Below are 56,197 nucleotides of genomic sequence, written 5' to 3'. Positions count from 1 at the left end.
CGTCGGACAGTCCGCTGCCGGCCAGCAGGGCGGGCAGGCCCCTGACCCAGGTGAGGTCGGCGCCGTGCGCGTGGTACATGCGCTGGTAGGCGTCGAGGATGCGCCGCATCACGGGGAAGGGGGAGGTGGCACCGGGCAGGTGGTAGGGCTCCTCGATGACGAGCCAGCCACCGGGGGAGAGCCAGCGGCTGACCCGCGCGACCATCTCGTCGCGGGCGGCGAGATGGCAGAACAGGTAGCGCGCGTGGATGAGGTCGAAGCTGCCGGGTGCGTAGTCCTCGTCCGTGATGTCGGCTTCCTGGACCTCCAGGTTCGCGGCACGGCCGGCGTCGAGGTGGCGGGTGTCGAGGTCGACGCCGACCACGCGTCCTTCCGGGCACCGTTCCGCGAGCCAGTAGGCGATGGAGCCGGCGCCGGCGCCCAACTCCAGGCAGTTCCAGGAGGCTTCGACGGGGAGGCGGTTCAGGATTCCGGTGGTGAACGTGTCCACGCTGCCCTGGATGGAGGTCAGGCGCTCCCGCTCACGGCCGGCGTCATTGCTCAACATGCCGCTGGTGTAGGGGGTGCGGGCGGACTGCTGGGTCATGGATTCCTAACTCGTGCGAGAGGGGGGCGAGTGGGGGGCACGCTGGTCCGGCACCGCGGGACGGGCCCGTGCGGCCTCGGCCGGTGCGGGGGGAACGGCGAACGAGCGGACGGCGGGCAGCGCACGCGCCCGGAGGACGGCGAGCAGGAAGTCGGCCTCACTGCGGAGGCCGTCGTGGGCGGGCCCTCCGGGGGTGAGCTGGTTCGGCCGGGGGGTGGCCGCGGCCTGCCGGGCGTCGAGGGCGGTGCACAGCCAGCAGGCGGTGACCGCGGGCTCGACCTGTTCCCCGGGCAGCTGCTGGGTCCCGATGTGGTCCCGGGCGGCCTCCATCGCCTCGGAGGACACGTAGTCGTGCAGCACGAGCAGGGCGTCGCGGATCTCGATGACCTGGCGGTAGAGCCGGAGGCGGATCGTACGGGGGCCGCCGAGCACCGCGCGGACGCGGGGGAGCGGCTTGTCCAGGGTGACGTACGGAACGGCTTCGGTGACCTCGCGCCACAGGGGATACAGGCGCCACAGGGCGCTCATGTCGTGGGCGGCCCGGCGGACGGTGACGACCAGGGGCAGACCGACCCCGGCGGTCATCATCCAGGCCGTGACCCCGATGTTGAGCGGGAACAGCGCCCCCAGCCAGGGCGGCCGGGCGAGGAGGAAGGCCAGGACGACGCACCAGAACGTGGCCGACGAGGTGAACCCGGCGGCGAGCAGCAGGAGCCCGGTGCGTACCGGCCGGTCGTCGCCGGCCCGGCGCCCGTAGCGCACGCAGAGCACGGCGCACGGGATGGTGCCGATGAGGTGGGCCGCGATGAGCAGCCACCAGAACGGGCTGTACCAGGGGACGGCCTGGCTGGTGACGCAGCCGGCGTCCGGTGCGACCGTGTAGTTGAGCGCGATCAGCGCGCCGATGGTGAGGACCATCGGGCCGTAGACGAGCCAGGGCCGGCGCCGGGACATCGCGGCGAGCACGAAGTCGAGGATGAGCGCCGAACTGACGACGCCCCAGCCGTTCATGAACAGGCCGCAGCTCTCGGCGAAGCGGAAGGCATGGTTCAGTGCCGCGGTGACGGGGTCGAGATAGACGGTGATCGATCCGGCGAGGCCGACCGCCGACATCAGCAGCATCTTCTGCTGCCGGGAGCGGCGGGCGGTGGGCAGCCGGAGGAGGATCACCAGCCACAGGGCCAGTGCGCCGGTGAGCTCGACGCGGGTGCCCAGTTCGTAGAGGGAGTGCATGTGCACGCTCCTACCTGCGGATTCCCAGGGCGACTTCGAGGGTGCCGCGCACCCCTGGGGAGGACGAAGGGGGCAGCATACCCGCGGCCGAGTGGATGAGGCTGGCGACGAGTTCCGCCTCCTGCTCCTGCTCGGAGGTGTAGCTGGTGCGGCCCAGCAGTCGCCGGACCACGTCGGGGCGCAGGTCGGGCAGCAGCGCGGCCAGCGCGCGGTGGCTCTCGTCCTCGTCGGTGCCGTGATCCCACAGGATGTGGCCGATCTCGTGGAGGACGATGTGCTCCTGGTGGAACCGGGTGGTCTTCTCCTCGACGAAGATGTGGTCGCAGGAGTCGGTGGCGATCCACAGGCCGCAGGCGTTCATGGCGGAGCCGAGCGTCAGTGTGTGGATGCGGATGGGCCGGCCCCGCCGGACCGACAGCTCGCGCACGAGGGCCTCGACGGAGAAGGGACTGGGCAAGTCGAGTGCGCTGACGAGCGCCTGGCACCGCTTGCGGACCTGCCGTGTGGTCATGGTGTCACCTTGTTTCCGGCGCCTCGGGGCGGCTGGACATCGCTGCCCACCATTCTGGCGCAGCGCGATACGTCCACCGGGGCCGCATGCGGCAAGGGGCTGTGACGGCAGCCATCGTCGCCGTTACGTCAGGCGATCTCAAGGGGGTCCGGGGAGGCGTCCGTTGACCCGTCGTCCGTACTCTCCCCGGCCCGCTCCGGCACCACGGCATGCCGCCCCCGGCCGGACATCACGGCGGAACTCCCGGTTCCGGGGGCGGAGTGGGCCTCGCCTGGGCTGATTCGTTCGGATCTAGACTGTGCAGATCGCTGCTGTTGCCGGCTCTGACGGCGGAGGAGCCCTGGATCGCTGGAGGGGGAGGTGGGGGTGCGCACCGTGCCCTGGGTGCACGTCGTTCCGGAGCAAGGCTCCCTGCCTGTCGATCTGTTGCTTCCCATGACCGGCCGGACGTACGTAGCACGTCTCGACGGCCGGGAGATGCGTGACACGGACGCCGTCTTCCAGGAGTTTTGCGACGGACTGCGGCTGCCTGATTACTTCGGGTGGAACTGGGATGCCCTCTCCGACTGTCTGCGCGATCTGAAGTGGCTGTCGGCAGACCACTACGTACTGATCGTCGAGGCCGCGGATAAGGCGCTGTCGGGCGATGCCGCCGGACAGCGGCTGCTCTTCAGGACCCTTCTGCGGGCAGGACAGCGATGGTCCTACACGCAGCGGCCCGAGGGCATCGATCTCAGCAGGCTTGTGGTCGTCATGTCCTGCGACGCAGCGTCCGTTCCGGACTTGCAGGAACAGCTGCGATGGTGCTGAACGGTTGATGCACCGCTCGACCGTGTTGCGCTGCTTGTATTCCTCGCGGTCGAAGGCGGGGGCCGGCCGCCGCGGGAGCGGCCGCTGGCACGGTCGCCGGGCTCGCTGGCCGAGGCCCCTTTTTGCGGGCCTCGGCCCCGTGCTGGTGAGCGCGAATGATCGGCGAGTCCACCGAGGCGACTAATTCAGGTCCTCATCAGCGTCAGCGTGGGCCATCAGCGCGGTGAACACCCGCTCCCACGTCCCGTCAACGGCCGAAATGCCCTAGTCACGCACCGGCACCGACACATACGACGGGTCGTCCGCCGGAGAGGAGAACGTCAGGCGGGCGCCGGACGGGTTGTGCTCGTTGTACAGCGGGTCGACGGTGTCCACGACCACGGCGAGACGGTGACCGGCCGGGACGTCGTAGGCCGTGGAGAACAGGTCCAGGTCGACGCCGAAGGGCTGGTTCGGGGTCTTGTCGTGGAAGGTGTACGGCGCGTGGGTGACCAGCTTGCCGATGCCGAGCGGGCCCACGTCGTAGAGGTAGGCGATGGCGGTGCCGCTCTCCGCGGTGCTGGTCATGGTGGTGTGCAGCCGGGTGGTTCCCCTGACCCGCTGTTCGGTCCCGTAGCGCTCGGACTGCCAGACGGCGGCCAGCGGGCGCGGCAGCAGCGGGATCGAGGCCATCGGCGGCAGCCGGAAGAACTGGTCCATCATGCTGGAGAGGATGATCAGTCCGCCGTCGGCGCCGGAGTTCCCGTTGGTGTGGATCTTCTTGCTGTCGCCCAGCTCGATCCGGCGCTGCGCGGAGGGGACGTCCTTCCAGCTCTTGTAGCCCTCGTACGCGCCGGTGGAACGGGACTTGAGCAGCACCGGCGACTCCCGGTCGATGCCGTTGTCCGCGCCCTTGAGGTAGTGGTCGAACCACCGCTGGGTGTCGGTCCAGGTGTCGTTGGGCAGCCCGAACAGCCCCAGCCCTTCGGCCGTGGCGTGGTCACCGGGGCGGAGCTCCAGCCGCTTGGGGCCGGTCAGCTTCTCGTAGAAGTCGGCGGTCTGGTTGGGCGGGAAGATGGAGTCGCCCCAGGCGTTGCCCAGCATGATGGCCGCGCCGTTGGCGTTGATCCGGTCGAGATAGGTGGCGGGGGAGCGCTTGCGTCCCCACGCGATCAGGTCCTGCTCCTTGTCCAGGTTCGAGGCCAGGAAGTCCTTCATGATGGCGCGGAATTCGGCGCTGGGGCGTCCGGTCAGCTCGCCGGTGCCGCCCAGGAACGACGCGGCCTGCCGGTGCTCGGTGCGGCCGCTGTAGATCGAGCCGACGAGGTCGCCCCAGCCGCTGAGCGCCGCGACCGCCTTGATCCGCTTGTCGAACGCGGAGGCCAGCAGGCTGATCCCGGCACCGTAGGAGACCCCGCCCATGCCGACCTTCCGCGGGTCGGCCGGGGTGTGGGCCAGCGTCCAGTCGATGACCTTCGAGGCGTCGGCGACGTCCTTGGGGCCGGCCGTGTCGATCTCTCCGCCGGACTGCCAGAAGCCGCGTGAGTTGTATCCGACGACGACATAGCCCGCCTCGGCCAGCTTCCTGGCCTGCGCCATGTACTCGATCTGCGGCATCGACCAGCTGGTGGGCAGCACGATGACGGGGTAGCGCCGGGTGCCGTCGGAGCCGGCCGGAGTGAAGACGTTCGCCTTGAGGGTGGTGCCGCCGTCGCCCTCGATGTCGACGAACCGCACGGAGGGGGCGCCCGACGCCGCTGCCGTGGGGGCGGACCGCGGCGTCGCCGCCTCGGCGGTGGCCGGCGCGCCGGCGAGAACCGTGGTGGCCAGCACCGCCGCGGAGACGGTGCTGACCGCGGCGCGCAGTGTCGTACGGGAGGGCCTCATCTTCTGCTCCAGATCTCGCTGCGGGCCGCCGCACGCTGTCCGGGGACAGGTGGGGCGTGCGGCGCACCCGAATGTGACTGGAGAGTAAGGTCCACTCCTTACCTCTGGTAACCCGTCGGTAGGTTACGGCTGGGTAACGCCCTTGGGTCCAGGGGGAGTCGGGGAGTGCCCGGAGGGGCGCACCCGGGTCCGCTCCGAACGGGCGGCGTGCTTACGATCCGAGGGGCGGGAACGCCGTCACCGTCGGGCAGTCGGGAGTGGGGAGCGGTATGGCCGCGGGAGAAGGGGTACTGGTCGTCGGAGCCGGTGTGGTGGGCGCCGCGGTGGCGTATCACCTGACACGGCTCGGCCACGAGCGGGTGACCGTGGTGGACGCCCGGGACCGCGACACGCTCCCCGGTTCAACGGGACTGGCGCCGGGGTTCGTTGGTCAGCTCAGCGCCACGCCGGAGCTGGCCGTATTGGCGAAGGACAGTGTGGCCACCTACCGGGAGCTGTCCGCCGCCGCCGACGAACCGGCCTTCTGGCAGGTCGGCTGCCTCGAAGTGGCCACCACCGAGGCGCGCCTGGCGCAGGCCCGTGCGGATGTCCTGCACGGCCGCGGCCTCGGTATCGAGGCGCGGGTGCTCGACGCGGCGGAGGCCGTGGCGCTGGCTCCCGCGCTGGTCGATGCCGAACGGGCGCTGGGCGCCCTGTACATCCCGTCCGACGGCGCCGCCGATCCGGCCGGTCTGACCCGGCTGCTGGTCGCCGCCGCGGAGCGGGCCGGTGCCCGCTTCCGCTGGCGTACGCCCGTGGCCTCCCTGGAGACGGACCGCGGGCGGCTGGCCGGGGTGCGTACCGGCGCGGGCGAACTGCTGCGGGCCGGCCGGGTGGTGCTCGCCACCGGTATCTGGGGCCCGGTGCTGGCGGCCGGGGTGGGAGTGCGGCTGCCGATGGTGGACGTCCAGCACCCGTACGTCTTCACCGCGGAGCGGCCCGAGCTGGACGACACCCCCATCGACGCGCCGATCGTGCGCTACCCCGACCACGCCGTCTACACCCGGCGGCACGGCCGCCGCTACGGCCTGGGCAGCTATGCGCACCGCCCCCTGCCCTGGGAGCCGGCCGCCGGCCGCGACAGCGCCGAACTTCCCTTCCGGGAGGCGGATTTCGGCTCCGCGCTGGCCGAGGCGCACCGGCTCGTCCCGGCCTTCCGGGAGGCCGCGCCGGGCCGCAGGCTCAATGGAGTCTTCGCCCTGACGCCCGATGAGCTGCCGCTCGTCGGCCCGGTGGCCGCGGTGCCCGGCCTATGGGTCGCGGAGGCGAGCTGGGTCACCCATGCCGCCGGTGTGGGCCGGCAGTTGGCGGCCATGCTGCTGGAGACCGGCCGCACCGTGGTGGACCCCGCACGGCTGACACCGGGACGCTTCGACCACTGGGACGACGGCACGGTGCGCGAGACCGCGCTCGGCCACTATCAGGGCATCTACGACGCGCACTGACGGCCGTTCGGTGGCGCGGAGACGGGTGCCCGGCACCGGCTCCGCGCCCTCCTTCCCGTCCGTCGTCAGCCGTGCGCTGCGGCCGTCTCCGCCTGCTCCGGGAGGGAGTGGAGGAACTCCGCCAGTACGGCGTTGAATTCCTCCGGGCATTCCAGGTTGGGCAGATGGCCTGCCTGCTCGATGACCGCCAGCGTGGCGTCCGGGACCCGGGTGTGGATGTCCTGGGCGTCGCTCACCGGCGTGTGGGCGTCCTCGGTGCCGACCACCGCGAGGGCCGGTACCGAGATCCGGGAGAGCAGCGCCGTGTAGTCGGGGCGTTCGGCGCGGCCGCGGAGTGCGGCGGCCGCGCCCTCGGAGGGTGCGGCCGTCATCATGGCCAGGACGTGGGCGGCGACGTCCGGCCGGTGGGTGAGGGTGTGCGCGGACACCATCGTGGGCAGCGCCTCCTGGGCGTAGCCGGTCATGCCCTCGCGGAGCAGCCGTTCCGCCATGTCGCGGCGGCGGGTCCTGCCCTCTTCGGTCTCCGCCGCGGCGAAGGTGTCGGCGAAGACCAGGCCCCGTATCCGCTCCGGGAAGAGCCGGTAGCACTCCATGACGATCTGGCCGCCCATGGACAGCCCGCCGAGGACGAAGCGCCCGATCCCGAGGTGGTCGAGCAGGGCGAGCAGGTCGCGGGCGAAGGTCTCCAGCGGGGTGGTGCCGGGCACGGGCGTGCTCTCCCCGTAGCCGCGCAGGTCGGGGACGATCACCCGCCATCCGGCCCGGCTGAAGTGCTCGGTCTGCGGGCGCCACATCGAGCGGTCGAAGGGGTGCCCGTGCACCAGTGCCAGGGGCGGCCCGCTGCCCTCGTCCTCGTATCCGACCGTGATCCCCCGGCAAGCGACCGAACCCATGGTGTGTCCCCTCTGCGGTGATGTGACGCATCGATGCTATAGAGCGCAATTGCTCGGTGCAATGGAAATAATGCGCTCGGTGCAATATTGTGTTCAGTGTTCGTGCGCAGTGTTGGTGTGCACTGCCTGAGGTGCAGTGCCTGTTGCGGCGTCGGTGGCGGCGTCCGAGGGAGTGAAGGGTGGACAGGGTGGACGACTACCGTGCGCTCGCCGATGACCTCGCGGCGGACATCGCGGCCGGCCGGCTCCCCCCGGGGGAACGGCTGCCGCCGCTGCGGCGGTTCGCCCGCGACCGGGGGATCGCCGGCTCGACCGCGGCCCGGGTGTACCGGGAACTGGGCCGGCGCGGGCTGACGGTGGGGGAGGTCGGCCGCGGCACCTTCGTCCGCGCCGCCGCGCCCGCGGCCGAACCCGCCCTCGCCGAGCCGGGCGGGGCCCGGGTCGACCTGGAGCTGAACTTCCCGGTGCTGCCCGGCCATCCGGCGCTGCTAGCCAAGAGCCTGGGGCATCTGCTGCGCCCCGACGCGCTGGCCGGTGCGCTCCGCCCGGTGGGGGCCACCGGCACGGCCGTGGCCCGGCGGACCGCGGCCGCGCACCTCGCCCGCGGCGACTGGGCCCCCGACCCCGGGCAGCTGCTCTTCGCGGGCAACGGGCGGCAGGCGCTGGCCGCGGCGATCGCCGCGCTGGTCCCGGCCGGTGAGCGGCTCGGCGTCGAGGCGCTCACCTACCCCGTGGTGAAGGGCATCGCGGCCCGCCTCGGCGTCACGCTCGTCCCCCTCGCCATGGACGAGCACGGCCTGACCCCCGAGGCGCTGCGCTCCGCCCCTCCGCTGCGCGCCGTCTACCTCCAGCCCGCCCTCCACAACCCGCTCGGCCGCACCATGCCCGCCCGCCGCCGCACCGAACTCGCCGCTGTTCTGCGGGAGTTGGACCTCCACGCCATCGAGGACGCGATCTACGGATTCCTCCGCGACGACCTCTCCCCGCTCGCCGCGCTCGTGCCGGAGCGCACCGTGGTCGTCGACAGCCTGTCCAAGCGGCTCGCGCCCGGACTGTCGCTGGGATTCCTCACCGTGCCCGAGGGCAGCGCACCGGACTTCGCGGCCGCCCTCAGGACGGGGACCTGGACCGCCGCCGGCTTCGCGCTCGACGCGGCGACCCGCTGGATGGCCGACGGCACCGCGGCGGCGGCCGAGGCGGAGAAGCGCGGCGACGCCGCGGCACGGCAGCGGCTCGCCGCCGAGCGGCTCGCCGGATTCCGGGTCCAGGCCGATCCGCAGGCGTATCACTGCTGGTGGGAGCTTCCGGACCCCTGGCGGGCCGACACCTTCGTGGCCGCCGCCGCACGTCGCGGCATCGCCGTCACCCCGTCCGGGGCCTTCGCCGTCGGCCCGGCCCACGCGCCGAACGCCGTACGGCTGGCGCTCGCCTCGCCGCCCGTCGACGTGCTGGCCGAGGCGCTCGACGTGCTGGCCGGGCTGGCGCGCCGGGAACCGGAGGACACCGGGGCGGAGTGAGGGAGCGCCGGGCCGGGCGGTGGCTCAGGTGCCGCTCATCAGCTGGCCGAGACCGCTGCGCAGCTCCGCGGTGTTCATCACCGGCTGGAGCGAGACCTTGGCGTGCAGGTCCATGAAGAACGATTCGAGGAGCGTCGGCATCTGCGACGACTCGGTCATGTCGAAGTAGAAGTAGGCGGTGCGCTCACCGCCGTCGAGGGTGAAGTAGGCGGCTTCTGGCTGAAGGGCGGCGAGGGCCGTCTCCATGATCTTCGGCAGACTGCCGCTCTGGATCACCTCGTTGCCGGTCTCGGTCGGTATCCGGGCCGTCAGGACCATCCTCATCGGGCTCACTCCTCGCGTGGCGCGTGGGCGGGTGGAGTGCGGCGGCGAACCGGGGCCCGGGTGCTCGGCGCCTGCGCGGGAGGCTCCGGTGCACCGCTGGTGTGTCCGTGCTGTCTGCTCTCAGGGTCTCACGGCCCGGCGGCCGGGGCCGGTTCCCGGCGGCCGGGGGCGGGCGCGGAGGCGGGTCAGGCCCCGGTCAGCAGATGCTCGGGGCGCCCGCTGGGCGGCACCTCCTCGGCCGGCGGCACCGGGCCCGGCGGGGTGCCGTCACCGAACGGCCGGCCGCCCAACTCCTCGCGGTGGTGCGGCGTCAGCCAGCCGGAGAGGTCCGGTCCGCCCGGGACGATGCCGGTCGGGTTGATGCCGGTGTGCACCTGGTAGTAGTGCTGCTTGATGTGGTGGAAGTCGACGGTGTCGCCGAAGCCGGGCGTCTGGAAGAGGTCCTTGGCGTAGGCCCACAGCACCGGGTCCTCGGCCAGCTTGAACCGGTTGCACTTGAAGTGCCCGTGGTAGACGCAGTCGAAGCGGACCAGGGTGGTGAACAGCCGGATGTCCGCCTCGGTGAGGGTGTCGCCGACGAGGTAGCGGCGGTCGTGCAGGCGCTCGGACAGCAGGTCCAGACGCCGGAACAGATCGCGGAAGGCGGCGTCGTACTCGCTCTGCCCGGTGGCGAAACCCGCCCGGTAGACGCCGTTGTTGACATCCCGGTAGACGCCCGCCATAACGATGTCGATCTCCTCGCGCAGCGGCTCCGGATACAGGTCGGGTGCGCCGGGCCGGTGCAGCGCCGTCCACTCCGTCGCGAAGTCCAGGGTGAGCTGCTGGAAGTCGTTGGTGACCAGCTGCCCGCTGGGCACGTCGACGAGGGCGGGCACGCTGACCCCGCCGGGGTAGCCCTTCTCCCGGGCGTCGTAGGCCTCGCTGAGGAAACGGATGCCGAGGACGGGGTCGCGGCCGTCCGGGTCCAGGGTGAAGCGCCAGCTGCGGTCGTCCTGGAGGGGGTCGGTGACGGCGAGCGAGACCGCGTCCTCCAGGCCGAGCAGCCGCCGGGAGATGACGGCGCGGCTCGCCCAGGGGCAGGCGCGGCTGGCCACCAGCCGGTAGCGGCCCGCCTCGACCGGCCAGCCGTCGCGCCCGTCCGCCGTGACACGGTCGGCGAAGTGGCTCCTGGAGCGCTTGAAGGGCTTTCTGCCGTACGCGGCATTGCCGTCCGTGGCGGCGAGTGCGGCACCGTCCGCCGCGCCGTCCGTGGTGCCGCCGTTGTTGCCGGCGTCGGGCTGGGGCATCACCGACTCCTTCCGTCTGCGGTTGCTCCGGTCCTCAGGGCGAGCCTTCCCGGCCGGGGGCGGGTACTCCCTCGTGTCAGCCGCCCGGCGCACCGCCGCGGCCCGGGCGAGCCGGGCGGCCGGCTCAGCCGAGGCGGGTGAGGTCGGGCCGCAGCCGGTGCCAGATCGGATGCCGCAGCCGGCCGGCCGAGGTCCAGCCGGTGTGCGTGACCTCGGCGACGAGCCGGGGCTCGGCCCAGTGCACCCCCGCCAGCTCCACCGGGTTGAGGAACGGGGACCGGTCGAGCGGGATCACGTCCAGGTACCGCGCCAGCTCCTGGCGCTCGCGGTCGGACAGCCCCGAGCCGACCGAGCCGACATACCGCAGCCCCGCGGGCTCGGCCACCCCCGCCAGCACGGCGCCCGGCAGCCCGGTCAGCCCGCCGTGGCCCTCCGTCCAGCCCCCGATGACCACGTCGAGGGTCAGCACATGCTTGGTCTTGCGCCACTCGGGCGACCGCACCCCCGGCAGATAGGCCGAGGACAGCCGCTTGGCCACCACCCCCTCCAGCCCCGCCTGCAGCGAGGCCTCCCACGCCTGCTGTCCCTGGCCGGCCAGATACTCCGGCGCCGACCAGTTCGGGCCGCGCAGCCGCAGCCCGGACAGCAGGGACCGGCGCTCGTAGTACGGCGACCCGAGCAGCGAGCCGTCCAGATACATCAGGTCGAAGAGGACGAGGTGGACGGGGTGCTCCATGGCCAGCCGGGCCGTGCGGCGCGGGTTCACCACGCCCATCCGGCGCTGCAGCAGCCCGAAGTCCGGCCGTCCGCGCGCGTCCAGCACCACCACCTCACCGTCGAGCACCGCGGCCCGCCCCCGCAGCTGCTCACCCAGCGGCGCCAGCTCCGGGTAGCTGCCGGTCGCCTCGTTGCCCGCGCGGGTGACCAGCCGGACGGTGCCGTCGCCGGGGGTGTTGACGATGCAGCGCGCCCCGTCCCATTTGGCCTCGAACGCCCAGGCCGCCTCCTCGTGCGCGGCGGGCAGCGGGCCGATCGTGGCCAGCATCGGCCGGATCACCGGGTACGGGGCCGAGCCACGCTCGGCGGACGGGGCCATGGTTCGATGATCGGGCGAGACGGGGGTGTGCGCAGATCGGACGGCGGCCGGCGGCGGCCGGGCCGGCCGGGACCCTCAGGCGCCGCCGCCCGGCCGGGCCCCGCTCCGCGGCACGTCCCCGCGCGGCGGTCCCTCCGCGGGCAGCTGCTCCTCGCCCTCCGTACGGACATGCGGCAGGACGCGGTCCAGCCACCGGGGCGTCCACCAGGCCGCCGGGCCCAGCAGCGTCATCACCGCGGGCACCAGCAGCAGTCTGACCACGGTGGCGTCGATCAGCACGCTCACCGCCAGGCCCAGGCCCAGCATCTTCACCACGATGTTGTCGCTGATGATGAACGCGGCGAACACACTCACCATGATCAGTGCGGCACAGGTGATCACCCGGGCGGTGATCTCCAGGGCGTGCGCCACGCTCGCCTTCGCGTCGCCGGTGCGCAGCCATGCCTCGTGCACCCGCGACAGCAGGAAGATCTCGTAGTCCATGCTCAGCCCGAAGACGATCGCGAACATCATCATCGGGACGTAGCTCTCGATCGGCACCGTGCCCGAGACCCCGAGCGCGGGGCCGCCCCAGCCCCACTGGAAGACCGCCACCACCACCCCGTACGAGGCGGCGATCGACAGGACGTTGAGCACCGCCGCCTTCACCGCGACCAGCACCCCGCGGAAGACGGCCAGAATGATGACGAAGGCGAGCGCGACGACCACGGCGATGATCAGCGGCAGCCGGCTGGCGACGATGTCCAGGAAGTCCACCTGGCCGGCGGTCGTGCCGGTCACATAGCCGTGCGCGTCGGTCCCCTTGACGGCCTCCGGCAGCAGATCGTGCTTGAGGCGGTTGACCAGGTCCGTGGTGTCCGCGTTCTGCGGGGCCTGGGTGGAGTAGGCGGTCCCGGTCAGCACCGCGCCGTCCGGGGTGGCCTTCAGCGGCGTGACGAAGGCGGCGCCCGGCACGTCGGTGAGGGTCTGCTGTGCCTGTGTCGCCAGCATCGGGCGGTCCGCCTGCGGGACCGCGGACTGGTCGATGACGAGGGTCAGCGGCCCGTTGGAACCGGGGCCGAACGCCGAGGACATCAGGTCGAAGGCGCGCCGGTCGGTGAACGACTTCGGGTCCGCGCCGTCGCCGATGTGCCCCAGCTGAATCCAGAAGACCGGAAGGGCCAGCACGACCACCACGAACACCCCGCCCGCCAGGTACCACCACGGGCGGCGCTCCACCCGCTGGGCGTAGCGGTGCCAGGTGCCGTGCGCCTCCCCGCCCGGTTCGGCGTCCGTCTCGGCGATCGGGCGGCGCACCCGGAGCCGGTCGATCCGGCGGCCGGTCAGCCCGAGCAGCGCCGGTACGAGGGTGAGCGCGCCGAGCACCGCCGAGACCACGGTGACGGCGGCCGCCACCCCCAGTTTGCCGATGAAGGAGACGCCCGAGACCCACAGTCCCATCAGCGCGATGATGACCGTGCAGCCGGACACCAGCACCGCCCGGCCGCTGGTCGCCACGGCCCGGCCCGCCCCGGTCACCGGGTCCGCGCCGTCCATGAGGTTCTGCCGGTGCCGGGTGAGCAGGAAGAGCGCGTAGTCGATCCCGACGCCGAGGCCGATCATCGTGGCCAGGGTGGGGGAGACGGTGGCGAAGACGAAGACGGCGGCGAGCAGCCCCAGGCAGGCCAGTCCGCAGAGCGCGCCGATCAGCGCGGTCAGCAGCGGGATACCGGCCGCCAGGACACTCCCGAAGCCCACCAGCAGCACCAGGATCGCCACCCCGAAGCCGATCGCCTCGCTGGTCCGGTCGTTGGGTTCGGGCCGGGCCAGCTCACCCAGCGACCCGCCGTACTCCACCTCCACGCCAGCGGAGCGCAGCGGCCGCACCGCCGCGTCGACCCCGTCCAGGTAGTCCGGCTTCAGCGTGGACGGCTGCACGCTGAAGCGCACGGTGATGTACGCGGTGCGGCCGTCGGTGGACAGCGGCCCGACGTCCGGTGTCCCGGGCGGCCGCGCGGGAGGCGGGGCGCCGGGCGCCGGCAGCGGGTTCTGTGCGGACAGCACGTCCGGCAGCTTGCCGAGCGCGGTGACGGCACCGTCGATGTCGTCGCGGAAGCCCGTCAGCGGTTTCTCGTCGTGCAGCACGACCTGGCTGCTGTAGCCCCCCGCCTTCGGGTCGTGCTCCTGGAGCACCTCGCGGCCCTGCGTCGACTGGACACCGGGCAGTGCGAAGTCGTCGGAGTAGTCCCCGCCGTACGCGCGTTGCAGCACCTGCAGCCCCGCCAGGGCGGCCAGCCACAGGACGAGGACGACGACGAAGTGCCGGGCACACCACTCACCGATCCGCCGCAGCAGCCCCCGCTCACCGGACGCGGCCGGCCCGCTCGGATTCCTCGGCGACGACATAGGTGCTCCCGATGCGGGCCGGCGCTGCTGGCACATACGGACACTCAGCATTCAACGGCGGTCCGGCCGCTGCGGCACGTCCACGGGGTATCCGGGTGTCGGCCGAACGGGTGCGCGGCTGCTGTCCGGACTTCGTACGGACGACTCGCTCCCGTGGTGCGGTGCCCGCCGTTATCCGGCCGGCGTCACAATTTTCGAGGTACCGAGTACCCGCCCATGCGCGTCAAGCGCTCTGACCTGGAAGTACGGGCCCCGGTCCGCTGTCGCGAGCGCCGTCTCGAATCCGGTGCGGGGGACGCGCCCGCGGACGACCCGCAGGGAGTGGGGACGGGGGCCGGCGAGCAGTTGCCACCTTCTGGTCTCGGTGGAGCCGTTCCACGAGGCGTAGACGACGTGGCGTCCGCCCCCGGCTCGTGCCGCCGCACTCGGAGGGTAGTACGGCCGGCCGACCCATCGGTCGCGGAAGGCACGGTACGAGATGTTGGAACCCGGCATCTTCGCGTCGTAGAGCAGGCTCTGCGAGCCGTTGTTCTGGGAATTCCCCGGATACGCGTACTCCGAGTAGTAGGAATTCTGGCCCCACCCGATGAACTGGTTCCCGTTGGGGAGGGCTTGGGTGTTCCCTTGGGAGGCGGAGTACAAAGGCGGTGCGTGGTAGTAGGTCTTGTGGACGGTCGCCCGGCGGCGCGCGAAGTCAAGGTTGAGGATCAGGCCGTGTGACTGCTGCTCGGGTGTGCCGTCCGGCTGACTGCAGCAGCCGTCGTCGAACATGCTGATCCGGCTTTCCGGCCGGAACCTGACGTCGTGTTGCCAGAAGAAGTCAGCGTTCGGGCCGAAGGTGAAGTCGCTCCGTTTTCCGCCGAGTTGCCAGCGGATGCGGCCGGTCCTCCGGGAGATGTCGTAGGCCGCCCACATGTTGCGTGCTGAGATCAGCAGTTCACCGTCGGGTCCTTCGTCGATCGAGTTCATGTGGTAGGCGTCCCACACTCCTCCGGATGACGACGCATCGGAGGCGGGCACCTCGGATTCGGCCGGATCGACGTGATCGAGGATGTCCCATGAGAAGACGAGTTCCCCGGTGGCGAGGTCGACCTCCTGGACTTCGCTGTCCAGGATGGCCCCGCCCTCGGGACCGCCGTAAGGGCGGAGGTCCATGGGGACCGGCTTGCTCGCGATGAACAGCGCGGTTCCTCTGCGGGTCAGGAGGAATTCGTGCTCGTCCGGATGGAAGCCGTGACGGGCGAAAACCGTTCTGACCAGGCGGTAGTGGCTGTCGTAGACGTAGTAACACCCGCCTGGTTCGGGGGCGCCGCCCGGCAGGTTGGTGTAGGCGGGCGGGATCGCGATGGACCCCTGCCACCAGGTCAGCACGGGCTCCGCAGTCCCCTTCCGGGGGTGGTGATAGGTCTGAACCTTGAAGTCGGCGTTCTGCAGGCTCGTCGAGGGCAGCGGCCGGAACCAGACCGGCTCACCGGAGTTGTCGGAAATCAGCGCTCCGGTCTGGCCGATCATCGGGCTGCTGATGGTGTACGGGCCGGTGAAGATGCTCCCGGCTGCCGTTCCCGGGCGCTGCGCGGTCACGCTGACCCGCATGGGACGGAGCTTCGGCGCGGAGACGAAGCTCCACACGCCGCTGCCCGACGTGATCAGCTCCGGCGCAGGAGGGCTCCCCGTCGGAGGTGCCGGCTCGGTCGCACACAAGCGGGGCCCTGGCGGCGAACTCGCCTCGGCGGGAACCACACCGCTCGCGAAGGCGATCCCCGCGGCCAGTGCGCAGGCCCCTGGAGCGCGGCTCATCCGCCTGGCCCGGCGAGCCCAGGGCTTTTCCTCTGCCATCGTTTCTCCGTCGCGATGTGTCACATTCCTGAGCCGCCCGGGAACATCCGTCAGCAAGATCAAAGCGCGGGAGACCTGCGCTTGCCGGCGACGCTAAGCGCTGCGGTCGGCCGCCGCCCGCTGGAGACGCCGTCCGGTGGACCGTTCACCCGGCCCTCGCAAAGCGGCGCGGGTTCTTCGGGACGGCACACGGAGCCACCACTCGCCCCAGCGGCTTTCCGGTAGCGCCCTGATGACGGCTGCCTCTGTGCTCATGCCGGCCCAACGGCCCATCAGACCGGCGCTTGAGCAGGCGCGTAGGCACCGCGGCGCCTAACGTCACAGGGCACGGCTCCCGGCATCGAGCACTTCTGGCCGGCGGCCGGGAGGGCGACGACAGGAAGAAGGCACAGGTGCGGTCATCAGCAAGGAGCGAAGCCGCCGTGCGCGCCCTTCCGCTCCGGCCAGGCGTCCGCCGCCGCCCTCCCGAGGAAGGAGGCCGGCGGGCAGGCGGTCTTGTGGGACGCATCAAGCGGTCGGGCAAACCGGTAGCCGCTCTGCTGCTGGCGACGGCCCTCACCGGGTGCGGGTTCACCTCCCCGGGAGACTCCGACGGTTCCGGGGAGAACGCGGGCAACGGCGACGTGGTGGGCACTCCCACACCGCTGCGCAACGTGCCCCGCGAACTGTCCACCCTGGCCGACGGGAAACTGATCGTCTACCGCATGCCGGGCATGCAGGGGCATCAGATCAAGGCGACCGCCATGCTGTTCACTCCCCGGAAATCTCCTCCGGCCGGCGGCTGGCCACTTTTCGTCTGGGGGCATGGGACCGTCGGATGGGCCCCGGAGTGCGCACCGAGCGTCCAGCTCCAGGAACACAAAAAATGGGCGGACCAGCCGAACGCGGCGTTGCTGGCGGCCGTCCTGAAGATGGGCATCGCTGTCGTGGCGCCGGACTATGAGGGTCTGGGGCCGGCGGCAGCCGGCGTCACGGCCGGGCACGGCTATTACCATCTTTCGAGCCAGGGCAAGTCCATGAACTTCGCCGCCGTCGCCGCGAAGCGGTATCTCGGCGGAAGGGCCTCCGGGGAATGGGTTCCGGCCGGCTGGTCCGAAGGGGGATTTGCCGCGCTCGCCGCCGCGTACTACTCCCGGTTGTCCGAGAAGGCGGAGCCTGCCCTGGATTATCGGGGGACGATTTCCCTCGCTCCGGTCCCGGACGTACCCGCCATGAACAAGCTCCTGTGGCGGGACATCGCCCAGGCCTCCCAACCCGGGACCACGCCCACGGACCATCAGATCGACCAGCTGGTCTTCGCCAACGCGGAGACCATCTATTTCACGAGAACCCAACGCTATGCGGGCTATCGAGTCGCGCCCGAGAAAATCTACGGCCAGAATATGCTGAATTTCTATCAGCGGAACTGGCGGACGTGCCTGGACGATCTGAACGCCATGGTCAAGCGTGACATCAAAAACTACCTGAATTCCTCGCCCTCCCACCGCTTGGATACCTACCCGGGCATCCGCGGAAACGCTCCGAACTCGCTGCCGGAGAATCGGCGGTTCTTCGAACGGAACCAGGGAAGGCTTGAGAACTCGACGCTGCCGGGGTCGGTCCTCTGGCTCTACGGGGCCGATGACATCACCAGCCCGAGTTCTGTCACGTATCACGTCGTCAACAAGATGCTGGCCAACGCCAACGACATCAACCTCGCCGTATTCGAGGGCGCCGGCCACTATGACGTGCCCACGGTCGGCCTGCCGCTGATCCAGGCCCGCCTGAGGCAGCTCTTCGCGGCGCGGTCATGAGCGGATCGTGTTGCCGGTGACCGGCCGGCCGGTGACGGCACCGGTGGAGGGAGCCGGCTGTAGCGGGTGACGGCGGTGGTGTGGTGGATGCGGCAGGTGCCTTCGCCGCCGTCGCCTGGCCGTTCCCGCTTCGCCTCATGCCTCCTTACGATGCCTCACGACCGTTTGTGCCGGCGCACGAGATGAGGACCGATCCGTTGATGAACCATTCCTGGGCGCTCACCGCACTCGACAGGCCCCCCGGGCGGGCCGGCTGCCGCCGCCGTCCGCGGGCCGGGGCGGAGGGGGGCCGATGAGCCGGGCGGTGCTGGTGACCGGGGCGTCGCGGGGCATCGGGCGGGCGGTGGCCGAGGTCTTCGCCGCGCACGGGGACCGGGTCGCGCTGCACTACGCGTCGCGGCGGGCGGCCGCGGAGGAGGCGTTCGCGGGGCTGGCGGGGAGCGGGCATGTGCTGGTGCAGGGCGACCTGCGGACGCCCGACGGCGCGGCGGCGCTGGTCGAGGCGGCGGTGGCCGGGCTGGGCGGCGTCGATGTGCTCGTCAACAACGCGGCCGCGAACGTGGCCCACCCCCTGGACCGCACCTCGTTCGAGGACTGGCGGGACGCCTGGCGGCAGGTCGTGGACGTGAACCTGCTGGGCGCTGCGCATGTCAGCTACGGCGCGGCGCGGAACATGATCGAGCGGGAGGTGGCGGGCCGGATCGTCAACATCGGGTCGCGCGGCGCCTTCCGCGGCGAACCGGACCACCCGGCGTACGGCGCGTCCAAGGCGGCGCTGCACGCGATGGGCCAGTCGCTGGCGGTCCACCTGGCGCCGTACGGCATCGGGGTGGCCTCGGTGGCTCCGGGCTTCGTGGAGACCGAGCGGGTCGCGGACCGGCTCACCGAGGACGTGCGGCAGCAGAGCCCGTTCGGCCGGGTCGCCGCGCCCGCCGATGTCGCCTCCGCCGTCCACTACCTCGCCTCGCCCGAGGCGCAGTGGACCTCCGGGACGGTGCTGGACGTCAACGGCGCGTCGTACCTGCGCTGAGGAACGGGGAAGCCCCGGCCGAACGGGGGAATTCGGCCGGGGCGGTCTCGGGGGCGCGGGTGGCGACGGCGGCGGCCTCCGGGCCTGCCGCCGGGCGGCGCTGGGCCGGCTTCGCGGTGGCGGGCCGTGCGGCGCCGTCGGGTCGGCACCCGCTTCCAAATTGAACGATAAACCATTGAGTCGGTTTCCGCCGCACGGGGTGACCGCTCTCACCCGCGGCCGGCCCAGGGAGCCCGCGGGCCGCAGGTCAGGGCACGATACGGACCGGGCGATAGCCCTCGTCCAGCAGCCGCGGCAGATACCAGTCCAGCGCCTCCACGGTCTGGCTGCGCTCACCGCCCCCGTCGTGCGACAGCACGATCGCCCCGGGATGCAGCGCGTCCAGCACCGTGTAGGCGATGGTCTCGGCCCCCGGAGCGGTCCAGTCCTGCGAGTCGACCGCCCAGCCGACGGGGGACATGCCCAGGGCGTTGCAGATGCTCAGCGAGGGGTCGTCCCAGTCGCCGTACGGGGCGCGGGCCAGGTCGGGAGCGGTGCCGAGGACATCCTCGATCAGCGCGCTGGTGCGGCCGAGTTCGCTGTGCACGGCGCCCGGCGGCAGCGTGGTCAGCTGCGGATGGCTCCAGGTGTGATTGGCGACGGCATGGCCGTCGTCGGCGAGGGCGTGCAGCAGGCCGGGGAACTCGACGGCGTTCTCGCCGATGACGAAGAACGTGGCGCGGGTGTCGTGGCGGCGCAGAATCCGCAAGATGTCGGGCGTGTGGGCGGGGTGCGGCCCGTCGTCGAAGGTGAGGAAGACCTCCCGGCGGTCGGTGGACAGATGGAAGGCGACATCGGGGTGCGGGGGTGAGGCGCCCGGCCCGGAGCGGGAGGTCTCACCGGCCATCGGGCGCAGCCGGAACGGCCCCGGGGCGCTCCCCGGGCCGGGCCGCTCGGCGGTCATCAGCGGCCCGCCGTCGGCACCGGAGGGCTTCGCCGGCGTCGGGGCCGGCGGCGGGCCGGTCTCCGGAGTGCCCTCGCCGGACGGGAACAGGACCCGGGCGGCGGAGAGCGTCCCGAGCACGACCGCGGCGTGCAGGAACATCCGCCGGGTACGGGTGTGCTGATCGGGGTCCACCCCTCACGTGCTCTCACGCGGCCCGCTGGGGGAGCGGCAGCGACACCGGGGCGGGCGGGTTCCGTACCCGATCGGCTCGCACCGGCGGGCCGCTCGCCGGCCGCCGCCGGAGGGGCCGCCGGGGCACCGCCCGCGATGCGGCACGGGCCCGCGAGCCTCCGTCCCGCTCCACCGGGCGGCCCATAGCTTGTCCGGCTATGAGCCAATTCTTCAGGCCGAAGCGGATGATGGTGGGTCGTCCGCTGGACAGTGCCCGCCTCGGTGAGACGCTGCTGCCGAAGCGACTGGCGCTACCGATCTTCTGCAGCGACCCGCTCTCCTCCGTCGCCTACGCCACCGAGGAGATCCTGCTGGTCGTCGGCCTCGGCGGGATCGCCCTGCTCCATCTGACCTGGTACGCGGCGGCCGCCATCGTGCTGGTGCTGGTCGTGGTCGTGGCGTCCTACCGGCAGACCTGTTACGCCTATCCCGGCGGCGGGGCGTACCGCGTCAGCGCGCAGAACCTCGGGCGGAACGCGGCACTCACCGCGGCCAGCGCGCTGCTGGTCGACTACGTGCTGACCGTCGCGGTGTCCGTGGTGTCCGGCGTCGCCGCGATCACCTCCGCGATTCCGTCCCTCGGCGGCCACGACGTGGCGCTGTCCGTCGGGTTCGTGGCACTGCTGGCCCTGATGAACCTGCGCGGGGTCCGGGAATCCGGCCGGGTCTTCGCCGTGCCCACCTACGGCTTCGTCTTCTTCGTCTACCTGATGTTCGCGGTCGCGGCCGTACGGCTGGCCACCGGCGCGAGCATCCGCGCCGAGTCCGCCGACCTGCCGCTGCACGCCGTCTCGCACTACACCGGCGTGGCCCTGGTCCTGCTGGGCATGCGCGCCTTCGCGTCCGGCTGCACCGCGCTGACCGGCGTCGAGGCGATCAGCAACGGAGTGCCCGCCTTCCGCCGGCCGAAGAGCCGCAACGCCGCCACCACGCTGCTGGTCATGGGGTTCTTCTCGGTCACCATGTTCGGCGGGATCACCGTCCTGGCCATGCTCTCCGACGTGCATGTCGCGGTGCAGCCCACCGAGCTGGGGCTGCCGCCGGACACCCCGACCTCCACCGCGCTCGCCCAGATCGCCCGCGCCGCCTTCGGCGACCTCGACACGCTCTTCTACCTGCTCCAGGCGTTCACCGCCGGGGTGCTGATCCTCGCCGCCAACACCGCCTTCAACGGCTTCCCGATGCTGGCGTCGATCCTCGCCGAGGACGGGTTCGTGCCCCGGCAGCTGCACAACCGCGGGGACCGGCTGGTGTTCTCGAACGGGATCATCCTGCTCGCGCTGGCCGCGATCGGGCTGATCGTCCTCTTCGACGCGGAACTCACCCGCCTCATCCAGCTCTACATCATCGGCGTCTTCGTCTCCTTCACGCTCTCCCAGACGGGCATGGTCCGGCACTGGCGGACCGTCCTCGCCGAGCCGGGGCTGCCGTCACGCGAGCGGACCCGGCACCGGCGCTCCCAGGCGATCAACGCGGTCGGCGCGGTACTCACCGGGGTGGTCCTGGTCATCGTCCTGATCACCAAATTCCTGCACGGTGCCTGGATCGTGGTGATCGCCATGCCGCTGCTCTTCCTGGGAATGCGCGCGATCCACCAGCACTACCGGCGCCTCGACCGCGAGTTGGCCGTCGCCCCCGGCGCCCGGCCCTGGGAGCCGGCCGGGAACCATGTGCGGGTGCTGGTGAACTCCCTGCACGCGCCCACTCTCAAGGCCCTCGGCTATGCCCGCGCGATGCGCCCCACCACGCTGGAGGCGCTGACCGTCGCCGTCGACCCCGGCGACGTACGCGAGCTGCGCGAGGAGTGGGACGCCCATGACATCGACGTGGCGCTGCAGGTGCTCAGCTCGCCCTACCGGGACTTCACCCGGCCGGTGATCGACCACATCCTGGACGTCTGTGCGCGCTACCCGGGCGGCGCCGTCACGGTCGTGATCCCCGAGTACATCGTCGGGCACTGGTGGGAGCAGCCGCTGCACAACCAGAGCGCCCTGCGGCTGAAGGCCCGGCTGCTGTTCACCCCGGGTGTGACGGTGGTCAATGTGCCCTACCGGCTTCCCTCCGGCACGGCGCCGGGGGAGGGGGAGGGGTAGGCGTAGGAGGGCGGCCGCCGCCGCGCTCCCGGCTCAGGCCGCCGCCCGGTGCCCCTTCGGCTCCGGGGCCGCCAGCGCGGCCTTGGTGACATCCCCGACCAGCTCGACGACATCGGGCCCGTACGCCTGCGAGTTGACCACCTTCAGCAGCAGACAGAACTGGCCGTCGCTGCCGTGCTTACGGGCCAGCCGCGCCCGGTTGCGGACGAGATGGCGGACCGCGGCCCGGTGGGTGACCGGGCGCTGGCCGGCCGCCAGGAACACCGGCCGGTCGCCCTCGCCGGCGGTCAGCCGGGCCAGCAGGACGTACTCGACGGCGCCGGGCTCCATCCGGTACTCCGTGCCGCCGATGGTGAAGGTGCCCCGGCCCGTGCCCGACTCGTCCCCGGGGTGCACGGTCACGCCCGGCAGCAGATTGGCCAGGTGGGCCGCCAGCCGGCGGTGCGCGGTCGGGTCGCCGACACAGAACTCGGTACGCGCCCCGAAGCCCTGGAGGCCGGTGTCGTGCGGGGCGACCTCGGGGTGCGCACCACAGTTCTCGATCACCGCGGCCAGCCCCAGCAGCGCCAGCGCGTCATGGCGCGGGATGCTCCAGTGGGCCGAGGAGCTGTCGCGGTGGGTGACCAGCACGCACTCCGAACCGTCCGGCAGCCCGAAGAAGCCTTGTTCGCGGGCCGGCTTCCGGCGGGCCACCGCGGAGTATCCGGCCCAGCCGGCCACCAGGCCCACGATCAGGGCCGCGGCCGCCACGGTCAGGAGCAGCAGGGTGTCGTCCATGGCCGGGGAGCGTAGCGGCATTCCGGCGGGGTGTTCGAGGGCGGGGCGGGCGGCTGGGACGGCTTGTCCCGGTCCGTACGGGCATACCTGATCCGGGCGGAAAAGGGGCGGCTGATCCCCGCCGCCACCGGGGCCGCCGGGCCCGAAATGCCCTCTGTCGGCGGGCTGTTGCCGCGAGTAGGCTCCGGGCCCCTGCCGCCCCGTGCAGCCTCTGGGAGGAAACCCCGGTATGACCAGAGTCCGACGCCTCACCGTTCTGGGAGCGGCCGCCGCGCTGGCCGGCTCCCTGATGGCGGTCCCGGCCGCCGCCGGTTCCGCCGCGCCCGCCCGGCCCGGCCCCGCCCACCGGGACCTCGCCGCCACCGCGGCTCCGGAGAAGACCCCGGTCGCCGTCGGCTCCGGCGGCGCCGTCGCGAGCGTCGACCCGTACGCCTCGGCCGCCGGTATCGAGGTGCTCAGGAAGGGCGGCAACGCCGTCGACGCCGCGGTCGCCACCGCCGCCGCCCTCGGCGTCACCGAGCCCTACTCCGCGGGCATCGGCGGCGGCGGATACCTCGTCTCCTACGACGCCCGGTCCAGGGCCGTACGCACCCTCGACGGCCGGGAGGCCGCCCCGCGCTCCGCCGGCAAGGACCTCTTCCTGGAGCACGGCACGCCCGTCCCGTTCGACGAAGCCGTCACCAGCGGGCTCGGCGTCGGCACCCCGGGCACCGCCGCCACCTGGGACACCGCACTGCGCAAGTGGGGCAGCCGGTCCCTGGGCGAGGTGCTGCGCCCCGCGCAGCGGCTGGCCGCGGACGGCTTCACGGTCGACGAGACCTTCCGCCGGCAGACCGCCGACAACGAGGCCCGCTTCCGCGACTTCCCGGCGACCGCCCGCCTCTACCTGCCCGGCGGCGAGCTGCCGGTGGTCGGCTCCACGATGCGGAACCCCGATCTGGCCCGTACGTACGGGGAGTTGGCGAAGAAGGGCGCCGGCGCGCTCTACCACGGCGCGCTGGCCCGGGACATCGTCCGCACCGTCCGCACACCGCCGGTGCGCGCCGGCTCCCCGCGCACCGTGCGGCCCGGCGACCTGACCGCCGGCGACCTGCGCGCCTACCGCGTCCTGAGCCAGGCCCCCACCCACACCCGCTACCGCGGCCTCGACGTCTACGGCATGGCGCCGTCCTCCTCCGGCGGCACCTCCGTCGCCGAGGCGCTCAACATCCTGGAGCGGAGCGACCTGTCCCGGCTGACCGGGCGGCAGTACCTCCACCGCTACCTCGAAGCGTCCCGGATCGCCTTCGCCGACCGCGGCCGCTGGGTCGGCGACCCGGCGCAGGAGGACGTCCCCACCAAGGGCCTGACCTCCCAGCGGTTCGCCGACGCCCGCGGCTGCCTCATCCACGACGACAAGGCGCTGACCAGCCCGCTCGCGCCCGGCGACCCACGGCACCCGAAGCCGTGCGCCACGGCCGGCCGGGCCGCGCCGACGACGTACGAGGGAGAGAACACCACCCATCTGACCGTCGCCGACAAGTGGGGCAACGTCGTCGCCTACACCCTGACCATCGAGCAGACCGGCGGCAGCGGCATCGTCGTCCCGCACCGTGGCTTCCTGCTCAACAACGAGCTGACCGACTTCTCCTTCGCGCCGGCCGACCCCGCCGTGCACGACCCGAACCTGCCGGGCCCCGGCAAGCGGCCGCGCTCGTCGATGTCGCCGACGCTGGTGCTGCGGCACGGCCGGCCGGCGGTGGCGCTCGGCTCGCCCGGCGGCGCGACCATCATCACCACCGTGCTGCAGACCCTGGTCAACCACCTCGACCGCGGAATGCCGCTGGTCGACGCCATCGCCGCACCGCGTGCCAGCCAGCGCAACGCGGCCCGCACCGAGCTGGAACCCGGCCTGTGGAACAGCCCGGTCCGCCGGCAACTCGAAGCGCTCGGACACGCCTTCAAGGAGAACCCGGAGATCGGCGCGGCGACCGGCATCCAGCGGCTGCCGGACGGCCGCTGGCTGGCCGCGGCCGAAAAGGTACGGCGCGGCGGCGGCGCGGCGCGGGTCGTGCACCGGTCCTAACGCCCGCGGCACGGGAGCCCGATGTCACCTCGCCGACATGGCCGGACCGCTGTGTGCCGTCCGTGTGTCGTCGATGTGGCATCCCGCGCGGCGTCGTTGATGGCCGTGGCGGTGGCGATTAGCCTCCTGGGACCGTTCGTTCGAATGAGCGGTCCCAGGGAGGGAACGCAGCGTGAGCGTTGACGAGAGCCAGGACAGCGAGGCCGGGCAGGTCCCGGCCCGGCACATCGGTGCCACGGCGGGCGAGTTGGAGGGCCTGGCCGAGCAGGCGCGGGCGCTCGCCGAGGGCCGGGTGACCTCGACCGCGCTGGTCCGGCGGTCGCTGGAACGCATCGAGGCCACCCAGGGCACCGTCAACGCCTTCCGGCGGGTACGGGCCGAGGCGGCGATGGCGGAGGCCGCGGAGGCCGACCGCAGACTGGCGGCCGGGGAGCGGCTGCCGCTGCTCGGGGTGCCGGTCGCGGTCAAGGACGACACCGATGTGGCGGGCGAGCCGACCGCGTTCGGCTGCGCCGGGCAGTTCCCGCCCAAGGAGCGCGACGCCGAGGTCGTCCGGCGGCTGCGCGCGGCCGGTGCCGTCATCGTCGGCAAGACCAACGCCTGTGAGCTGGGCCAGTGGCCGTTCACCGAGGGCCCGGCCTTCGGCAACACCTGCAACCCGTGGAACCTCGCCCACACCCCGGGCGGCTCCTCCGGCGGGTCGGCCGCCGCGGTCGCGGCCGGGCTGGTCCCCGCCGCCCTCGGCACCGACGGCGCCGGCTCGGTCCGTATCCCCGCCGCCTGGTCCCATCTCGTCGGCATCAAACCCCAGCGCGGCCGCATCTCCACCTGGCCGGACCCCGAGGCCTTCCAGGGGATCACCGGCATCGGACCGCTGGCCCGTTCGGTCGAGGACGCGGCGCTGCTGCTGGACGTGGCCAGCGGCAACCACGACGGCGACCTGCACCGGCCGCCCGCCATCGCGGCCCGCGAGGCCGCCCGGCGCGACCCCGGGCGGCTGCGTATCGCGCTGTCCTGGAAGGCGGCCTTCACCTTCACGCCCAAGCCGCTGCACCCCGACGTCCGGGAGGCGGTGACCGGCCTGGCCCGCACGTTGGTCCGGCTCGGGCACTTCGTCGAGGAGGCGGAGCCGGACTACGGGCTGGTCGGGCTGGCCTTCGTGCCGCGGGCCACCGCCGGGGTCGGGGAGTGGGCCGACCGGGTCCCCGACCGCTCGCTGCTGGACCGCCGTACCCGGGAGGCGGCCCGGATGGGGCGGCTGCTCGGCGGGCCCGTGCTGCGCCGGGCACGCGCCGCCGAACGGCGCCAACAGCGGCGGATCGGCGCCCTGTTCGGCCCCTACGACGTGCTGCTGACGCCGACCACGGCCACCCCGCCGCCGCGCATCGGCACCCTCGCCAAGCTCAGCGGCTGGCGTACGGATCAGGCCATGATCGCGGCCTGCCCGTACGCCTGGCCGTGGAACGTCCTCGGCTGGCCGGGGGTGAGTGTGCCCGCCGGGTTCAGCACGGACGGCCTGCCGCTGGGCGCCCAGCTGCTCGGACCGGCCCACGGCGAGCCGCGGCTGATCTCGCTGGCCGCCCAGCTGCAGGACGATCTGCGCTGGCACGAGCGGCGGCCGCCCGGCCACCCGGCGCGGTACGACGGCGTCCGGTCCTGACCCCCCGGCGGGACCGCCCGCCGCCTCAGCCCAGGAGCGCGAGGATCTCCTCGGTGCTCCCGGTCTCGCCCAGCCGCGGGAAGATCCTCTCCAGGCTGTTGCGGTGCGCCCCGGCGTCCAGGTCGGTCATCGCGTCGGTGGCGAGGGTGACGTGGTAGCCGTACTCGTACGCGGCACGGGCGGTGGACTCGACCCCGATGCTGGTGGCGATGCCGCCCAGCACGAGCTGGGTCACCCCGCGGCGGCGCAGCTGCCGGTCCAGGCTTCAGCCGCCGGTCCGGGAGATGCCGGTCCGCAGGCTGCGGTCGGTGAGGGTCACCAGGAGCAGCAGTACGCCGAGGACGACGCCGGTCAGCGCGATGCCGTGCAGGCCGGGGTCCGAGGCGCGCGCCCCGTACAGCAGCCCGATGAGACCGGCCGCGGTGATCGCGCCGAGGTACTGGGCGGTGCGCTGGAGCCCGGCGGCCGCGCCCACCCCGTCGGCCGGTGCCTGGGCGTAGACCGCGGCCTGATTGCCGGTGGCGGCCAGCCCCTGCGGGATGCCGAAGAGCACCCCGGCGCACAGCAGCGCGACCAGCGGACTGCCGCCCTGCACCAGCAGGAGGGCCGCGCTGCCGAGCGCGAGGCAGCCGGCGGCGACGGCCAGCGGGGCGCGGATGCCCTTGGTGCGGGCGCCCCAGATCGCGCAGCACGCCGCCGCGCCGGACATCGGCAGCATGACCAGACCGGCCTGGAACGAGGAGAAGCCGTGCGCCTGCTCCAGCCACTGGCTGAAGCCGTAGAGCACGCAGTAGAGGACCAGGTAGGCCAGCCCGTGCCGGAGGTAGGTGCGGACCAGCGGGCCGTTACGGGCGAGCATCCGCAGATCGAGGAACGGCTCCGGACGGCGCAGCTGCCACCACACCAGGACGCCCGCCAGACCGAGGGCCGCCACCGGCAGTGGCCACCGCGGGTCCCGGAGGTCCATCAGGAAGACCATCGCGCAGGTCAGCACTGCGGCGAACAGCACCATGCCCAGCAGGTCGAACGAACGCGCGCGAGCGCCCTCGGTCCGTCCGCCGCCGGTGTCCTTCCGGTCCGCGGGGAGCCAGGCGAGCGCGCCGAGCAGGGCGAGCAGCGCGAGCGGGATGTTGACGGCGAACACCGCGCGCCAGCCCGCGGTCGCGGCGAGCAGCCCGCCGAGAGCGGGACCGAGCGCCGCACTGCCCAGTGCGGCGAGCGAGAGCCGCCCGAGGACGTACCGCGGGGTGGGCTCGCCCAGCCGCCGCGACTCGGCGCGCAGCAGCGCCATCGCCGCCGGGTAGGCGGCCGCGGTGCCGATCCCGAGCACGACCCGGGAGACGATCAGCAGCGGGAAGCCGGTCGCGAGCGCCCCGATGAGGCCCGCCGCGCAGACGGTCAGCGCACCGGCGGCGAACACCCGGCGGGGGCCGGCCCGGTCGGCGAGCCGCCCCAGTGAGGGCTGGCCGACCGCGCTGGACAGATACATCGCGGAGACGAGCCAGGCGGTGCCGGCCGGGCCGACGTGGAAGTCCCGGCCGATGGCCACCAGGGCCGTGGCGATCATCGTCGAGTTGAGGGGGTTCAGCAGCGAGCCGAGCAGCAGCGGGGTCATCAGCCGGGCGCCGAAGGCACGGCCGGGGCCGCCGGCGGGCTCACCGGAGCCGGCCGGCGCTTCCCCCGTGCGGGCCGCGGCCCCTTCCGCGGCGGCGGTCTCCCTCATTCCGGCATCAGCCGCCGTATCAGCCCGGCCGCCGTCTCCAGGGTCTGCCGCTCCTCCGGGGTCAGCCGGTCGGCGAGCGCCACCGCCAGCCAGTTGTGCTTGGCCTGCCGTACGGCACCGAGCACCCGGTGGCCCTCGTCGGTGAGGGAGAAGACCACCTGCCGGCCGTCGGTCGGGTGCGGACTGCGGGCGAGGATGCCGCGCTCCTCCAGGGCCGCGACGGTCTGCCGCATGGACTGCGGGCGGACCAGTTCGGCGCGGGCCAGCGCCGCGGTGGTGGCCGGTCCGCCGGTGTCGATCCGGGAGAGCACCGCGCGCTGGCTCGGGGTGAGCTCTCCCTGGGGTGAGGCGGCGCGCAGATGCCGCATGAGCTGCACCACGGCCGCTCCGAGGTCTCCCGCCAGGCGTTCCACATCGTTTTCCGGCATATGTCCAGCGTACGAGATCAACAGGTAAACTTCCAAGTTTGCCTGTTGATTTTCCGGTGCGCCGACGGACGCGCCACGGGGGAGATGGTCTTGCCACGGTCCGTGACGGGGCTTACGGTCACCTCCACACGCGTAGATCCCCGCGCGGGCTGCAGGCTGACGCATCGACAAAGGAGCAGCTCATGGCCGATGTTGTGCGTGCCGCACTGGTCCAGGCGACCTGGACCGGCGACACCGAATCGATGATCGCGAAGCATGAGGAGTACGCCAGAGCGGCGGCCGCGCAGGGTGCGAAGGTGATCGGCTTCCAGGAAGTCTTCAACGCCCCGTACTTCTGCCAGGTCCAGGAGCCCGAGCACTACCGCTGGGCCGAGCCGGTGCCCGACGGCCCGACCGTCCGGCGGATGCAGGCCCTGGCCCGCGAGACCGGCATGGTCATCGTCGTCCCCGTCTTCGAGGTCGAGCAGTCCGGCTTCTACTACAACACCGCGGCCGTCATCGACGCCGACGGCACGGTCCTGGGCACCTACCGCAAGCACCACATCCCGCAGGTCAAGGGCTTCTGGGAGAAGTACTACTTCAAGCCGGGGAACGCCGGCTGGCCGGTCTTCGACACCGCCGTCGGCAAGGTCGGCGTCTACATCTGCTACGACCGCCACTTCCCCGAGGGATGGCGGCAGTTGGGCCTCAACGGCGCCCAGCTCGTCTACAACCCCTCCGCCACCTCCCGCGGCCTGTCCGCCTACCTCTGGCAGCTGGAACAGCCCGCCGCCGCCGTCGCCAACGAGTACTTCATCGCGGCGATCAACCGGGTCGGCGTCGAGGAGTACGGCGACAACGACTTCTACGGCACCAGCTACTTCGTCGACCCCCGCGGCCAGTTCGTCGGTGACGTCGCCAGCGACTCCAAGGAGGAACTGGTCATCCGCGACCTCGACTTCGCACTGATCGACGAGGTCCGCCAGCAGTGGGCCTTCTACCGCGACCGCCGCCCCGACGCCTACGACGGGCTGGTGCAGCCATGAGCCACGAACCCCCGAGCCTGCACGCCCGTCACCGTTCGGTCCTCCCCTCCTGGCTGAGCCTCTACTACGAGCGGCCGCTCGAACTCACCCACGGCGAGGGCCGCCACGTCTGGGACACCGAGGGCAACCGCTACCTCGACTTCTTCGGCGGCATCCTCACCACCATGACGGCGCACGCCCTGCCCGAGGTGACCAAGGCCGTCGCCGAACAGGCCGGCCGGATCATCCACACCTCGACGCTCTACCTCTCGCGCCCCATGGTCGAGCTGGCGGAGCGGATCGCGGCGCTCTCCGGCATCCCCGACGCCCGGGTCTTCTTCACCACCTCCGGCACGGAGGCCAACGACGCGGCCCTCCTGCTGGCCACCACGCACCGCCGCTCCAACCAGGTCCTGGCGATGCGCAACAGCTACCACGGCCGGTCCTTCTCCACCGTCGGCATCACCGGCAACCAGAGCTGGTCACCCACCAGCCTCTCGCCCCTCCAGACCCTGTACGTGCACGGCGGGGTGCGCAGCCGCGGCCCGTACGCGGACCTCGACGACCGCGCCTACACCGCGGCCTGCGTCGCCGACCTGGAGGACATGCTCCAGCAGACCGCGGGCGGGGTCGCCGCGTTGATCGCCGAACCGGTCCAGGGCGTCGGCGGGTTCACGATGCCGCCGGACGGCCTGTACGCCGCGTTCCGCGAGGTGCTCGCCCGGCACGGCATCCTCTGGATCAGCGACGAGGTGCAGACCGGCTGGGGCCGCACCGGCGACCACTTCTGGGGCTGGCAGGCGCACGACGGCAACGGCCCGCCCGACCTGCTGACCTTCGCCAAGGGCATCGGCAACGGCATGTCCATCGGCGGGGTGGTGGCCCGCGCCGAGGTGATGAACTCGCTCTCCGCGAACTCCATCTCCACCTTCGGCGGCAGCCCGGTCACCATGGCCGCGGGCCTGGCCAACCTCGGCTACCTCCTGGAACACGACCTCCAGGGCAACGCCCGGCGGGTCGGCGGCCTGCTCATCGAGCGGCTGCGGGCGGTCACGGCCGGCCTCGACCTCGTACGGGAAGTCCGCGGCCGCGGCCTGATGATCGGCGTCGAACTGGTCCGCCCCGGCACCGACGAGCCCGCGCCGGAGGCCGCCTCGCTGGTCCTGGAGGCCGCCCGCGAGCGCGGCCTGCTGATCGGCAAGGGCGGCCAGGGCGGCGCCTCGCTGCGCCTCGCACCCCCGATGACGCTGACCGTCGCCGAGGCGGAGGAGGGCGCCGGCCTGCTGGAAGACGCGCTGCGCACGGCACAGGGACAACTGGCCCCGTCGTAGCGGACGCGGCCGTGGCGGGGGCGTCGCCGGGCGCGGGGCCCCCGTCCGCCGCCGTGCCGGGCCCGGCACGGCTCATCCGGTCCCGGCGGTCTCCCGCACCGTGTCGGCCACCAGGGTGAAGAAGCGGGTGTGCGCCCGCCGGCTGCACGGGGCCTCCGGGTTCCACGGCAGCAGCCGGGACCGGGCCTCCAGCGCGCGCCAGTGGGCATCGGACCGCAGCTGTTCGGGCCGGGCGGCGTTGACCCGGACGTCCATCAGCACGATGTCCGGCGCCAGCGCCGCGGCGTCCGCCCAGCCGACGGTGGACCAGTTCACCCCGGCGCCCGCGGCCGGCTGGAGCAGGTCCACACCGTGCTCGGTCAGCGCCCGCAGATCCGGCCAGGAGCCGGGCCGGGCCAGATGCACCCGCTCCGGGCCCGCGGGCGACAGCGCCAGCACCCGCGGCCGCGCCGCGCCGCCCGCCGCCTGCCGCAGGGCGTCCTCCGCGGCGTCCAACTCCCGCGCGCGGACGAGGGGTTCACCGTGACCGAGCGAACCGGCGAGCGCCGCGAACCGCTCGCGCACCTCGGGCAGGCTCCGGCCGGGACCCACCGCGACGGTGGCGACCGGGACATGGGTCTCCAGCTCCAACGCGGTCTTCGGCTCCAGCCCGTAGACCTGCTCACCGTCGTACGTCACGGCCACCACGAGGTCCGGCTCCGCCTCCAGCAGGGAGTCCGGGTGCAGCGCACCGCCCGAACCGAGATAGGGGAGCTCCGCGAGCGGCAGTTCGCCGGCCTTGGCGGGGTCGGGGGCGGCGCCGTCGTGCTGGGAACCGAAGAGCCCCACCGGGCGTATGCCGTGGTCCCACAGCGTCGCCCCCGCCTGTATGTACGCCACGATCCGCAACGGCCGGTGGCCGGCCACCGCAAGGCGCCCCCGGTCGTCGGAGAACTCCCACGGTGTGCTCTGCTCCATGAAGCCGCCGCCTTTCCGATCCGTCCGTCAGAATGCCGGGCCGCCCGCGGGGTTCGCCCGCCGGTCCGGCGGAATACCTGCCCATCGCGTCACTCCCGCACCCCTCCCGCGGACACCGCGCGCCCCATGACCGCGCCCCGCGTTGAACCGTCCAGCTGATCGTCGGCGCAACACGAACATCTCCGCTGATGAACGGTCACGGTATTGCCACGGTGGGTGACATGCTTCTACGGTCTCCTTCTCAACCGTGATCTACGGGTGTAGACCGGTTGTGGCGTGGCGTCAGCGGAGCAGACCTGCCGGGGGGATGGTGCGCGTCGGGCTCCGCCTTCCCGTGCCACCGATGTCACTGGTGTGGAAGGGAGCAGGATTGTGAGCCGTACGGTCGTCCAGGGCGGACTGGTGATCACCGCCGCCGATGAGGTCCACGCCGATGTCCTGGTGGAGGACGGCCGGGTCGCCGCCCTCGCGGCACACGGCAGCGCCACCGCCGGCGGCTGGACCGGCGCCGCGGACCGCGTCATCGACGCCACCGGCAGATACGTCATCCCGGGGGGCGTCGACGCGCACACCCACCTGGACTTCCCGTTCGGCGGGACCTTCTCCTCCGACAACTTCGAGACCGGGACCCGCGCCGCCGCCTGGGGCGGCACGACCACTCTCATCGACTTCGCGGTCCAGTCCCGCGGCAAGTCGCTGCGCGCCGGCCTGGACGCCTGGCACGCCAAGTCCGACGCCCAGTGCGCCATCGACTACGCGTTCCACATGATCCTCTCGGACGTCAACGAGCACACCCTCAAGGAGATGGACCTCCTGGTGGCGGAGGGCGTCACCTCGTTCAAGCTGTTCACCGCCTACCCCGGCGTCTTCTACAGCGACGACGGGCAGATCCTGCGCGCCATGCAGCAGTCCGCCGACAACGGCGGGTTGATCATGATGCACGCCGAGAACGGCATCGCCATCGACGTCCTCGTCGAACAGGCGCTGGCCGCGGGCCATACCGACCCGCGCTACCACGGCGAGGTCCGCCGGGTGCTCCTGGAGGCCGAGGCCACCCACCGCACCATCCAGCTCGCGCGGGTGGCCGGCGCCCCGCTCTACGTCGTCCATGTCTCCGCCGAGGAAGCCCTCGCCGAGATCTCCCAGGCCCGCGACAAGGGGCTGAACGTCTTCGGCGAGACCTGCCCGCAGTATCTGTTCCTGTCCACCGACAACCTCGCCGAGCCGGACTTCGAGGGCGCCAAGTACGTGTGCTCCACACCGCTGCGGCCGCGGGAGCACCAGGAGGCGCTGTGGCGCGGGCTGCGCACCAATGACCTCCAGGTGGTCTCGACCGACCACTGCCCGTTCTGTTTCCAGGGGCAGAAGGAGCTGGGCCGCGGCGACTTCTCCAAGATCCCCAACGGGATGCCGGGCGTGGAGAACCGGATGGACCTCCTCCACCAGGGCGTCGTGGAAGGCCGGATCAGCCGCCGCCGCTGGATCGAGATCGCCTGCGCGACCCCGGCCCGGATGTTCGGCCTCTACCCGAAGAAGGGCACCATCGCCCCCGGCTCCGACGCCGACCTCGTCATCTACGACCCGACCGTCCAGCAGACCGTCTCCGCCCAGACCCACCACATGAACGTCGACTACTCGCCCTACGAGGGCAAACAGCTCACCGGGCAGGTCGAGACCGTGCTCTCGCGGGGCGAACTCGTCCTCGACCGCCGGGAGTACACCGGACGCGCGGGACACGGCCAGTACATCCCACGCGGCACCTGCCAGTACCTCATCTAAGGAGCACCGCCGTGGACTTCGGACTCGTCCTGCAGGCCGACCCGCCCGCCTCCGCCGTGGTGTCCCTGATGCGCCGTGCCGAGCGCAACGGCTTCCGCTACGGCTGGACCTTCGACTCGACCGTGCTGTGGCAGGAACCGTTCGTCATCTACAGCCGGATTCTGGAGCACACCGAGCGGCTGATCGTCGGCCCGATGGTCACCAACCCCACCACCCGCACCCCCGAGGTCACCGCCTCCACCTTCGCCACCCTCAACGACATGTACGGCAACCGCACCGTCTGCGGCATCGGGCGCGGTGACTCCGCGATGCGGGTGGCCGGGCGCCCGCCCAACACCCTGGCCCGGCTGGGCGAGTCGATCGGCGTCATCCGTGACCTCGCCGAGGGGCGCGAGGCGTACGTCGGCGACCACCGGGTCAAGATCCCCTGGATCAAGGACGGCAAGCTCCCGGTGTGGATGGCCGCCTACGGGCCCAAGGCCCTCGCCATGGCCGGCGAACTCGCCGACGGCTTCATCCTCCAGCTGGCCGACCCCTTCCTCACCGAATGGATGGTCAAGGCCGTACGGACCGCAGCGAAGGACGCCGGCCGCGACCCGGCCGACATCACCATCTGTGTCGCCGCCCCGGCCTACGTGGGCGACGACCTCGACCACGCCCGTGAGCAGTGCCGCTGGTTCGGCGGCATGGTCGGCAACCACGTCGCCGACCTCGTCGCCCGCTACGGCGAGCACTCCGGCATGGTGCCGGACGAGCTGACCGCCTACATCGCGTCCCGGGAGGGCTACGACTATGCCCACCACGGCCGGTCGGGCAACCCGGACGCCGGCTTCGTGTCGGACGCCGTCGTCGACCGCTTCTGCCTGCTCGGCCCGGCCGCCGCCCACGTCGACAAGCTGCGGCAGCTCCAGGCCCTGGGCGTGGACCAGTTCGCGCTCTACGCCATGCACGACGCCAAGGAATCCACCATCGACGCCTACGGAGCGGAGATCCTTCCCGCGTTCGCCGACTGAACGGGGCCCGGTGCGCGGCGCGTTGCGGACCTGCGTGCGCCGCGCCCGGCCCGGCCGCCGGGCGTCCCGGCCGCGCCGCGCACCGCGCCGCCCGGCGACCGGCGGCCCGCACCCGGACGAAAGGTCCCCGCATGTCCGCGTCCTCCTCACCCCTGCCGCCGGAGAACCCCATAGCGCCGACGGGACAGCTCACCGCCCCGGACGGCCGGGTCGAACCGGCACCGGGCACCATCGCCGCGCACGGCCCCTACGTCAACGCCGACCTGCGCCCCGTGCCGCTGGCCGCCCGCCGCTGGACCACCTACAACTTCGCCGCCCTGTGGGTCGGCATGGCCCACAACATCCCCTCCTGGACACTCGCCTCCGGCCTGGTCGCGCTCGGCATGGACTGGAAGCAGGCGGTACTGACCATCGCGCTGGCCAACCTCGTCGTCCTCGTCCCGATGCTGCTCACCGGACACGCGGGCCCGAAGTACGGCATCCCCTTCCCGGTGCTCGCGCGGGCGTCGTTCGGGCTGCGCGGCGCCAACCTGCCGGCGCTGGTGCGGGCCGCCGTGGCCTGCTGCTGGTTCGGCATCCAGACCTGGATCGGCGGCCAGGGCATCTACATCCTGCTCGGCAAGATCTTCGGCGGCGGCTGGGCCGGGGCGACGGAGTTCGCCGGTTACCCCTGGACGCTCTGGCTGTGCTTCCTGGCCTTCTGGGCCCTCGAACTCGCCATCATCCTCCGGGGAATGGAGACCCTGCGCCGCTTCGAGAACTGGGCCGCGCCCTTCGTCCTCATCGGCGCGCTGGCACTGCTCGGATGGATGGCGGCCAAGGCGGGCGGGTTCGGGCCGCTGCTGGGCCAGCCGAGCGCCCTGGGCTGGGGCGAGGACTTCTGGCCGGTCTTCTTCCCGTCCCTCATGGGAATGATCGGCTTCTGGGCGACGCTGTCCCTGAACATCCCCGACTTCACCCGCTTCGGCGCCGGCCAACGAGCCCAGGTCTGGGGCCAGTCCCTCGGCCTGCCGACCACGATGACGGCCTTCGCCCTGCTCTCCGTCCTGGTCACTTCCGGCTCCCAGGCGGTGTACGGGGCGCCGATCTGGGACCCCGTCGCCCTGGCCGGCAAGTCCGACAACGTCTTCGGACTGCTCTTCGCGCTGGTCACCGTCCTGATCGCGACGATCTCGGTCAACATCGCGGCCAATGTCGTCTCGCCCGCCTACGACCTGGCCCACCTGGCGCCGAAGCTCATCAACTTCCGTACGGGCGCACTGATCACCGGTGTGGTCGGCGTGATCATCCTGCCGTGGAAGCTCACCGCCACCCCCGAGCTGTACATCTTCACCTGGCTCGGGGTGGTCGGCGGACTGCTCGGCACCGTCGCCGGCATCCTCATCGCCGACTACTGGATCATCCGGCGGACCGTCCTCGACCTCACCGACCTCTACCGCCCCGACGGCCGCTACTGGTACACGGCCGGCTGGAACTGGCGCGCCGTCCTCGCCTTCGTCACCGGCGGACTGCTCGCGGTGGGCGGCTCCTACTCCCACCCCGGCAAGGGCCCCTTCCCCGCCGACGGCCTCCTCCCGTTCCTCAAACCACTGGCCGACTACGGCTGGGCAGTGGGCCTGGCCACCGCGCTGGTCCTGTACACGCTGCTGATGGCCGGGGCGTTGGGACGGGGCGGGAGGGCGCGGGTGGTCTGAGGGGCCGCACGGGCGGTCCGGCTGGGGCTTTACGGCGGCCGGGCGCACAGCGGCCCCCTCCCGGGCATCCGGGAGGGGGCCTTCGGCACGTCGGCGTACGCGCTACGCGGGGAAGTTCCCTGCCTGCACACCGGTGACGAACGCTGACCATGCTGTCGGCTCGAACATGAGGGCCGGGCCTTCAGGGGCCTTGCTGTCTCGGATGGGAACCGCGCCGTGGGCGCCTGCATGCGCCGGTGCCCACTCCAGGCAGTTGCCGCCCTCTCCGCTGCTGTAGCTTGACTTGATCCACTGGGCCGGACCGTTCTTCACGACAGTTTCTCCATCTGCTCAATGATCAAGCGCGCGCTCTCCCGTGCCGGAAGTGCCTCGCTCGTGAGTTCATCGTAAGTACGGAGCGCCGTCCGCACGTGGTCAGGATCTTCCACGATACCGGCGGTACGGTAACTCTCCACGCAGACAGTGACGGTATGGCTGGGAGCGGTCAGGAGTGTCACGGGCCAGTCGCTGAAAAGGTGCGCGGGTGCGTCCAGCGGGAGGATTTGGACTCGGACGGTCGGACGCTCCCCGGCTTCCAACAAGGCTGCCAGTTGGCGACGCATGGCGTCCGGCGGGCAGAGGCGACGGCGTAGGACTGACTCACAGAGCACCACCTGGACGTCCGGAGGGGTGTCCCCGCCCAATATCGACTGGCGTGTAAGCCGGTTGCTGATGTGCGCAGACACCTCAGCATCCGTTGCCCGCGGGGCACTGCCCTTGAACAAGGGGCGTGCGTAGTCCGCTGTCTGGAATAGCCCCGGAATGATCGTGGGGGACCACTCCCTGATCACCACGGCGGTACGTTCAAGGGCCATGCGTTGTCGGTACAGCGATGGGAACGACCTCGCCACAACTTCCTCGTAGAGCCGCTTGAACTTCCCGTCGGTCTTGAAGACCTGGTCCAGGACAGCCGGAAGGTCCGGAGGGATGGGCCCCTTGCACGTCTCCACGCGGGAGATTGTGCTCTTGGACGTTCGGGTCAACTTCCCCAGCTGGGTCTGGTTCAGAGGCTCGTCCGGGTACAGCTCTCGCGCGCTCTTGCACTCTTCGGCGAACTCACGGCGCGGGTCGTCTGCTCCCTCCGTGGCCCCTGATGTGTCGTCATCAGCATGCATTTCTCCCCCTGACCATTGACCTGGTCACTGACAATCGTGGCGGCGTTTAGGCCGGTCAAAGGCACACGCATATGCCAGCACGACCAACGCCCAGACCGGGCGCTGAATCGCTCCTCAGAGTACCGATTTCTGCCCCACTCTTGTCACCAACCAGGCGCAGAGAGTGAGGGGTTCGGATGGGTGAGCGAGAAGTTTCAGCGTCCAGGGGCGCTGCGGGTGCGGCCGCGGCACGTGCCGGACTGGAGCGGATGCGCGATGAATGGGAGTGAGAACGGACCTGCGTTCGTCGGCGCGAAGCTGGAGCCCGTTCCGGTCCCGGGGTGCGACGTGTGTGAATCCTGCGGCCGGGAGCGGGAGGTGGCCCGGCAGGCGGGCCGGTCGTTGGAGGTCCGGAGCCTGAACGGCGTGATCGCGGGCCACCCCCACGGAAGGGAGGCGCGGGCGTGACCAGGACGCAGGCACCACCCGATTTCTGCGCGTCGCCCCACCAGCTCACGACGCGGGCACCCCTGCGGGGTGCGTCGTGAGCTGTGCGAAGTGCGCTGACCTGGAACGGGAGTTGAAGGCGGCCGAGAGGGCCGGCGACCGGACTCGGGTCGTGGACTGCCGGGTGCTGCTCCGACGTCATCCGCAGCACGACGACGTGCCCATGGCGGCCACCGAGCGTGCCCAGAAGGGAGGGGGCGGGGAATGAGCAGGCCGCTGAACGCCCGCAAGCCGCGGGGTGACTTGAAGCAGACCGGCGCCGTGGCGAAGGACGACCGGAACGCGGGCAAGCAACACGCGGAGAAGGCCGACCTGTTGGACCGGATGCGCGAGCGCATCCACGGAAAGCCGGACGCCGGCTAGCCCCGGACTCCGCCTCTCTGCCGGATGCCCGTTCCGGCACCCCGCGTTGTTGAGCGATCCCGGCAGGGGGCGGGCAAGGCCCCGGGCGACTGTCCCACGGACAGCGGCAGTCGGACGGGTGAGCAAGTACCGAGAGAGCACATGGAGGAGCAGTGATCATGATCCTTGCGTATGACGGTGGCGACAAGGTCCCGGGTGAGCCGTGGCCCGGCCCGCAGACGCCCCCGACCCCGGACGGTGGTCCCGGTGTCCCCAACCCGCCCAAGGGTGACTGAACCCGTGACCACCGACGCACCCGAGGAGCGCCCCGGCCTCGACAGGCTGGGGCGTGCCCTCATGTCCTCAGGCGCCCTGTCCTCCGACTGGGCACCCTCGTACGCGGCTGTTCCCCGCTCCACCGTGCTGCCGGACCTCATGTGGCCGTTTGACATGGAGGTCGGCCGGAGCGTGGCCGTTTCCAGAGCGGACGACCCCACCAGGTGGCAGGAGTTCGCGGACTCCGACGTACCGATCGTGACGCAATGGGACGACGGGAAGCACACCGGCACCGCACCGGGGCACGTCCCGACCAGTTCCGCGTCCATGCCCTCGGTCGTCTTCCGGATGCTCCAGGACCTGGACCTCCGGCCGGGCCACAGGGTCCTGGAAATCGGCACCGCCACCACCTGGAACGCCGTGCTCATGGCCCACCGCACCGGGCCCGGGTGCGTGACCACGGTGGAGGTGGACCGGACCGTCGCCACGGCAGCCATGGCGACCGTGGAGCGGCTGGGAATCCCTCTGCGTGTTGTCCACGGCGACGGGCTCCAGGGCTACCCGGAGGCAGCGCCGTATGACCGGGTGATCGCCACGTGCGGCCTCCGCGCCCTCCCGTTCGCGTGGGTGGCGCAATGCCGGGCCGGTGGGGTCATCGTGACTCCGTGGGGCACGGACTACAGCCACGCCGACGCGGTGGCCCGCCTCGTGGTGGCACCGGATGGGCAGAGCGCTTCGGGTGCCTTCACCGGCCCCGTGGAATTCATGAAGCTCCGCTCCCAACGGTTCGTTCCCCGGGCGCACTCCGAGTACGTCACGGGGAGCGTGACGGACGGCGAAGAGTCATCAACGACGATCACCGAAGCGGAGTTCGTCGGGGAGCGATTCGGCCCGGAGCGCTTCGCCATCGGACTCCGTGTCCCGCAGTGCTCCTACGTCGAGGCGAACAAGGACGACGGCACTCGGCCGGTCTGGTTCTACGGCCTGAGTGACACCTCATGGGCGTGTGTGCAGTTCCGGGACGGGAAACCGGGCCGCGTATGGCAGTTCGGCCCGCGCCGACTCTGGGACGAGGCGGCGAACGCGTACCGATGGTGGGACGCCCATGGCCGCCCGGCCCCCTCGCGGTTCGGTCTGACCGTGACCGCTGAAGGCCAACGGGTGTGGCTGGACGACCCCGCCCACTCCTGGCCCCTTTGAGGCCGGCCCCGTCCGTGTGTTGCGTTGTGGCGCGTGGGGCGGGCCTCCTTCCTGGGCTGAACCTGTGCAAGTTGGTGCAAGTTTGCTGCGCTGCTCGATGAGTTGAGTGCAAGGTCGTACAGAGAATTCGTCTTCCGCAACAAGGAGGTCACCATGGCTCTGCACATGCTCGGCAAGGACCCTGAGTCACTTGAGGGCAAGTCGCCGACCGTGTACTACGACGATCAGGCAGACAACTACCTCGTGCAGGGGTGGAAGGTCTTGGACGGCGAGCGGCTGTCCCAGCTCGACCTCCCGTCCCACGAGACGGTTGTCGAGATCCCTAAGCGCATGATGCAGTTCTTTCCGGAGGTGAACAATGGCCGAGGAAGTGACGTTTGAGGACCTGTTCCGGCAGGCCAAGCACTCTGCCGTGCATCTGGAGATGCGGGACGGCTACATGCGGTCCGACCCGAGCTTCGTCTCCTGGCAGCGCGACCCTGACAGCGTCTTGTCCGACTGGGACCCGAAGTCGCGCCCCTGGCTGGCTCTGATGCAGGAGATCACCGGCCGTGGGGTTGAGGTTCGTCGCGCCCGGGTCTTCTCGGAGCCCATGAGCGACTACCTCCGCTTCGAGCACTTCCTCACGCCGGGCAACGTTGCGGCTGGGGAACAGGTTCGGTGGCTCCCGCGACGCATGGCTTCGGGGCTGGCCCTCCCCGGTAACGACTTCTGGCTCTTCGATGACAGCCTTGTCGTGTTCTTGCACTTCACCGGCGAGGGTGAGCTGTCCCCCGAGGGCGATGAGGAGCGAACGACCGAGTCATCCGCGGTGAGTCTGTGCTCCACCGCCTTCGAGTCGGTTTGGCAACGTGCCGTCCCGCACGAGGAGTACAGGCGGGCCTGAACCATCACCAGGGCTGAACTTCTGTGTCCCCGTCGTCGCCGCCATCCAGCGTCCAGGAGGCCAGGGCAGCGCTAGGAAAGCGCCTCCGCGAGATCCGCAAGGACTCCGGCCTGACCGCCCGCGCCGTGGCGGCGGCGGCAGGATGGCACGAATCGAAGAGTTCGCGGCTTGAGAACGGGAAAACCTCTCCCTCCGATGGAGATATTCGGCTCTGGACCTACATTTGCCGTGCTGAGGAACAAACCGCAGACCTCATTGCCACGGCACGTGGTATCGACGGCATGTACATCGAGTGGCGCCGCATGGAGAGTGCGGGCCTGAAGCGCGTCCAAGAGTCCGTGCTGCCACTGTTTGAGCGAACCATCTGGTTCCGCTTCTATCAATCCCAGGTCATCCCGGGATTGCTCCAGACCCAGTACTACACCCGAGCCGTTCTCGACACAGTCGTGGCCCTGAGGCAGGCGCCCGGCGACGTCGAAGAGGCCGTCGCAGAACGCATGAACCGGCAGCGGGTTCTGCGCAAAGGAGGGCGCCGCTTCGCTTTCCTGATTGAGGAATGGGTTCTTCGCTCGATCATCGGCACGCCGGACGTGATGGCGAACCAGCTCGGGCACCTCATCGGGATGACGGCCACCCCCGCCGTGAGCCTTGGGGTGATCCCCATGGGTGTGGTGCGAGGCAATGCATGGCCTGTCGAACCCTTCTCCATGTACGACGAGATGCAGGTATCCGCAGAGCTTGTGTCCGCCGGCCTCACCGTGACGCAGCCACGTGAGATCGCCGAGTACTCGAAGGCCTTCACCGAACTGGCACGTATCGCCGTCTTCGGAGCCTCCGCCAGGAAGCTGATCACGTCGGCGATCAATGCCCTCGGGTGAATGCATGCAAGTCCGTAGAAGTTCATTGAGTTCCGTTGACCCGCAGCCGTTCACTGAACCGAGACCAGAAGCAAGGCGAACCATGGCGACGCCATGAAGAGCCCCGTTCAGTTCAGTCAACGGCCCGTAGAGCTGCCACCCGGCCCCTCTACGAGAAGGGCAGGAACACCGTGACAGTCGTTTTGGGAAAACCGGTCAGGACTCGGCAAGGCCGCGACCTCGTCACACCGGAGCTGTTTGAGCGTCTGGTGGAATTCTGCGCCGACGAGTACGGCCTCGAACGCTCCGTCGCAGAGCGCGTTCAGAGCGAAGCCATCGCGATGTGCCACGTCATGGGCATCACTCGGGCCGGTGATGAAATGGCCCCGAGCGAGCAGGTGGATTCCGGCTGGCACACCTTCATGCTCCACACCGAGGAGTACGCCACCTGGTGTCAGGAGAATTTCGGCTACTTCCTGCACCACAGGCCCAACAGCAAGATTCGCACGAAGGGCTTGATGGGCGATGTGGTCGGGCGCATCAAAGCGCAGGGGTTCGAGGTGGATGAGCGGCTGTGGGGCACCAGGGCCGACTGCAACCCTCCCGCCTGCTGTGGTGACGGCCCCTGTTGCTAGCTAGTGCACACCGGTGTTGCCAGGTAGTGCACACCGGCGCCCGGGTCCCTCAGCCCGGGCGCAGGTCATTTCCCAGGAGAGGAAATCCATGCCGGCCTCCCATCAGGGCAGTGGCAGAGTCACGGCGTTCTCGATGTTCGGGCCGGTTTTCGGCTATGCGTCCACACTCGTCGAGGGCCGTCAGACCGCATATGTCGGACCGCTCACACCGGGCGTCCGGTGGACGAAACTGTGGGACATGGCGACCCGATGCTGTCGCATGACGGCGCAGGACCGTGAAAAGGCGCAGTGGATCATCACGCAAGCGTCTCGCGCCTTCATCATGCAGGCCGGCCTCGTGGTGAAGCTGACCGATGCCGCTTGGAGAATGGAACCCGGAGAACGCCGGATCGACGTTGTCGATTGGTCGAACCACCACGCACTCGTCGTGGGGAACATGGTCGTACATGCCCTCACACCGGAGCAGGTCTCGATGAAGCACACCTATTACCCCCAGTACTTCGCATGCTGAGGGGCGTCGCCGGCCTGCCTCATGGTCGCGTCGCGAGTTCCTCCAGCAGCCGGGGCAGTGCGCTGCCGATCGGCTCGCGGATCACCTCGGTGGCGAGCGGGTCGTACGGGGTCGGCTCGGCGTTGACGATGATCAGTTGTGCGCCGTGCTCGGCGGCCACCCCCGCGAGTGAGGCGGCTGGCTGGACCTGGAGCGTCGTACCGACCGCCAGGAAGACCTCCGCCGCCTTCGCCACGCCCAGTGCCGTACCGAGCACGTGCGGGTCCAGCCGCTCACCGAACATCACCGTCGCCGACTTCAGAATCCCGCCGCACACCAGGCACGCCGGGTCCGGCTCGCCCGCGGTCACCCGCTCCAGCGCCTCGGCCATCGACGACCGGGCATGGCAGCGGGTGCAGGTCACCGCCCGTACCGTGCCGTGCAGTTCGAGCACCTTACGGTCGGGCATCCCGGCGCGCTGATGCAGCCCGTCGACGTTCTGCGTGATCACCCGCACCGGGGTCCCGGACCGCTCCAGCCTGGCCACCGCCTCGTGTGCGGCGTTCGGCCGCGCCCGGAACGCGGGGCTCTCCTGCCGCATCCGCCACGACCGCCGCCGGATCTCCGGATCGCCCATGTACGCGTCATAGGTGACCAGCTTCTCGGCCTCCGGGTCCCGCCGCCACAGCCCGTTCGGCCCCCGGTAGTCGGGAATCCCGGAGTCGGTGGAGATCCCTGCTCCGGTGAGGATCGCGACGAGGGGGCGGTGGGGCGGCTGGTCGGGGGAGGGGTCGGTGCCGGTGGTCATGGTGCGAGCGTACGCAGCCGTCCGTGGTCCGTCCTGTCAGTTTCCGCGCGGTCCGTCCTGTCAGTTCTCGGTGTCCGGGTGCCAGGCGGGGGCGTGCTGCCGGGCGAGCGTGTCCCAGGCGGGGGCGTCCCCGGCGATCCGGGTCAGGGCCTCGGCCAGGTCGGCGAGCCGTACGTACGATCGCGGAGGGCCGGTCGACGGGACGGCCGCCCCGTACCCGCCGCACCGCGTTCCCGCCGCACCACCGAGGAGTCACCGTGTTCACCACCCGCCCGACCCTCCAAGGCACCTTCGGCATGGCCTCCACCACGCACTGGCTGGCGTCCCAGTCCGCGATGGCCGTCCTGGAGGACGGCGGCAACGCCTATGACGCAGCGGTGGCCGCCGGGTTCGTGCTGCATGTCGTCGAGCCGCACCTGAACGGCCCGGCGGGGGAGGTGCCGATCCTCCTGGCGCCCGCGGACGGGCCCGTGCGGGTGCTCTGCGGCCAGGGCCCGGCACCGGCCGGGGCGAGCGTGGCGCACTACACCGCGCTGGGCCTCGACCTGGTGCCCGGCACCGGACCGCTCGCCGCCGCGGTCCCCGGCGCCTTCGACGCCTGGATGCTGCTGCTGCGCGATCACGGCAGCAAGTCCCTCGCCGAGGTGCTGCGGTACGCGATCGGCTACGCGGAGCACGGCCACCCCGCCGTCGAGCGGATCGGCGCGACCGTCGAAACGGTCCGCGCACTCTTCGAGACGGAGTGGACCTCCTCCGCCGAGTTGTACCTCCCCGACGGCCGGCCCGTCGCCCCCGGAGGGCTGCTGCGGAACCGTCCGCTGGCCGCCACCTGGCGCCGGCTCACGACCGAGGCGGAGGCCGCGGCGACCGGCCGGGAGGCGCAGATCGACGCCGCCCGCCGTATCTGGCGCGAAGGCTTCATCGGCGAGGCGCTCGCCGCCTTCGCGGCCCGCCCCGCCATGGACACCTCCGGCGAACGCCACGCGGGCACCCTCACCGGCGACGACCTGGCCGCCTTCGCCGCCACCTACGAGGCGCCGGTCACCCACGACTGGAACGGCTGGACCGTCGCCAAGGCCGGCGGCTGGTCCCAGGGCCCCGCCTTCCTCCAGCAACTCGCCCTGCTGCCACCGGAGTTGCCCGCGTACGGCAGCCCGGAGTACGTCCATCTGCTCATCGAGGGCTGCAAGCTGGCGATGGCCGACCGCGAGGCCTGGTACGGCGACGCCGCCGAGGTGCCGCTCGACGCGCTGCTCAGCGACGGCTACAACGCCGCCCGCCGGTCCCTCATCGGCGAGCGCGCCTCGTACGAGCTGCGCCCCGGCAGCCCGGACGGCCGCACTCCGCGGCTGAGCAAGCACGCGGCGGCGGGCGGCGAGGGCCTCGACGCGCGGGGCGCCTCCGGGAGCGGGGCGGGCGAGCCGACCGTCGCGCACGGGGCGGCGGCCGGGCCCGGCGGGGTGACGGCGGATGTCGCGCCCGAGACCGACCGGAACGGTGCGACCCGCGGCGACACCTGCCATATCGACGTCGTCGACCGCTGGGGCAACCTGGTCTCCGCCACCCCGTCCGGCGGCTGGCTGCAGTCCAACCCCGTCGTCCCGTCGCTCGGTTTCCCGCTGGGCACCCGGCTGCAGATGGCCTGGCTGGAGGAGGGCCTGCCCAACTCGCTCACCCCGGGGCGGCGCCCGCGCACCACCCTCACCCCGTCCCTCGCGCTGCGCGACGGGGTCCCGGTGATGGCCTTCGGGACGCCGGGCGGCGATCAGCAGGACCAGTGGCAGCTGCACTTCTTCCTGGCCGTGGCGCTGCGCGGGGCGGTCCGCGGCGGCCTCGACCTGCAGGGTGCCGTCGACGCCCCGAACTGGCACAACGACTCCTTCCCCGGGTCCTTCTTCCCGCGTGAGATGCGGCCGGGGAGCGTGACCGTGGAGTCCCGGATCGGCCAGGGAGTGATCGACGGGCTGCGGCGGCGTGGTCACCGGGTGACGGTGGGTGACGCCTGGTCCGAGGGGCGGCTGTGCGCGGTGGCGCGGGACCCGGAGACCGGGGTGCTCTCCGCCGCGGCGAATCCGCGGGGGATGCAGGGGTACGCGGTCGGGCGCTGAGGGACCGGGGGCCGGGCTCGCCTTCGGCGCTCGCCGGGCGGGCGCGGCATCCGGCCGTGCCCGCCGCGGCCCCCAGCGGTGCCCGCCGCGGCCCCCAGCGGTGCCCGCCGCGGCCCCCAGCGGTGCCCGCCGCGGCCCCCGGCCGTGCCCGCCGCGGCATCCGGAATTCACCTGGAGTCCAGTCGTAGTGTCAGTGGCTCGTGTTTCGATGGACACATGATCGAAGCACTGCGTACCCAAGAGTCGGGAGACACCGAGATCAACCCGCTTGCCACCACTCCGGCCCCTGCCACCCCGGCCGCCGCCGTTCCGTCCGCAGCGACCCCGGACACCGCCCCGGGCGCCCCGACGCCCGGCCCGGCGGCGCTGGACCTGGACCTGGCCGCCGTCGAGGCCGCCGTCCGCCGCGCCGCGGCCGACGAGATCACGCCGCGTTTCCGGCAGCTCGCCGCCGAGGACATCGTCGAGAAGAACGGGCCGCACGACCTCGTCACAGTCGCCGACCGCCTCGCCGAGGAGCACCTCACCGCCTCGCTCACGGCCCTGCTGCCCGGCTCCCTGGTGGTCGGCGAGGAAGCGGTGCACGCCGACCCGCGGGTGCTCGACGCGCTGCACGGCGACGCCCCCGTCTGGATCGTCGACCCGGTCGACGGCACCCGCCAGTTCGTCCACGGCGACCCGGGCTTCTGCACGCTCGTCGCCCTCGCCCACCGCGGTGAGGTGCTGGCCTCCTGGACGTACGCCCCCGCGCTCGGCCTGATGGCCATCGCCCGGCGTGGCGCCGGCGCCTGGCTGAACGGCGTCCCGCTGCGGGCCGGCAGCCCGTCCGCCGGCGCGGTGCTCGACGTCGCCACCTCCCATTACGACTTCACCGACGACGAGCAGAAGCGGGTGCTCGCCACCCTGGAGACCGGCGGTATCGCCCCGCGCCCCTGTGGCTCGGCGGGCCTGGAGTATCTGCACATAGCCCGCGGCGAGATCGACGCCACGGCCTTCAGCTGGGAGAACGCCTGGGACCACGCCGCCGGGCTGCTGCTGGTCCACGAGGCGGGAGGCGCCAGCGGCACGGTCGCCGGGCAGCCGTTCCGTATCGAAGGCGGCAATGCGCTGCCCTTCACTGCGGCGCGGGACGCCGAAACGGCGCGGCGTATCCTCGGACTGCTGGCAGCCGCCAACTGACCCTCGACGGCGAGGGTCGCACACGAGGGGAGTGGCGCAGGTGCCGAGGATGCTCGATGCCGTGGTGATCGGAGCGGGACCCAACGGCCTGACGGCGGCCGTCGAACTGGCCCGCCGCGGTATGTCCGTTGAGGTCTTCGAGGCCCGCGACACCATCGGCGGCGGCGCCCGCACCGAGGAGCTGACCCTCCCCGGCTTCCGCCACGACCCCTGCTCGGCGGTGCACCCCACCGGCATCGGCTCGCCCGCCTTCTCCGCCATGCCGCTGGACCGCCACGGCCTGGAATGGCTGCACCCCGAACTCCCGATGGCGCACCCGTTCCCGGACGGCACGGCCGCCGTGCTCGCCCAGTCCGTCGGCGAGACCGCGATGTCCTTCGGGCCGCGAGACGCCGGCACCTACCGAAGGCTCGTGGCGCCCTTCATCGGCAAGTGGGACACCATGGCCCACGACTTCCTGCGCACCCAGTGGCTCGGCCTGCCGCAGGACCCGGTGACCTACGCCCGCTTCGGCCTGGTCGCGATGCAGCCGGTCAGCCTCCTCGACCGCCGCTTCCAGGACGAGAAGGCCCGCGCACTGCTGGCCGGGCTCGGGGCGCACGCCAACGCCCCGCTCAGCGGCTTCGGCACCGCCGGCATGGCCCTGATGTTCGCCCTCGCCGGCCACCACAAGGGCTGGCCGGTACCGCGCGGCGGCTCCCAGGCCATCTCCGACGCGCTCGCCGGTCTGCTGCGCGCCCACGGCGGCGTCGTGCACACCGACTTCGAGGTCAAGCGCCTGGACGACCTGCCGCCGGCCCGCGCGTACGTCTTCGACACCTCCCCGACCGCGCTCGCCCGGATCGCCGGACTGGGCAACGCCTACCGCGAGGTGAAGTACGGCCCCAGCGTCTTCAAGATTGACTACGCGCTGTCCGCCCCGGTGCCGTGGACGGCCAAGGAGGCCCAGCGCGCCGGCACCGTCCACATCGGCCCCACCAGCGGCGAGATCGGCGCCTCACTCAACGCCGCGACCCACGGCCAGGACCCCTCCGTCCCCTTCCTGATCACCGCTCAGCCCAGCCTGATCGACCCCACCCGCGCCCCCGAGGGCAAGCACACCTTCTGGGCCTACGGCCATGTCCCGCACGGCTGGGAGGGCGACGCCACCGAGGTCGTCGAGCGGCAGATCGAGCGCTTCGCGCCCGGCTTCCGCGACCTCGTGCTGGCCCGCGCGGTCGCCGGCCCGCCCCAGATCGCCGCCCGCAACGCCAACTACGTCGGCGGCGACACCGCCACCGGCTCCGCGGCCGGCCTGCGCCTGCTCATCCGCCCCAAGCTCGCCCGCGTCCCCTACGAGACCGCCCACCCCGCCGTCTTCCTCTGCTCCCAGGCCACCCCGCCCGGCCCTGGCGTCCACGGCATGTCCGGCCACTACGCCGCCAAGCGGGTCTGGCGCCGCCTGCGCGCCAACCGCCGCTGACCGACGCTCCGTTCAGGCGGCGCCCCGCCCCAGCGGATCTCCGGTCCCCGACCCCGGCCCCCGCCCGTCGCTCCCGGAGATCCGCCGGACACCGCCTTAGGCTCGGTCCCCATGAGCACCTCCCTCACCCTCGTCCAGGGCGACATCACCGAACAGGCCGTGGACGCCGTGGTCAACGCCGCCAACTCCTCATTGCTCGGCGGCGGAGGTGTGGACGGCGCGATCCACCGGCGCGGCGGCCCGGAGATCCTCGACGCGTGCCGCGCCCTGCGCGCCGCACAGTACGGCCCCGGCCTCCCCACCGGCCAGGCCGTCGCCACCACCGCCGGCCGCCTCCCGGCCCGCTGGGTCATCCACACCGTCGGCCCCGTATGGACCAGCAACGAGGACCGCTCCGCGCTCCTCGCCTCCTGCTACCGCGAGTCCCTCCGGGTCGCCGACGAACTCGGCGCGCGGACAGTCGCCTTTCCGGCCATCTCGACGGGGGTGTACGGCTGGCCGACGGACGATGCGGCGCGGATCGCGGTGGAGACCGTACGGGACACCGGGACGGCCGTCGACGAGGTCCGCTTCGTTCTCTTCGACGAGCCGGCGCTCGCCGTCTACGCCGCGCTCGTCCGCTGACCGCGGCACACGGCCGGAGAGGAAGTACGCGTCCCTCGCGGGCAACCGGGGAGAGCGGCCCGCGAGCACAGCCCTCCGGATCGGCCCCGCAGCCCGCACGAGACAGGCGCGGGACCGGGTACGGAATACTGTCGCGCACATGTCGGGCACGGGGTGGGGGTAGTTGGGTGCGACCGTTGGCCAAGGACGACCCGCAGCAGATCGGACCGTTCCGGATCGTCGGGCTCCTCGGGGGCGGCGGCATGGGCCGGGTCTATCTCGGCCGTGCGGCGGACGGCCGGACGGTGGCGGTGAAGACCGCACGGTCCGAACTCGCCGACGACCGCGGCTTCCGGACGCGTTTCGCCCGTGAGGTGGCCGCCGCCCGGCGGGTGGGCGGCCCGTTCGTGGCCCCCGTGGTCGACGCCGCACCGCACGACGACGTGCCCTGGATGGCGACCGACTACGTGCCGGGCGTCTCGCTGACCGATGCCGTGCACGACTGCGGGCCGCTGCCGGAGCCGGCGGTCCGGCTGCTGGCGGCGGGCCTGCTGCAGGCCCTCGCGGCGGTGCATGCGGACGGCCTGGTGCACCGAGACCTCAAGCCGTCGAACATCCTGCTCACGGCCGACGGCCCGCGCGTCATCGACTTCGGCATCGCCTACTCGGCCACGGACACCGCTCTGACGATGACCGGCACCGCCCTCGGCACGCCGGGGTTCATGGCGCCCGAGCAACTCGCGATGACGGGCCCGGCGGTCACCGGCGCGGCGGACGTCTTCGCGCTCGGCGGGGTGATCGTGTTCGCGGCGACCGGCGGCGGCCCGTACGGGAGCGCCGATCCACAGATCCTCATGTACCGCACCGTGCACGAGGAGCCGAGGCTCGACGGTCTCCCGGACGGGCTGACGGAGGTGGCGGCGGCATGCCTGGCCAAGGACCCGGAGCAGCGGCCCGCGCTGCCCGCCCTCATGGCGCGGGTGGGCGGGCCCGGCCCGTACGGCGACTGGCTGCCCGCCCCGGTCGCCGGACAGCTCCGCCGTCTGGACGCGCGGCTCGCCGACCCCAGGTCCCCGGACGCCTCCGCCCGGCGGCCGCCCGCCCAGGGGCCGGCAGGCGTCCCGTTCGACCAGCTGCCGACCGGTGCGACGCCGGACGGCCCACCGCCCCCGCCCCCGCCCGGCACACCCCCGGCGTGGCCCGCACACGCCGCCACGCCCCCGCCGCCCCACCTCCCCGGGCACCCCGCGACCCCGGGGCCGAGCCGGCGCCGGGTGCTCGCCGCGCTGTCCGCCGTCGGGGGCCTGGCCGGCACCGGAGCGCTGGGCTGGGCACTGTGGCCGGAGGGCCAGGACCGCGGCACGACCGGGAAGCACGCCGGGAAACGGCCCGCCGACTCGGGCAAGCCGTCAAGCCACCTGCCGCCGGAGATCCGGGCCAAGGGCAGGGTCATCGTCGGGTCGGACATCGCCTACGCGCCCATGGAGTTCGTCAAGGACGGCAAGCCCGCAGGAGTCGACGTCGACCTCGCCAATGCCCTCGGTCGCGAGCTGGGTGTGCGCCTCACCTTCGAGAACGCCACCTTTGACGCCCTCCTCACCGGGCTGGCCGCGGGCCGCTACGACCTGGTCATGTCGGCGATGGGCGACACCGAGGACCGTCAGCAGGGACGCCTGAACGGCGAGAAGACCGGCAGCGGCGTCGACATGGTCGACTACTTCAGGGCCGGGCTCGTGATCGCCGTCCGCAGGGGCAACCCGGACGGCATCAGCAAGCCGGCGGACCTGTCCGGCAGGACCGTCGCCGTCCAGCGCGGCTCCTTGGCCCGTGACCTCGTCGGCGAGATCGGGCGGAAGACCGCCAAGGAAATCAAGATCCGGGAGTTCGACTCACAGCCCGCGCTCTACGACGACGTCGCCAAGGGCCGCTCCTCGGCCTGTCTCGACGACTTCCCGGTGGCGGCGCACACCGTCGCCACCCTCTCCGGCGGCGGCGTCCTGGAAATCGTCGGCGAGCAACTCGAACCCGGGCTCTACGGCATAGCGGTCGCCAAGACCCACACGGCCCTGCGCGACGCGGTGCGCGGAGCCCTCGACCGCGTCATCAGGAGCGGCGAGTACACGAAGATCCTCAAGAAGTGGTACGTCCAGGACGGCGGGGTGGAGCGGGCGAGCATCAACGGCGGTGAGTAGCTGAACGACTGCTCACCGGGGCCGTCGGGTGCGGTGCGGTGGTTCGCCCCGGTGGCCTGGCGGTCCCCCCACCACCGGGCACCCTGGTCAACCCACCTTGATGTCGGATTCTCGCCAGCCCGACGCCGTCGGCTGAGCAATCCTGAAGGCATGCACACCGACACCGAGCGCTGTCTGCGCGCCGTGCAGTCCAAGGACGCCCGTTTCGACGGCTGGTTCTACACCGCCGTGCTCACGACCCGGATCTACTGCCGGCCCAGCTGCCCCGTGGTGCCGCCCAAGCCGGAGAACATGCGCTTCTACCCGAGCGCGGCGGCCGCCCAGCAGGCCGGGTTCCGGGCCTGCAAGCGGTGCCGTCCGGACGCCAGCCCGGGGTCCCCGGAGTGGAACGAGCGGGCCGACCTCGTGGCCCGCGCCATGCGGCTGGTCGCCGACGGCGTCGTCGACCGGGAGGGCATCCCCGGGCTCGCCGCCCGGCTCGGCTACAGCACCCGGCAGATCGAGCGGCAGCTGCTGGCCGAGCTCGGGGCGGGGCCGCTCGCCCTGGCCCGTGCCCAGCGGGCGCAGACCGCCCGGCTCCTGGTGGAGACCAGCGCACTGCCGATGGCCGAGATCGCCTTCGCCGCCGGGTTCGCCAGCATCCGCACCTTCAACGAGACGGTACGGGAGGTCTTCGCACTGTCCCCGACGGAGCTGCGGCAGCGCGCCCGGCCCGGACCGCGGGCGGCGGTGCCCGGTGCGCTCGCGCTGCGGCTCCCCTTCCGGCAGCCGCTGAACCCCGACAACCTCTTCGGGCATCTCGCCGCCACCGCGGTCCCCGGCGTCGAGGAGTGGCGGGACGGCGCCTACCGCCGGACCCTGAACCTCCCCTACGGGCACGGCATCGTCGCCCTCGCGCCCCGCCCCGACCACATCGACTGCCGCCTCTCCCTCACCGATCTGCGCGATCTGGCCGGCGCCATCGCCCGCTGCCGCCGGATGCTGGACCTCGACGCGGACCCGGAAGCCGTCGACGGGCTGCTCCGCGAGGACCCGCGGCTGGCCCCGCTCGTCGACAAGGCCCCCGGCCGCCGGGTCCCGCGGACGGGCGACGCGGAGGAATTCGCGGTCCGCGCCGTCCTCGGCCAGCAGGTCTCCACCGCGGCGGCCCGCACCCACGCCGGACGGCTGGTCCGGGCGCACGGCGAACCGGTCGACGACCCGGACGGCGGCCTCACCCACCTCTTCCCGTCCACCGCCGCGCTCGCCGGACTGAATCCGGAGCGGCTGGCGATGCCCCGTACCCGCCGGGCCACCCTCACCGGCGTCATCGCCGCCCTCGGCTCCGGCGCGCTGCAACTGGACGTCGGCAGTGACCGGGACGCCGCCCGTGCGCAGCTCGCGGCGCTGCCGGGAATCGGCCCCTGGACCGTCGAATGCATCGCCATGCGCGCACTCGGCGACCCGGACGCCTTCACCCCGACCGATCTCGGCCTGCGCCGCGCGGCCGCCGGCCTCGGCCTGCCGGACACCCCGGCCGCCCTCGTCCGGCACTCCGCGCTCTGGCGCCCCTGGCGCGCCTACGCCGTCCAGTACCTCTGGGCCACCGACGACCACCCCATCAACCACCTCCCGACGAACTGAGCCCGCTGCCATGACCGTTCACGCACCCGAACCCGCCGCCCCCGTCACCCACACCGTCCTGGACGGCACCCCGGTGGGGCCGCTCACCCTCGTCGCCACCGGCGACGCCCTCAGCGGTCTCTACATGACCGACCAGCGCCACCGCCCGCCCCAGGAGACCTTCGGCGACCCGGCGGACCCCGGCGAGCCGCCGTTCGCCGTGGCCATCGACCAGCTCCGGGCCTATTTCCACGGCGAGTCGACCACCTTCGACCTGCCGCTCGCGCTGCGCGGGACGCCCTTCCAGCGCCGTGTGTGGGCGGCGCTGTGCACTATCCCGTACGGCGAGACGGTGTCCTACGGGCAGCTCGCCGAGCGGCTCGGCGCCCCGTCGGCGTCCCGCGCGGTCGGCCTGGCCAACGGCCGCAACCCGGTCGGCATCATCGTCCCGTGCCATCGCGTCGTCGGCGCCAACGGCAGCCTCACCGGCTACGGCGGCGGCCTCGACCGCAAGCGCCGGCTGCTCGCCTTCGAGCGGACACCCGGCACCCTCTTCCCGGCGGAGGCGTGCGGCTGACCGGCCCCCCCCGCGCGCGTACGGACACGCGCGGGGCACGACAGCGCGACGCGGCCCCTCAACCGGCAGACCCTAGCCGCCCACCACCGCCCGTACCTCTGCCACCAGCCCCTCCGCCTCCGTCAGTGACCGGAGCAACTCGCCTTCCGTACGGCCGAGTTCGCCGAGGAGGGCGGTGGCGCGGGTGGCGAAGCCGGGCGGGGTGTCCGGCATGCCGGCGGCCGCGGCGAGGGCGCCCTTCTCGTTGAGGCACCACGTGCGGTGGTGGGCGTGCAGGGCCTGGACGAGATCGCCGACGGCGCGGGACAGACACAGGGCCGCGTGCAGGACGTCCCGGGCCCCGGCCGACTTGCCCGCCATCGCCACCGAGAACCCGGCATCCCAGACCGCGGCGCCGGTCAGTGCCGTGCGCAGGGCCTCCGGGTAGTCCCGGGTCTCGCTCCGGAGCCGGGTCAGTGCGCCGCCGGAGTCGGCGAGCACCTGGCCCAGCGCCACCTCGCCCGGGTAGGCGGGGGACCAGAAGCCGAGCGGGTGCCCGGCCTGTTCGCCGATCTCGAAGCGGCCCGCGCGGCACTCCTCCCAGACCCGTCGCACCCGCTCGATGTCCCGGAGAATCAGGTCCACCCGACGGCCGTCGGGCAGCGCCAGCCAGGCGCCGCCGTCGACCCAGGCGCCCCAGGAGCCCGGCCCGTACACCTCGACGGGGCCGCCGCTCAGCTCCGCGGCCAGCGTCTCCAGTGCCACCGGGTCCGGCGCTCCCCGGTAGTAGACCCCCAGATCCCAGTCGGAGTCCGCCCGGTGGGTGCCCCGCGCCCGGCTCCCGCCGAGCATCACCCCGACGACCCCCGGCACCTGCGCGATCCTCGCTGCGATGACATCCATGGCGGTCAGCCTAGGCAGCGCGGACGCCCCGCCGTCCAGTGTGTTTCGACGGACCGTCAGCGACGGGCGCGCGGCGCGGCATCGGCTGCGGCACACGGTCGGCTACGGCACGCCCCCACCCACGTCAGGCCACCAGCCACGCCCCCGGCCGAGGGCGGGACCTCGCGCTACGCCGGGCCGCCGGCGCCGTTAGGCGGCACTCCGTCCTCCAGTTCCGCAGGGCCCCGGCCGCCCGCGAGGACCTTCAGCGCGGCGTCGAGCCGCAGCGCCATCTCGTGGCTGACCAGGGTCTGCGCCTCGTCCCAGTGGACCAGCCGCCAGGAGAGCAGCTCCTCCTCCTGGAGCCGGATCGCTGCCAGCCGGGCGGCGTCCAGCACCCCGCCGTCGTAGAGGTAGAAGACCAGGGGCGGCCGGTGCCTGCCGCGTACCCAGTCGACGGCGAGCAGCGCGCCCGGCTCGACGTCCAGGCCGATCTCCTCGGCGGTCTCGCGGCGGGCGGCCTGGCGGGGCGATTCGCCCGCGTCCGACTCGACGGTGCCGCCGGGCAGAATCCAGGTGTCGCGGTAGTTGGGCTCCACGAGCAGCAGCCGGCCCTCCGCGTCGCGGAAGAGGATGCCCGCGCCCGCGAGTACGCGGGGCAGCCCGGCCAGGTAGGTGGCGTAGTCCATCGTCGTCACGGCGCGAGCCTAGACGGACGGGCCCGGCGCCGTGCCCCAGCGGCGGAACCGAGGGGCGCACTCCGGGGCGCTCGGCGGCGCAGCCGGACTTGTGTGCCCTGTTCGGCGCGGCATGTGCCGGATAAGGTCACAGCGGCGCGACTGCCAGTTCGAAAGCAAGGGGAAACACGGTGGCGGACGCAGCAAGGACACCCACGGCACAGGTGCTGATCGCCGCGGACAAATTCAAGGGGTCGCTCACGGCCGTCGAGGTCGCCGAGCATGTCACGGCCGGTCTGCGGCAGGTCGTCCCCGGGCTGGCGGTCTCGGCCGTCCCGGTCGCCGACGGCGGCGACGGCACGGTGGCGGCGGCCCTCGCGGCCGGCTTCACCCGCCATGAGGCACGGGTCACCGGCCCCACGGGCGCGCCGGTCACGGCCACGTTCGCGCTGGGCGCCGACGGCACCGCGGTGGTGGAGATGGCGGAGGCGTCCGGACTCCAGCACCTTCCCGACGGCGTCTTCGCGCCCCTGACGGCGAGTACGTACGGCACCGGCGAGCTGCTGCTCGCGGCCCTCGACGCGGGCGCGGCCTCGATCGTCTTCGGCGTCGGCGGCAGCGCCACGACCGACGGCGGGGCGGGGATGCTCGCGGCGCTCGGCGCACGGTTCCTGGACGCGGACGGCGAGCCGGTCGCCCCCGGCGGCGGCCCGCTGCGCGACCTGGCCACCGCCGACCTGTCGGGCCTGGACCCCCGGCTGGCGGAGACCGGGATCGTGCTCGCCAGCGACGTCGACAACCCGCTCACGGGCCCGAAGGGCGCCCCCGCGGTCTACGGCCCGCAGAAGGGCGCGAGCGAGGCGGACATGGCCACCCTGGACGCCGCCCTGGCGCACTACGCCGAGGTGCTGGCGCGTGCGGTCGGCCCCCGGGCCGCGGAACACGCCCTGGCGCCCGGCGCGGGCGCCGCGGGCGGCGTCGGTTACGGCGCGCTGGTCGGCCTGGACGCCGTCTTCCGGCCGGGCATCGAGGTGATGCTCGACGTCCTGGGCTTCGCCCCGGCGCTGTCCGGGGCCACCTTCGTCATCACCGGCGAGGGCTCGCTCGACGAACAGACCCTGCACGGCAAGGCCCCGGCGGGTGTCGCCGCCGCGGCCCGCGCGGCCGGCCTGGACGTGGTCGCGGTCTGCGGCCGGCTCCGGCTGCCGCAGGAGGCGCTGGCCGCGGCCGGTATCCGGCGGGCGTACGCCCTGACGGATCTGGAGCCCGACCCGGCCCGCTGTATGGCCGAGGCGGGGCCGCTGCTGGAGCGGGCGGCGGCGCAGCTGGCGCGGGACTTCCTGGTCTGAGAGGGCACCCGGCACAACGCCGCGGGGGGCGCGCCCCGGCGAGGGGGGGGGGCGCCCCGGGGGGGGGGGGGCGCGCCGGGGGCGGGGGGGGGGCGGGGGGGCCCCCCCCCCGCCGGGCGGGTG

The 56,197-nt window shown here is 72.4% G+C and carries 48 protein-coding genes and 2 pseudogenes (1 of these 50 cut by a window edge); 28 read left to right on the top strand and 22 right to left on the bottom strand.

The window, feature by feature from the left end; translation table 11 throughout:
• The 3 genes in view from ACGFN2_RS22295 to ACGFN2_RS22285 are tightly spaced (at most 10 nt apart) and all read right to left on the bottom strand, a layout consistent with a single transcriptional unit that may run on beyond the window.
• Positions 1–586 carry the 5' portion of a class I SAM-dependent methyltransferase gene (locus ACGFN2_RS22295; protein WP_393363016.1) on the bottom strand. 206 nt of this gene lie to the left of the window's left edge, so 586 of the gene's 792 nt are visible here — the first part of the coding sequence; its start codon is at positions 584–586; the stop codon falls past the left edge of the window.
• A gap of 6 nt (positions 587–592) precedes the next feature.
• Complete coding sequence (locus tag ACGFN2_RS22290) at positions 593–1,819, bottom strand: MAB_1171c family putative transporter (RefSeq protein ID WP_393363013.1); 1,227 nt, start codon at positions 1,817–1,819, stop codon at positions 593–595.
• Between the two features lie 10 nt (positions 1,820–1,829).
• A complete protein-coding gene (locus ACGFN2_RS22285) occupies positions 1,830–2,330 on the bottom strand; it encodes a hypothetical protein (RefSeq protein ID WP_393363010.1) in 501 nt (166 codons plus the stop codon).
• A 366-nt stretch (positions 2,331–2,696) separates the two neighbouring features.
• On the opposite strand from ACGFN2_RS22285, the gene ACGFN2_RS22280 reads away from it, so the two are divergent.
• Entirely contained in the window at positions 2,697–3,140 is a 444-nt protein-coding gene (locus ACGFN2_RS22280) for a barstar family protein (RefSeq protein WP_393363007.1), read from the top strand.
• Here the strand turns inward: ACGFN2_RS22280 and ACGFN2_RS22275 are convergent.
• Positions 3,141–3,395 (bottom strand): annotated as a pseudogene (locus ACGFN2_RS22275) (hypothetical protein); the annotation flags it as partial.
• Between the two features lie 9 nt (positions 3,396–3,404).
• The gene (locus ACGFN2_RS22270) at positions 3,405–5,006 is read right to left on the bottom strand and encodes an alpha/beta fold hydrolase (protein WP_393363004.1); all 1,602 of its coding nucleotides are present in this window, start codon (positions 5,004–5,006) and stop codon (positions 3,405–3,407) included.
• Positions 5,007–5,275: 269 nt separating this feature from the next.
• Between ACGFN2_RS22270 and ACGFN2_RS22265 the strand changes: the two genes are divergently transcribed.
• Positions 5,276–6,490, top strand: coding sequence for an NAD(P)/FAD-dependent oxidoreductase (locus ACGFN2_RS22265; RefSeq protein ID WP_393363001.1), 1,215 nt, complete (start codon positions 5,276–5,278; stop codon positions 6,488–6,490).
• A 65-nt stretch (positions 6,491–6,555) separates the two neighbouring features.
• Here the strand turns inward: ACGFN2_RS22265 and ACGFN2_RS22260 are convergent, their stop codons facing one another.
• The gene (locus ACGFN2_RS22260) at positions 6,556–7,383 is read right to left on the bottom strand and encodes an alpha/beta fold hydrolase (RefSeq protein ID WP_393362998.1); all 828 of its coding nucleotides are present in this window, start codon (positions 7,381–7,383) and stop codon (positions 6,556–6,558) included.
• Positions 7,384–7,571: 188 nt separating this feature from the next.
• On the opposite strand from ACGFN2_RS22260, the gene ACGFN2_RS22255 reads away from it, so the two are divergent.
• Positions 7,572–8,900, top strand: coding sequence for a PLP-dependent aminotransferase family protein (locus ACGFN2_RS22255; protein WP_393363064.1), 1,329 nt, complete (start codon positions 7,572–7,574; stop codon positions 8,898–8,900).
• A 24-nt stretch (positions 8,901–8,924) separates the two neighbouring features.
• On the opposite strand, the gene ACGFN2_RS22250 is transcribed toward ACGFN2_RS22255, so the two are convergent.
• The 5 genes from ACGFN2_RS22250 to ACGFN2_RS22230 form a co-directional block, all read right to left on the bottom strand.
• The gene (locus ACGFN2_RS22250) at positions 8,925–9,224 is read right to left on the bottom strand and encodes a hypothetical protein (protein WP_362601390.1); all 300 of its coding nucleotides are present in this window, start codon (positions 9,222–9,224) and stop codon (positions 8,925–8,927) included.
• A 185-nt stretch (positions 9,225–9,409) separates the two neighbouring features.
• A complete protein-coding gene (locus ACGFN2_RS22245; protein WP_393362995.1) occupies positions 9,410–10,510 on the bottom strand; it encodes a glutathione S-transferase family protein in 1,101 nt (366 codons plus the stop codon).
• 124 nt (positions 10,511–10,634) lie between these two features.
• Complete coding sequence (gene ligD, locus ACGFN2_RS22240) at positions 10,635–11,606, bottom strand: non-homologous end-joining DNA ligase (protein WP_362601385.1); 972 nt, start codon at positions 11,604–11,606, stop codon at positions 10,635–10,637.
• 75 nt (positions 11,607–11,681) lie between these two features.
• The gene (locus ACGFN2_RS22235) at positions 11,682–13,991 is read right to left on the bottom strand and encodes an MMPL family transporter (RefSeq protein ID WP_393362992.1); all 2,310 of its coding nucleotides are present in this window, start codon (positions 13,989–13,991) and stop codon (positions 11,682–11,684) included.
• A gap of 171 nt (positions 13,992–14,162) precedes the next feature.
• Entirely contained in the window at positions 14,163–15,584 is a 1,422-nt protein-coding gene (locus tag ACGFN2_RS22230; RefSeq protein WP_393362989.1) for an arylsulfotransferase family protein, read from the bottom strand.
• A gap of 740 nt (positions 15,585–16,324) precedes the next feature.
• Here ACGFN2_RS22230 and ACGFN2_RS22225 point away from each other — a divergent pair.
• Both ACGFN2_RS22225 and ACGFN2_RS22220 read left to right on the top strand, forming a co-directional pair.
• Entirely contained in the window at positions 16,325–17,620 is a 1,296-nt protein-coding gene (locus tag ACGFN2_RS22225; RefSeq protein WP_393362986.1) for an alpha/beta hydrolase family protein, read from the top strand.
• A 292-nt stretch (positions 17,621–17,912) separates the two neighbouring features.
• Entirely contained in the window at positions 17,913–18,650 is a 738-nt protein-coding gene (locus tag ACGFN2_RS22220) for an SDR family oxidoreductase (protein ID WP_362601373.1), read from the top strand.
• Positions 18,651–18,897: 247 nt separating this feature from the next.
• Here ACGFN2_RS22220 and ACGFN2_RS22215 read toward each other — a convergent pair whose 3' ends face one another.
• Complete coding sequence (locus ACGFN2_RS22215) at positions 18,898–19,767, bottom strand: polysaccharide deacetylase family protein (protein WP_393362982.1); 870 nt, start codon at positions 19,765–19,767, stop codon at positions 18,898–18,900.
• Between the two features lie 197 nt (positions 19,768–19,964).
• On the opposite strand from ACGFN2_RS22215, the gene ACGFN2_RS22210 reads away from it, so the two are divergent.
• Positions 19,965–21,899, top strand: coding sequence for an APC family permease (locus ACGFN2_RS22210; RefSeq protein ID WP_393362979.1), 1,935 nt, complete (start codon positions 19,965–19,967; stop codon positions 21,897–21,899).
• A 33-nt stretch (positions 21,900–21,932) separates the two neighbouring features.
• On the opposite strand, the gene ACGFN2_RS22205 is transcribed toward ACGFN2_RS22210, so the two are convergent.
• Complete coding sequence (locus tag ACGFN2_RS22205) at positions 21,933–22,676, bottom strand: hypothetical protein (RefSeq protein WP_393362976.1); 744 nt, start codon at positions 22,674–22,676, stop codon at positions 21,933–21,935.
• A gap of 229 nt (positions 22,677–22,905) precedes the next feature.
• Here ACGFN2_RS22205 and ggt point away from each other — a divergent pair, with 229 nt between their 5' ends.
• Together ggt and ACGFN2_RS22195 are read left to right on the top strand one after the other, a co-directional pair.
• The gene (gene ggt, locus ACGFN2_RS22200) at positions 22,906–24,741 is read left to right on the top strand and encodes a gamma-glutamyltransferase (RefSeq protein ID WP_362601362.1); all 1,836 of its coding nucleotides are present in this window, start codon (positions 22,906–22,908) and stop codon (positions 24,739–24,741) included.
• A 172-nt stretch (positions 24,742–24,913) separates the two neighbouring features.
• Entirely contained in the window at positions 24,914–26,401 is a 1,488-nt protein-coding gene (locus ACGFN2_RS22195; RefSeq protein ID WP_362601359.1) for an amidase, read from the top strand.
• Between the two features lie 25 nt (positions 26,402–26,426).
• Here ACGFN2_RS22195 and ACGFN2_RS22190 read toward each other — a convergent pair.
• From ACGFN2_RS22190 to ACGFN2_RS22180, 3 genes and pseudogenes are all read right to left on the bottom strand, one after another.
• Positions 26,427–26,663, bottom strand: a pseudogene (locus ACGFN2_RS22190) (isochorismatase family protein); the annotation flags it as partial.
• 3 nt (positions 26,664–26,666) lie between these two features.
• Positions 26,667–28,124 (bottom strand): MFS transporter, encoded by a 1,458-nt coding sequence (locus ACGFN2_RS22185; protein WP_362601356.1) that lies wholly within the window; start codon positions 28,122–28,124, stop codon positions 26,667–26,669.
• Positions 28,121–28,552 carry a MarR family transcriptional regulator gene (locus ACGFN2_RS22180; RefSeq protein WP_362601354.1) on the bottom strand — a complete coding sequence of 144 codons (432 nt, stop codon included), beginning with the start codon at positions 28,550–28,552 and terminating at the stop codon, positions 28,121–28,123. The genes ACGFN2_RS22185 and ACGFN2_RS22180 overlap by 4 nt, the downstream gene beginning before the upstream one ends.
• Before the next feature lie 182 nt (positions 28,553–28,734).
• On the opposite strand from ACGFN2_RS22180, the gene ACGFN2_RS22175 reads away from it, so the two are divergent.
• Positions 28,735–29,577, top strand: a complete 843-nt coding sequence (locus ACGFN2_RS22175) for a nitrilase-related carbon-nitrogen hydrolase (RefSeq protein ID WP_362601351.1) — start codon at positions 28,735–28,737, stop codon at positions 29,575–29,577.
• Positions 29,574–30,887, top strand: a complete 1,314-nt coding sequence (locus ACGFN2_RS22170; RefSeq protein WP_393362971.1) for an aspartate aminotransferase family protein — start codon at positions 29,574–29,576, stop codon at positions 30,885–30,887. Before ACGFN2_RS22175 ends, ACGFN2_RS22170 begins: the two co-directional genes overlap by 4 nt.
• Positions 30,888–30,959: 72 nt before the next feature.
• Here ACGFN2_RS22170 and ACGFN2_RS22165 read toward each other — a convergent pair whose 3' ends face one another.
• Positions 30,960–31,844: an ABC transporter substrate-binding protein gene (locus ACGFN2_RS22165; RefSeq protein ID WP_393362968.1), complete on the bottom strand. Its 885-nt coding sequence runs from the start codon at positions 31,842–31,844 to the stop codon at positions 30,960–30,962.
• 372 nt (positions 31,845–32,216) lie between these two features.
• Between ACGFN2_RS22165 and hydA the strand changes: the two genes are divergently transcribed.
• From hydA to ACGFN2_RS22150, 3 genes are all read left to right on the top strand, one after another.
• Positions 32,217–33,623: a dihydropyrimidinase gene (hydA, locus tag ACGFN2_RS22160; protein WP_362601342.1), complete on the top strand. Its 1,407-nt coding sequence runs from the start codon at positions 32,217–32,219 to the stop codon at positions 33,621–33,623.
• A gap of 11 nt (positions 33,624–33,634) precedes the next feature.
• Positions 33,635–34,636 (top strand): TIGR03842 family LLM class F420-dependent oxidoreductase, encoded by a 1,002-nt coding sequence (locus tag ACGFN2_RS22155; RefSeq protein ID WP_393362965.1) that lies wholly within the window; start codon positions 33,635–33,637, stop codon positions 34,634–34,636.
• Between the two features lie 131 nt (positions 34,637–34,767).
• Positions 34,768–36,330, top strand: coding sequence for an NCS1 family nucleobase:cation symporter-1 (locus tag ACGFN2_RS22150; protein ID WP_393362962.1), 1,563 nt, complete (start codon positions 34,768–34,770; stop codon positions 36,328–36,330).
• A 102-nt stretch (positions 36,331–36,432) separates the two neighbouring features.
• On the opposite strand, the gene ACGFN2_RS22145 is transcribed toward ACGFN2_RS22150, so the two are convergent.
• Positions 36,433–36,642, bottom strand: a complete 210-nt coding sequence (locus ACGFN2_RS22145) for a DUF397 domain-containing protein (RefSeq protein WP_362601334.1) — start codon at positions 36,640–36,642, stop codon at positions 36,433–36,435.
• A complete protein-coding gene (locus ACGFN2_RS22140) occupies positions 36,639–37,484 on the bottom strand; it encodes a DUF5753 domain-containing protein (protein WP_362601331.1) in 846 nt (281 codons plus the stop codon). The genes ACGFN2_RS22145 and ACGFN2_RS22140 overlap by 4 nt, the downstream gene beginning before the upstream one ends.
• A 690-nt stretch (positions 37,485–38,174) precedes the next feature.
• Here ACGFN2_RS22140 and ACGFN2_RS22135 point away from each other — a divergent pair.
• From ACGFN2_RS22135 to ACGFN2_RS22105, 7 genes are all read left to right on the top strand, one after another.
• Entirely contained in the window at positions 38,175–38,333 is a 159-nt protein-coding gene (locus ACGFN2_RS22135; protein ID WP_362601328.1) for a hypothetical protein, read from the top strand.
• A 336-nt stretch (positions 38,334–38,669) separates the two neighbouring features.
• Positions 38,670–39,788, top strand: a complete 1,119-nt coding sequence (locus ACGFN2_RS22130) for a protein-L-isoaspartate(D-aspartate) O-methyltransferase (protein ID WP_393363061.1) — start codon at positions 38,670–38,672, stop codon at positions 39,786–39,788.
• Between the two features lie 153 nt (positions 39,789–39,941).
• Positions 39,942–40,169, top strand: coding sequence for a hypothetical protein (locus ACGFN2_RS22125; RefSeq protein ID WP_362601323.1), 228 nt, complete (start codon positions 39,942–39,944; stop codon positions 40,167–40,169).
• A complete protein-coding gene (locus ACGFN2_RS22120; protein ID WP_393362957.1) occupies positions 40,147–40,674 on the top strand; it encodes a DUF6879 family protein in 528 nt (175 codons plus the stop codon). The genes ACGFN2_RS22125 and ACGFN2_RS22120 overlap by 23 nt, the downstream gene beginning before the upstream one ends.
• Before the next feature lie 23 nt (positions 40,675–40,697).
• Entirely contained in the window at positions 40,698–41,552 is an 855-nt protein-coding gene (locus tag ACGFN2_RS22115) for a helix-turn-helix domain-containing protein (RefSeq protein WP_393362954.1), read from the top strand.
• Positions 41,553–41,722: 170 nt separating this feature from the next.
• Positions 41,723–42,166, top strand: a complete 444-nt coding sequence (locus ACGFN2_RS22110) for a hypothetical protein (RefSeq protein ID WP_393362951.1) — start codon at positions 41,723–41,725, stop codon at positions 42,164–42,166.
• An 88-nt stretch (positions 42,167–42,254) separates the two neighbouring features.
• The gene (locus tag ACGFN2_RS22105; RefSeq protein ID WP_362601311.1) at positions 42,255–42,677 is read left to right on the top strand and encodes a hypothetical protein; all 423 of its coding nucleotides are present in this window, start codon (positions 42,255–42,257) and stop codon (positions 42,675–42,677) included.
• Between the two features lie 19 nt (positions 42,678–42,696).
• On the opposite strand, the gene ACGFN2_RS22100 is transcribed toward ACGFN2_RS22105, so the two are convergent.
• Complete coding sequence (locus ACGFN2_RS22100) at positions 42,697–43,464, bottom strand: NAD-dependent deacetylase (protein ID WP_393362948.1); 768 nt, start codon at positions 43,462–43,464, stop codon at positions 42,697–42,699.
• A 257-nt stretch (positions 43,465–43,721) separates the two neighbouring features.
• Here ACGFN2_RS22100 and ACGFN2_RS22095 point away from each other — a divergent pair, with 257 nt between their 5' ends.
• The 7 genes from ACGFN2_RS22095 (at position 43,722) to ACGFN2_RS22065 (ending at position 53,187) form a co-directional block, all read left to right on the top strand.
• On the top strand, positions 43,722–45,572 hold the full coding sequence (locus tag ACGFN2_RS22095) for a gamma-glutamyltransferase family protein (RefSeq protein WP_393362945.1): 1,851 nt from the start codon (positions 43,722–43,724) through the stop codon (positions 45,570–45,572).
• 216 nt (positions 45,573–45,788) lie between these two features.
• Positions 45,789–46,751, top strand: coding sequence for an inositol monophosphatase family protein (locus ACGFN2_RS22090; protein ID WP_362601302.1), 963 nt, complete (start codon positions 45,789–45,791; stop codon positions 46,749–46,751).
• A 49-nt stretch (positions 46,752–46,800) separates the two neighbouring features.
• Positions 46,801–48,213 carry a phytoene desaturase family protein gene (locus ACGFN2_RS22085; protein ID WP_393362942.1) on the top strand — a complete coding sequence of 471 codons (1,413 nt, stop codon included), beginning with the start codon at positions 46,801–46,803 and terminating at the stop codon, positions 48,211–48,213.
• Between the two features lie 111 nt (positions 48,214–48,324).
• Positions 48,325–48,837, top strand: a complete 513-nt coding sequence (locus ACGFN2_RS22080; RefSeq protein WP_393362939.1) for an O-acetyl-ADP-ribose deacetylase — start codon at positions 48,325–48,327, stop codon at positions 48,835–48,837.
• A gap of 176 nt (positions 48,838–49,013) precedes the next feature.
• Positions 49,014–51,008: a bifunctional serine/threonine-protein kinase/transporter substrate-binding domain-containing protein gene (locus ACGFN2_RS22075; protein ID WP_393362936.1), complete on the top strand. Its 1,995-nt coding sequence runs from the start codon at positions 49,014–49,016 to the stop codon at positions 51,006–51,008.
• Between the two features lie 150 nt (positions 51,009–51,158).
• Positions 51,159–52,631, top strand: a complete 1,473-nt coding sequence (locus ACGFN2_RS22070) for an AlkA N-terminal domain-containing protein (RefSeq protein ID WP_393362933.1) — start codon at positions 51,159–51,161, stop codon at positions 52,629–52,631.
• Between the two features lie 10 nt (positions 52,632–52,641).
• Entirely contained in the window at positions 52,642–53,187 is a 546-nt protein-coding gene (locus ACGFN2_RS22065; protein ID WP_393362930.1) for a methylated-DNA--[protein]-cysteine S-methyltransferase, read from the top strand.
• A gap of 72 nt (positions 53,188–53,259) precedes the next feature.
• Here the strand turns inward: ACGFN2_RS22065 and ACGFN2_RS22060 are convergent, their stop codons facing one another.
• Together ACGFN2_RS22060 and ACGFN2_RS22055 are read right to left on the bottom strand one after the other, a co-directional pair.
• Positions 53,260–54,069, bottom strand: a complete 810-nt coding sequence (locus tag ACGFN2_RS22060; RefSeq protein WP_393362927.1) for a DUF4037 domain-containing protein — start codon at positions 54,067–54,069, stop codon at positions 53,260–53,262.
• A gap of 167 nt (positions 54,070–54,236) precedes the next feature.
• A complete protein-coding gene (locus tag ACGFN2_RS22055) occupies positions 54,237–54,737 on the bottom strand; it encodes an NUDIX domain-containing protein (protein ID WP_393363059.1) in 501 nt (166 codons plus the stop codon).
• 212 nt (positions 54,738–54,949) lie between these two features.
• Here ACGFN2_RS22055 and ACGFN2_RS22050 point away from each other — a divergent pair, with 212 nt between their 5' ends.
• On the top strand, positions 54,950–56,074 hold the full coding sequence (locus tag ACGFN2_RS22050; protein ID WP_393363056.1) for a glycerate kinase: 1,125 nt from the start codon (positions 54,950–54,952) through the stop codon (positions 56,072–56,074).
• Positions 56,075–56,197: the final 123 nt, after the last annotated feature.

It is taken from the genome of Streptomyces sp. NPDC048612 (assembly GCF_043199295.1).
GTDB lineage: Bacteria > Actinomycetota > Actinomycetes > Streptomycetales > Streptomycetaceae > Streptomyces.
This window is presented reverse-complemented; position numbering and strand designations above follow the sequence as displayed.

What these genes read in the sequence shown, in the direction of transcription:
- ACGFN2_RS22290 (WP_393363013.1), bottom strand. Translation starts at nt 1,819, where the DNA reads ATGCACTCCCTCTACGAACTGGGCACCCGCGTCGAGCTCACCGGCGCA.
- ACGFN2_RS22285 (WP_393363010.1), bottom strand. Translation starts at nt 2,330, where the DNA reads ATGACCACACGGCAGGTCCGCAAGCGGTGCCAGGCGCTCGTCAGCGCA.
- ACGFN2_RS22270 (WP_393363004.1), bottom strand. Translation starts at nt 5,006, where the DNA reads ATGAGGCCCTCCCGTACGACACTGCGCGCCGCGGTCAGCACCGTCTCC.
- ACGFN2_RS22265 (WP_393363001.1), top strand. Translation starts at nt 5,276, where the DNA reads ATGGCCGCGGGAGAAGGGGTACTGGTCGTCGGAGCCGGTGTGGTGGGC.
- ACGFN2_RS22260 (WP_393362998.1), bottom strand. Translation starts at nt 7,383, where the DNA reads ATGGGTTCGGTCGCTTGCCGGGGGATCACGGTCGGATACGAGGACGAG.
- ACGFN2_RS22250 (WP_362601390.1), bottom strand. Translation starts at nt 9,224, where the DNA reads ATGAGGATGGTCCTGACGGCCCGGATACCGACCGAGACCGGCAACGAG.
- ACGFN2_RS22245 (WP_393362995.1), bottom strand. Translation starts at nt 10,510, where the DNA reads ATGCCCCAGCCCGACGCCGGCAACAACGGCGGCACCACGGACGGCGCG.
- ligD (WP_362601385.1), bottom strand. Translation starts at nt 11,606, where the DNA reads ATGGCCCCGTCCGCCGAGCGTGGCTCGGCCCCGTACCCGGTGATCCGG.
- ACGFN2_RS22235 (WP_393362992.1), bottom strand. Translation starts at nt 13,991, where the DNA reads ATGTCGTCGCCGAGGAATCCGAGCGGGCCGGCCGCGTCCGGTGAGCGG.
- ACGFN2_RS22230 (WP_393362989.1), bottom strand. Translation starts at nt 15,584, where the DNA reads ATGCGGGTCAGCGTGACCGCGCAGCGCCCGGGAACGGCAGCCGGGAGC.
- ACGFN2_RS22220 (WP_362601373.1), top strand. Translation starts at nt 17,913, where the DNA reads ATGAGCCGGGCGGTGCTGGTGACCGGGGCGTCGCGGGGCATCGGGCGG.
- ACGFN2_RS22210 (WP_393362979.1), top strand. Translation starts at nt 19,965, where the DNA reads ATGAGCCAATTCTTCAGGCCGAAGCGGATGATGGTGGGTCGTCCGCTG.
- ACGFN2_RS22205 (WP_393362976.1), bottom strand. Translation starts at nt 22,676, where the DNA reads ATGGACGACACCCTGCTGCTCCTGACCGTGGCGGCCGCGGCCCTGATC.
- ggt (WP_362601362.1), top strand. Translation starts at nt 22,906, where the DNA reads ATGACCAGAGTCCGACGCCTCACCGTTCTGGGAGCGGCCGCCGCGCTG.
- ACGFN2_RS22185 (WP_362601356.1), bottom strand. Translation starts at nt 28,124, where the DNA reads ATGAGGGAGACCGCCGCCGCGGAAGGGGCCGCGGCCCGCACGGGGGAA.
- ACGFN2_RS22180 (WP_362601354.1), bottom strand. Translation starts at nt 28,552, where the DNA reads ATGCCGGAAAACGATGTGGAACGCCTGGCGGGAGACCTCGGAGCGGCC.
- ACGFN2_RS22175 (WP_362601351.1), top strand. Translation starts at nt 28,735, where the DNA reads ATGGCCGATGTTGTGCGTGCCGCACTGGTCCAGGCGACCTGGACCGGC.
- ACGFN2_RS22170 (WP_393362971.1), top strand. Translation starts at nt 29,574, where the DNA reads ATGAGCCACGAACCCCCGAGCCTGCACGCCCGTCACCGTTCGGTCCTC.
- ACGFN2_RS22165 (WP_393362968.1), bottom strand. Translation starts at nt 31,844, where the DNA reads ATGGAGCAGAGCACACCGTGGGAGTTCTCCGACGACCGGGGGCGCCTT.
- ACGFN2_RS22150 (WP_393362962.1), top strand. Translation starts at nt 34,768, where the DNA reads ATGTCCGCGTCCTCCTCACCCCTGCCGCCGGAGAACCCCATAGCGCCG.
- ACGFN2_RS22140 (WP_362601331.1), bottom strand. Translation starts at nt 37,484, where the DNA reads ATGCATGCTGATGACGACACATCAGGGGCCACGGAGGGAGCAGACGAC.
- ACGFN2_RS22135 (WP_362601328.1), top strand. Translation starts at nt 38,175, where the DNA reads ATGAGCAGGCCGCTGAACGCCCGCAAGCCGCGGGGTGACTTGAAGCAG.
- ACGFN2_RS22130 (WP_393363061.1), top strand. Translation starts at nt 38,670, where the DNA reads ATGTCCTCAGGCGCCCTGTCCTCCGACTGGGCACCCTCGTACGCGGCT.
- ACGFN2_RS22125 (WP_362601323.1), top strand. Translation starts at nt 39,942, where the DNA reads ATGGCTCTGCACATGCTCGGCAAGGACCCTGAGTCACTTGAGGGCAAG.
- ACGFN2_RS22120 (WP_393362957.1), top strand. Translation starts at nt 40,147, where the DNA reads ATGGCCGAGGAAGTGACGTTTGAGGACCTGTTCCGGCAGGCCAAGCAC.
- ACGFN2_RS22105 (WP_362601311.1), top strand. Translation starts at nt 42,255, where the DNA reads ATGCCGGCCTCCCATCAGGGCAGTGGCAGAGTCACGGCGTTCTCGATG.
- ACGFN2_RS22100 (WP_393362948.1), bottom strand. Translation starts at nt 43,464, where the DNA reads ATGACCACCGGCACCGACCCCTCCCCCGACCAGCCGCCCCACCGCCCC.
- ACGFN2_RS22090 (WP_362601302.1), top strand. Translation starts at nt 45,789, where the DNA reads ATGATCGAAGCACTGCGTACCCAAGAGTCGGGAGACACCGAGATCAAC.
- ACGFN2_RS22085 (WP_393362942.1), top strand. Translation starts at nt 46,801, where the DNA reads ATGCTCGATGCCGTGGTGATCGGAGCGGGACCCAACGGCCTGACGGCG.
- ACGFN2_RS22080 (WP_393362939.1), top strand. Translation starts at nt 48,325, where the DNA reads ATGAGCACCTCCCTCACCCTCGTCCAGGGCGACATCACCGAACAGGCC.
- ACGFN2_RS22070 (WP_393362933.1), top strand. Translation starts at nt 51,159, where the DNA reads ATGCACACCGACACCGAGCGCTGTCTGCGCGCCGTGCAGTCCAAGGAC.
- ACGFN2_RS22065 (WP_393362930.1), top strand. Translation starts at nt 52,642, where the DNA reads ATGACCGTTCACGCACCCGAACCCGCCGCCCCCGTCACCCACACCGTC.
- ACGFN2_RS22060 (WP_393362927.1), bottom strand. Translation starts at nt 54,069, where the DNA reads ATGGATGTCATCGCAGCGAGGATCGCGCAGGTGCCGGGGGTCGTCGGG.
- ACGFN2_RS22055 (WP_393363059.1), bottom strand. Translation starts at nt 54,737, where the DNA reads ATGGACTACGCCACCTACCTGGCCGGGCTGCCCCGCGTACTCGCGGGC.